The sequence below is a fragment of the Thermogymnomonas acidicola genome (assembly GCF_014646795.1).
GTDB classification, from domain to species: Archaea; Thermoplasmatota; Thermoplasmata; order Thermoplasmatales; family Thermoplasmataceae; genus Thermogymnomonas; species Thermogymnomonas acidicola.
On sequence record NZ_BMNY01000001.1, the window covers coordinates 978,020 to 1,033,143 of the forward strand.

At 55.3% G+C, this 55,124-nt stretch carries 62 protein-coding genes, 1 tRNA gene and 1 other RNA gene (2 of these 64 running past the window's edge); 40 read left to right on the top strand and 24 right to left on the bottom strand.

The annotated features are described in order from the left end of the window. The 3 genes in view from IEW66_RS04985 to IEW66_RS04995 are tightly spaced (at most 35 nt apart) and all read right to left on the bottom strand, a layout consistent with a single transcriptional unit that may run on beyond the window. On the bottom strand, positions 1-303 hold the 5' portion of the coding sequence (locus tag IEW66_RS04985; RefSeq protein WP_188680821.1) for a site-2 protease family protein. 1,410 nt of this gene lie to the left of the window's left edge; 303 of the gene's 1,713 nt are visible here — the first part of the coding sequence; it begins with the start codon at positions 301-303; the stop codon falls past the left edge of the window. 8 nt (positions 304-311) lie between these two features. Next, positions 312-2,939, bottom strand: a complete 2,628-nt coding sequence (gene alaS / locus IEW66_RS04990; protein WP_188680823.1) for an alanine--tRNA ligase — start codon at positions 2,937-2,939, stop codon at positions 312-314. Positions 2,940-2,974: 35 nt separating this feature from the next. Beyond that, positions 2,975-3,553 (bottom strand): fibrillarin-like rRNA/tRNA 2'-O-methyltransferase, encoded by a 579-nt coding sequence (locus IEW66_RS04995; RefSeq protein WP_229657494.1) that lies wholly within the window; start codon positions 3,551-3,553, stop codon positions 2,975-2,977. Between the two features lie 113 nt (positions 3,554-3,666). Between IEW66_RS04995 and IEW66_RS05000 the strand changes: the two genes are divergently transcribed. After that, a complete protein-coding gene (locus IEW66_RS05000; protein ID WP_075056438.1) occupies positions 3,667-4,101 on the top strand; it encodes a multiprotein bridging factor aMBF1 in 435 nt (144 codons plus the stop codon). 102 nt (positions 4,102-4,203) lie between these two features. After that, positions 4,204-4,494, top strand: coding sequence for a hypothetical protein (locus IEW66_RS05005; RefSeq protein WP_188680825.1), 291 nt, complete (start codon positions 4,204-4,206; stop codon positions 4,492-4,494). Between the two features lie 198 nt (positions 4,495-4,692). On the opposite strand, the gene aspS is transcribed toward IEW66_RS05005, so the two are convergent. Continuing rightward, positions 4,693-5,979 (bottom strand): aspartate--tRNA(Asn) ligase, encoded by a 1,287-nt coding sequence (aspS, locus tag IEW66_RS05010; RefSeq protein ID WP_188680827.1) that lies wholly within the window; start codon positions 5,977-5,979, stop codon positions 4,693-4,695. A gap of 91 nt (positions 5,980-6,070) precedes the next feature. Between aspS and IEW66_RS05015 the strand changes: the two genes are divergently transcribed. From IEW66_RS05015 to IEW66_RS05040, 6 genes are all read left to right on the top strand, one after another. Then, a complete protein-coding gene (locus tag IEW66_RS05015; protein ID WP_188680829.1) occupies positions 6,071-7,036 on the top strand; it encodes an ROK family protein in 966 nt (321 codons plus the stop codon). A 253-nt stretch (positions 7,037-7,289) separates the two neighbouring features. Continuing rightward, positions 7,290-8,057 (top strand): hypothetical protein, encoded by a 768-nt coding sequence (locus IEW66_RS05020; RefSeq protein ID WP_188680831.1) that lies wholly within the window; start codon positions 7,290-7,292, stop codon positions 8,055-8,057. 18 nt (positions 8,058-8,075) lie between these two features. Continuing rightward, positions 8,076-8,870, top strand: a complete 795-nt coding sequence (locus IEW66_RS05025; RefSeq protein ID WP_188680833.1) for a hypothetical protein — start codon at positions 8,076-8,078, stop codon at positions 8,868-8,870. Beyond that, complete coding sequence (locus IEW66_RS05030) at positions 8,857-9,705, top strand: ABC transporter ATP-binding protein (protein ID WP_188680835.1); 849 nt, start codon at positions 8,857-8,859, stop codon at positions 9,703-9,705. Before IEW66_RS05025 ends, IEW66_RS05030 begins: the two co-directional genes overlap by 14 nt. Beyond that, complete coding sequence (locus tag IEW66_RS05035) at positions 9,705-10,583, top strand: hypothetical protein (RefSeq protein WP_188680837.1); 879 nt, start codon at positions 9,705-9,707, stop codon at positions 10,581-10,583. The genes IEW66_RS05030 and IEW66_RS05035 overlap by 1 nt, the downstream gene beginning before the upstream one ends. Beyond that, positions 10,576-11,007 carry a hypothetical protein gene (locus IEW66_RS05040; RefSeq protein ID WP_188680840.1) on the top strand — a complete coding sequence of 144 codons (432 nt, stop codon included), beginning with the start codon at positions 10,576-10,578 and terminating at the stop codon, positions 11,005-11,007. The genes IEW66_RS05035 and IEW66_RS05040 overlap by 8 nt, the downstream gene beginning before the upstream one ends. A gap of 1,138 nt (positions 11,008-12,145) precedes the next feature. Here the strand turns inward: IEW66_RS05040 and IEW66_RS05045 are convergent. The 3 genes from IEW66_RS05045 to IEW66_RS05055 form a co-directional block, all read right to left on the bottom strand. Continuing rightward, positions 12,146-12,979, bottom strand: a complete 834-nt coding sequence (locus IEW66_RS05045; RefSeq protein ID WP_188680842.1) for a hypothetical protein — start codon at positions 12,977-12,979, stop codon at positions 12,146-12,148. Between the two features lie 112 nt (positions 12,980-13,091). Further along, positions 13,092-13,523 (bottom strand): hypothetical protein, encoded by a 432-nt coding sequence (locus IEW66_RS05050; protein ID WP_188680844.1) that lies wholly within the window; start codon positions 13,521-13,523, stop codon positions 13,092-13,094. A 1,220-nt stretch (positions 13,524-14,743) separates the two neighbouring features. Next, a tRNA-Thr gene (locus IEW66_RS05055) sits at positions 14,744-14,817 on the bottom strand. A 309-nt stretch (positions 14,818-15,126) separates the two neighbouring features. On the opposite strand from IEW66_RS05055, the gene IEW66_RS05060 reads away from it, so the two are divergent. The 4 genes from IEW66_RS05060 to IEW66_RS05075 are packed head-to-tail and all read left to right on the top strand — an operon-like array spanning position 15,127 to position 18,623. Continuing rightward, the gene (locus tag IEW66_RS05060; protein ID WP_229657495.1) at positions 15,127-17,244 is read left to right on the top strand and encodes a minichromosome maintenance protein MCM; all 2,118 of its coding nucleotides are present in this window, start codon (positions 15,127-15,129) and stop codon (positions 17,242-17,244) included. Continuing rightward, positions 17,244-17,552: a DUF424 domain-containing protein gene (locus IEW66_RS05065; RefSeq protein ID WP_075056449.1), complete on the top strand. Its 309-nt coding sequence runs from the start codon at positions 17,244-17,246 to the stop codon at positions 17,550-17,552. The genes IEW66_RS05060 and IEW66_RS05065 overlap by 1 nt, the downstream gene beginning before the upstream one ends. Before the next feature lie 4 nt (positions 17,553-17,556). Next, positions 17,557-18,234 (top strand): class I SAM-dependent methyltransferase, encoded by a 678-nt coding sequence (locus IEW66_RS05070; RefSeq protein WP_188680846.1) that lies wholly within the window; start codon positions 17,557-17,559, stop codon positions 18,232-18,234. Positions 18,235-18,269: 35 nt separating this feature from the next. After that, positions 18,270-18,623: a rhodanese-like domain-containing protein gene (locus IEW66_RS05075; RefSeq protein WP_188680848.1), complete on the top strand. Its 354-nt coding sequence runs from the start codon at positions 18,270-18,272 to the stop codon at positions 18,621-18,623. A gap of 149 nt (positions 18,624-18,772) precedes the next feature. Here IEW66_RS05075 and IEW66_RS05080 read toward each other — a convergent pair whose 3' ends face one another. Together IEW66_RS05080 and IEW66_RS05085 are read right to left on the bottom strand one after the other, a co-directional pair. Continuing rightward, on the bottom strand, positions 18,773-19,738 hold the full coding sequence (locus IEW66_RS05080) for a thiamine-phosphate kinase (RefSeq protein WP_188680850.1): 966 nt from the start codon (positions 19,736-19,738) through the stop codon (positions 18,773-18,775). A gap of 4 nt (positions 19,739-19,742) precedes the next feature. Then, positions 19,743-20,798, bottom strand: a complete 1,056-nt coding sequence (locus tag IEW66_RS05085; RefSeq protein WP_188680852.1) for an archaeosine biosynthesis radical SAM protein RaSEA — start codon at positions 20,796-20,798, stop codon at positions 19,743-19,745. A 98-nt stretch (positions 20,799-20,896) separates the two neighbouring features. Here IEW66_RS05085 and IEW66_RS05090 point away from each other — a divergent pair, with 98 nt between their 5' ends. From IEW66_RS05090 to IEW66_RS05105, 4 genes are read left to right on the top strand one after another with little or no spacing between them, the layout of a single operon-like run. Then, positions 20,897-22,036 carry a pyridoxal phosphate-dependent aminotransferase gene (locus tag IEW66_RS05090; RefSeq protein WP_188680854.1) on the top strand — a complete coding sequence of 380 codons (1,140 nt, stop codon included), beginning with the start codon at positions 20,897-20,899 and terminating at the stop codon, positions 22,034-22,036. Between the two features lie 2 nt (positions 22,037-22,038). Beyond that, entirely contained in the window at positions 22,039-22,977 is a 939-nt protein-coding gene (locus IEW66_RS05095) for an acetamidase/formamidase family protein (protein ID WP_188680856.1), read from the top strand. Further along, positions 22,967-23,302: a hypothetical protein gene (locus tag IEW66_RS05100; protein ID WP_162509198.1), complete on the top strand. Its 336-nt coding sequence runs from the start codon at positions 22,967-22,969 to the stop codon at positions 23,300-23,302. Before IEW66_RS05095 ends, IEW66_RS05100 begins: the two co-directional genes overlap by 11 nt. A 1-nt stretch (position 23,303) precedes the next feature. Then, positions 23,304-25,211: an ATP-binding protein gene (locus IEW66_RS05105; RefSeq protein WP_306789760.1), complete on the top strand. Its 1,908-nt coding sequence runs from the start codon at positions 23,304-23,306 to the stop codon at positions 25,209-25,211. Between the two features lie 20 nt (positions 25,212-25,231). Here the strand turns inward: IEW66_RS05105 and IEW66_RS05110 are convergent, their stop codons facing one another. Further along, positions 25,232-26,200, bottom strand: a complete 969-nt coding sequence (locus IEW66_RS05110; RefSeq protein ID WP_229657496.1) for a S1C family serine protease — start codon at positions 26,198-26,200, stop codon at positions 25,232-25,234. Positions 26,201-26,249: 49 nt separating this feature from the next. After that, complete coding sequence (locus IEW66_RS05115; RefSeq protein WP_188680862.1) at positions 26,250-26,993, bottom strand: hypothetical protein; 744 nt, start codon at positions 26,991-26,993, stop codon at positions 26,250-26,252. 184 nt (positions 26,994-27,177) lie between these two features. Between IEW66_RS05115 and IEW66_RS05120 the strand changes: the two genes are divergently transcribed. The 7 genes from IEW66_RS05120 (at position 27,178) to infB (ending at position 31,885) form a co-directional block, all read left to right on the top strand. Continuing rightward, entirely contained in the window at positions 27,178-27,711 is a 534-nt protein-coding gene (locus tag IEW66_RS05120; RefSeq protein ID WP_188680864.1) for a hypothetical protein, read from the top strand. A gap of 129 nt (positions 27,712-27,840) precedes the next feature. Beyond that, on the top strand, positions 27,841-28,704 hold the full coding sequence (locus tag IEW66_RS05125) for a dihydrodipicolinate synthase family protein (protein WP_188680865.1): 864 nt from the start codon (positions 27,841-27,843) through the stop codon (positions 28,702-28,704). Positions 28,705-28,881: 177 nt separating this feature from the next. After that, positions 28,882-29,250, top strand: coding sequence for a 50S ribosomal protein L7Ae (rpl7ae, locus tag IEW66_RS05130; protein ID WP_075056936.1), 369 nt, complete (start codon positions 28,882-28,884; stop codon positions 29,248-29,250). An 11-nt stretch (positions 29,251-29,261) separates the two neighbouring features. Continuing rightward, positions 29,262-29,471: a 30S ribosomal protein S28e gene (locus IEW66_RS05135; RefSeq protein WP_188680866.1), complete on the top strand. Its 210-nt coding sequence runs from the start codon at positions 29,262-29,264 to the stop codon at positions 29,469-29,471. Positions 29,472-29,476: 5 nt separating this feature from the next. Beyond that, complete coding sequence (locus tag IEW66_RS05140; RefSeq protein ID WP_075056934.1) at positions 29,477-29,686, top strand: 50S ribosomal protein L24e; 210 nt, start codon at positions 29,477-29,479, stop codon at positions 29,684-29,686. 5 nt (positions 29,687-29,691) lie between these two features. Continuing rightward, positions 29,692-30,138 (top strand): nucleoside-diphosphate kinase, encoded by a 447-nt coding sequence (gene ndk / locus IEW66_RS05145; RefSeq protein WP_188680867.1) that lies wholly within the window; start codon positions 29,692-29,694, stop codon positions 30,136-30,138. Beyond that, positions 30,119-31,885, top strand: a complete 1,767-nt coding sequence (gene infB / locus IEW66_RS05150; RefSeq protein WP_188680868.1) for a translation initiation factor IF-2 — start codon at positions 30,119-30,121, stop codon at positions 31,883-31,885. The genes ndk and infB overlap by 20 nt, the downstream gene beginning before the upstream one ends. Here the strand turns inward: infB and IEW66_RS05155 are convergent. The 3 genes from IEW66_RS05155 to IEW66_RS05165 all read right to left on the bottom strand — a co-directional run bounded on the left by IEW66_RS05155 (position 31,882) and on the right by IEW66_RS05165 (position 34,228). Beyond that, complete coding sequence (locus tag IEW66_RS05155; protein ID WP_188680869.1) at positions 31,882-32,850, bottom strand: hypothetical protein; 969 nt, start codon at positions 32,848-32,850, stop codon at positions 31,882-31,884. The genes infB and IEW66_RS05155 overlap by 4 nt on opposite strands. A 15-nt stretch (positions 32,851-32,865) precedes the next feature. Then, entirely contained in the window at positions 32,866-33,264 is a 399-nt protein-coding gene (gene speD / locus IEW66_RS05160; RefSeq protein WP_188680870.1) for an adenosylmethionine decarboxylase, read from the bottom strand. A gap of 181 nt (positions 33,265-33,445) precedes the next feature. Continuing rightward, entirely contained in the window at positions 33,446-34,228 is a 783-nt protein-coding gene (locus IEW66_RS05165; RefSeq protein WP_188680872.1) for an ArsR family transcriptional regulator, read from the bottom strand. A 67-nt stretch (positions 34,229-34,295) separates the two neighbouring features. On the opposite strand from IEW66_RS05165, the gene lipB reads away from it, so the two are divergent. After that, the gene (lipB, locus tag IEW66_RS05170) at positions 34,296-34,946 is read left to right on the top strand and encodes a lipoyl(octanoyl) transferase LipB (RefSeq protein WP_188680874.1); all 651 of its coding nucleotides are present in this window, start codon (positions 34,296-34,298) and stop codon (positions 34,944-34,946) included. Here the strand turns inward: lipB and IEW66_RS05175 are convergent. Beyond that, entirely contained in the window at positions 34,912-36,480 is a 1,569-nt protein-coding gene (locus tag IEW66_RS05175) for an aldehyde dehydrogenase family protein (RefSeq protein WP_188680876.1), read from the bottom strand. The two genes, lipB and IEW66_RS05175, sit on opposite strands and share 35 nt — an antisense overlap. A gap of 120 nt (positions 36,481-36,600) precedes the next feature. Here IEW66_RS05175 and purB point away from each other — a divergent pair, with 120 nt between their 5' ends. Together purB and IEW66_RS05185 are read left to right on the top strand one after the other, a co-directional pair. After that, a complete protein-coding gene (gene purB / locus IEW66_RS05180) occupies positions 36,601-37,974 on the top strand; it encodes an adenylosuccinate lyase (RefSeq protein ID WP_229657498.1) in 1,374 nt (457 codons plus the stop codon). Beyond that, positions 37,955-38,542: a helix-turn-helix domain-containing protein gene (locus tag IEW66_RS05185; RefSeq protein WP_188680877.1), complete on the top strand. Its 588-nt coding sequence runs from the start codon at positions 37,955-37,957 to the stop codon at positions 38,540-38,542. Before purB ends, IEW66_RS05185 begins: the two co-directional genes overlap by 20 nt. On the opposite strand, the gene IEW66_RS05190 is transcribed toward IEW66_RS05185, so the two are convergent. Then, entirely contained in the window at positions 38,524-39,183 is a 660-nt protein-coding gene (locus IEW66_RS05190; RefSeq protein ID WP_188680878.1) for a diphthine--ammonia ligase, read from the bottom strand. The genes IEW66_RS05185 and IEW66_RS05190 overlap by 19 nt on opposite strands. Positions 39,184-39,240: 57 nt before the next feature. Here IEW66_RS05190 and IEW66_RS05195 point away from each other — a divergent pair, with 57 nt between their 5' ends. Beyond that, on the top strand, positions 39,241-39,714 hold the full coding sequence (locus IEW66_RS05195) for a peroxiredoxin (RefSeq protein ID WP_188680879.1): 474 nt from the start codon (positions 39,241-39,243) through the stop codon (positions 39,712-39,714). A gap of 22 nt (positions 39,715-39,736) precedes the next feature. Next, positions 39,737-40,216: a DUF2240 family protein gene (locus IEW66_RS05200; RefSeq protein ID WP_188680880.1), complete on the top strand. Its 480-nt coding sequence runs from the start codon at positions 39,737-39,739 to the stop codon at positions 40,214-40,216. Here IEW66_RS05200 and IEW66_RS05205 read toward each other — a convergent pair. Both IEW66_RS05205 and IEW66_RS05210 read right to left on the bottom strand, forming a co-directional pair. Beyond that, positions 40,213-40,959 carry a tetratricopeptide repeat protein gene (locus tag IEW66_RS05205; RefSeq protein ID WP_188680881.1) on the bottom strand — a complete coding sequence of 249 codons (747 nt, stop codon included), beginning with the start codon at positions 40,957-40,959 and terminating at the stop codon, positions 40,213-40,215. The two genes, IEW66_RS05200 and IEW66_RS05205, sit on opposite strands and share 4 nt — an antisense overlap. 28 nt (positions 40,960-40,987) lie before the next feature. Continuing rightward, complete coding sequence (locus tag IEW66_RS05210) at positions 40,988-42,271, bottom strand: hydroxymethylglutaryl-CoA reductase, degradative (protein WP_229657499.1); 1,284 nt, start codon at positions 42,269-42,271, stop codon at positions 40,988-40,990. A 119-nt stretch (positions 42,272-42,390) separates the two neighbouring features. On the opposite strand from IEW66_RS05210, the gene pyrB reads away from it, so the two are divergent. Beyond that, the gene (gene pyrB, locus IEW66_RS05215) at positions 42,391-43,299 is read left to right on the top strand and encodes an aspartate carbamoyltransferase (protein ID WP_188680882.1); all 909 of its coding nucleotides are present in this window, start codon (positions 42,391-42,393) and stop codon (positions 43,297-43,299) included. Between the two features lie 5 nt (positions 43,300-43,304). Next, complete coding sequence (pyrI, locus tag IEW66_RS05220) at positions 43,305-43,769, top strand: aspartate carbamoyltransferase regulatory subunit (protein WP_188680883.1); 465 nt, start codon at positions 43,305-43,307, stop codon at positions 43,767-43,769. Between the two features lie 2 nt (positions 43,770-43,771). Here pyrI and IEW66_RS05225 read toward each other — a convergent pair whose 3' ends face one another. Together IEW66_RS05225 and IEW66_RS05230 are read right to left on the bottom strand one after the other, a co-directional pair. Beyond that, positions 43,772-44,515, bottom strand: coding sequence for a hypothetical protein (locus IEW66_RS05225; protein WP_188680884.1), 744 nt, complete (start codon positions 44,513-44,515; stop codon positions 43,772-43,774). Positions 44,516-44,534: 19 nt separating this feature from the next. Beyond that, positions 44,535-44,960, bottom strand: a complete 426-nt coding sequence (locus IEW66_RS05230; RefSeq protein ID WP_188680885.1) for a ribbon-helix-helix domain-containing protein — start codon at positions 44,958-44,960, stop codon at positions 44,535-44,537. Between the two features lie 250 nt (positions 44,961-45,210). Between IEW66_RS05230 and IEW66_RS05235 the strand changes: the two genes are divergently transcribed. From IEW66_RS05235 to IEW66_RS05245, 3 genes are read left to right on the top strand one after another with little or no spacing between them, the layout of a single operon-like run. Further along, complete coding sequence (locus IEW66_RS05235; RefSeq protein ID WP_188680886.1) at positions 45,211-45,837, top strand: translation initiation factor IF-2 subunit beta; 627 nt, start codon at positions 45,211-45,213, stop codon at positions 45,835-45,837. Further along, positions 45,838-46,263: a type II toxin-antitoxin system VapC family toxin gene (locus IEW66_RS05240; protein ID WP_188680887.1), complete on the top strand. Its 426-nt coding sequence runs from the start codon at positions 45,838-45,840 to the stop codon at positions 46,261-46,263. Then, positions 46,211-46,870 carry a DUF120 domain-containing protein gene (locus IEW66_RS05245; protein ID WP_188680888.1) on the top strand — a complete coding sequence of 220 codons (660 nt, stop codon included), beginning with the start codon at positions 46,211-46,213 and terminating at the stop codon, positions 46,868-46,870. The genes IEW66_RS05240 and IEW66_RS05245 overlap by 53 nt, the downstream gene beginning before the upstream one ends. Here the strand turns inward: IEW66_RS05245 and IEW66_RS05250 are convergent. From IEW66_RS05250 to purS, 3 genes are all read right to left on the bottom strand, one after another. Continuing rightward, on the bottom strand, positions 46,867-47,121 hold the full coding sequence (locus IEW66_RS05250; protein WP_188680890.1) for a hypothetical protein: 255 nt from the start codon (positions 47,119-47,121) through the stop codon (positions 46,867-46,869). The two genes, IEW66_RS05245 and IEW66_RS05250, sit on opposite strands and share 4 nt — an antisense overlap. Further along, the gene (purL, locus tag IEW66_RS05255) at positions 47,122-49,407 is read right to left on the bottom strand and encodes a phosphoribosylformylglycinamidine synthase subunit PurL (RefSeq protein ID WP_188680892.1); all 2,286 of its coding nucleotides are present in this window, start codon (positions 49,405-49,407) and stop codon (positions 47,122-47,124) included. 879 nt (positions 49,408-50,286) lie between these two features. Next, on the bottom strand, positions 50,287-50,529 hold the full coding sequence (gene purS / locus IEW66_RS05260; protein WP_188680895.1) for a phosphoribosylformylglycinamidine synthase subunit PurS: 243 nt from the start codon (positions 50,527-50,529) through the stop codon (positions 50,287-50,289). Positions 50,530-50,619: 90 nt separating this feature from the next. Here purS and ffs point away from each other — a divergent pair. Together ffs and IEW66_RS05270 are read left to right on the top strand one after the other, a co-directional pair. Further along, positions 50,620-50,924, top strand: an RNA gene (gene ffs / locus IEW66_RS05265) — signal recognition particle sRNA. 19 nt (positions 50,925-50,943) lie between these two features. After that, the gene (locus IEW66_RS05270) at positions 50,944-52,050 is read left to right on the top strand and encodes an HD domain-containing protein (protein ID WP_188680897.1); all 1,107 of its coding nucleotides are present in this window, start codon (positions 50,944-50,946) and stop codon (positions 52,048-52,050) included. Here the strand turns inward: IEW66_RS05270 and rimI are convergent. After that, on the bottom strand, positions 52,031-52,489 hold the full coding sequence (rimI, locus tag IEW66_RS05275) for a ribosomal protein S18-alanine N-acetyltransferase (protein WP_188680899.1): 459 nt from the start codon (positions 52,487-52,489) through the stop codon (positions 52,031-52,033). The two genes, IEW66_RS05270 and rimI, sit on opposite strands and share 20 nt — an antisense overlap. Before the next feature lie 93 nt (positions 52,490-52,582). Here rimI and ribB point away from each other — a divergent pair, with 93 nt between their 5' ends. The 5 genes in view from ribB to IEW66_RS05300 are tightly spaced (at most 10 nt apart) and all read left to right on the top strand, a layout consistent with a single transcriptional unit that may run on beyond the window. Next, positions 52,583-53,326 (top strand): 3,4-dihydroxy-2-butanone-4-phosphate synthase, encoded by a 744-nt coding sequence (ribB, locus tag IEW66_RS05280; protein WP_188680901.1) that lies wholly within the window; start codon positions 52,583-52,585, stop codon positions 53,324-53,326. Further along, positions 53,253-53,684, top strand: coding sequence for an adenylyltransferase/cytidyltransferase family protein (locus IEW66_RS05285; protein WP_188680903.1), 432 nt, complete (start codon positions 53,253-53,255; stop codon positions 53,682-53,684). The genes ribB and IEW66_RS05285 overlap by 74 nt, the downstream gene beginning before the upstream one ends. Beyond that, positions 53,681-54,169, top strand: a complete 489-nt coding sequence (gene ribC, locus IEW66_RS05290; RefSeq protein WP_188680904.1) for a riboflavin synthase — start codon at positions 53,681-53,683, stop codon at positions 54,167-54,169. Before IEW66_RS05285 ends, ribC begins: the two co-directional genes overlap by 4 nt. Positions 54,170-54,179: 10 nt before the next feature. After that, a complete protein-coding gene (gene ribH, locus IEW66_RS05295) occupies positions 54,180-54,587 on the top strand; it encodes a 6,7-dimethyl-8-ribityllumazine synthase (protein WP_075056944.1) in 408 nt (135 codons plus the stop codon). After that, positions 54,584-55,124 carry the 5' portion of an MBL fold metallo-hydrolase gene (locus IEW66_RS05300; RefSeq protein ID WP_188680905.1) on the top strand. It continues 68 nt past the right edge of the window, so 541 of the gene's 609 nt are visible here — the first part of the coding sequence; the start codon lies at positions 54,584-54,586; its stop codon lies off the right edge, out of view. Before ribH ends, IEW66_RS05300 begins: the two co-directional genes overlap by 4 nt.

The window sequence follows — 55,124 nt, forward strand, 5'->3', positions numbered from 1 at the left end:
ATAGCTGTAACCGGAATATATGACAGTTGCCAGCGTGGCAGCCAGAAGGATGTACCTGTAAGGGAAGGCCCTGCTGTCCCAGGTCTTCCTCACTATGGTGATTTCAGATCCGCCTGCGGTGGTGAATGCCACGTAACCCTGTTTCTCCAGCTCCCGGACGAGGGAAGTAAAGTGCTCCTCGCCATAGAGGTCGAAGTTCGATACCCTGAAGACGAGGAAGTCGCCGTCCCTCTCTGCACCCTCGACCTCGTAGTACTTCGAGACCCTTGACTGTATCTGCCTTACTTCCTCCTCGTCAAACATTTATTTTGCTATTTAGCGTTAAACTTGCTTATTAACTTTTCAGGGTATTCCTGCGAAACTGCTTCTGCGTACCTCTGCCCTTCTCTGAGTACTTTGAGGCCTTCGACCTGGAGAACGCCGGCGCAGCTGAGCGTGGACGAGGTGCAGACCACCCTGTATTCCCTCCCGTCCCTGTAAAGCATTATCACGCCTGGCACCTTCCTGGAGTTCACCACGGTGGGTATCTTCTTCAGGAGCACGGGTATGTTGGGCACCTCTATGACCCTGAAGCCCCCTCCATCCATGCCCTCCAGGTACCTCTCGGCAACAGCACTTGCCAGGCTCTCGACCTCCTTTTCCAGGCCTATCTTCTCCCCCAGCAACCTTGAAACTGCCTCGCTTACGCTGCCCTGTGGCTTCAGCTCCAGCCTTATCCTCTCCATCTCCGCGTGCTCCTTCTGGAAGTGGTCAAGCGCGGCGGGGCCGGCAACGAAAGTGAGCCTCTGGACGCCCTCCTGTATGGTCTCCGTACCTATGATCTTTACCATGCCGATCTGGCCTGTGGAACTCAGGTGCGTGCCCCCGCACCCCTCGGCATCGAGGTCCTCTATCTCAACAACCCTTATTTTGGGCCCCTCTGGTATGCCGCCCTCAAAGAGCCTGAACCCGTACTTGGACAGGGCCCTGTTCCATTCCATGTTCGTTACAATTATCTTCCTGTCCTCAGCGATGACACGCATGCACTCCTTCTCGATCCTCCTGATCTCTTCTTCCGTTATCTTGGAATAGTGTGTAATGTCCAGCCTGCTGCTCTCGACGTTCTTCTGCACGCCGCTCTGCCAGACGTGTTCACCGAGGACCTTTCTCAGTACGCCAAGGAGCAGGTGGGTTGCGGAATGGTGAACGGATAGGTACCAGCGCCTCTCACCGTCGACGTGGCCCATTATCCTTGCCCTTTCCGGTATTGGCTCCTCAAGCACGTGTACTATGGCATCGCCAACCTTCTTCACATGCATGACCCTTATGTTCCTGCCACCGTACGTGAAGTAACCGGTATCGCAGGGCTGCCCACCCCCCTCAGGGTAAAAGGCAGTCTGGTTCGTTATGATCTCGTTTCCCCTGGAGAAGAGGACAAGTGCGTTGAAATCACGGATTGACCCGTCGTCGTAGTAGAGTGGCCTCGTCTTTATGTCAGGGTAATCCTCCCTCCTCTTCTCCACCCTGGGCTTAACTTCGTGCCTCTTCAGCACCATGAGGGTGAAGTTCTCGGGCACGGTGACCTTGACACCGTTTTCCTCCGCTATGGCCTGCACAAGCTCGGGCGGTATACCGTGAGAATCGTATAGAGTGATCAGGTCTTCCTGCCCTATGCCCTTGCCCCTGGATATGAGCCTGCGCACCTCATTTGTGCCAGACCTCACGGTCTCCCTGTACCTCTCAGCCTCCCGCTCCAGCACCACCCTGACGAAGCCCTCCGGGAAATTGGCCACAATGGTGCTGAACTTCATGGCCTGCATCTTCACAATGTCGAAGAGCTGGAGCTTGCACCCGAGCTCCTCCAGGGCCCTCAGGGACCTCCTTATGAGGAGCCTGGCAAGGTAGCCGACCTTCGTGTTTGAAGGTATGACGTAATCGGAAAACATGAAGAACAGCGTCCTTGCGTGGTCTGCCACAATGAAGGCGTCCTTGGTATATTTGTAGAGGTGGAGGTTCTCCTCCGTTGCATCGCTTCCCAGGGCCTCCCTGACAGACGATGTGCCGTACTCATCCCTGCCGGCGAGGTGCTTCACTATCTTCTCCAGGTATTCATCACCCAGCCTCCTCTTGCCAGATGCCTCAAGGATGGCGTCTACAACGTCGCCGTAGAGTGCGTGGTATACGGTCGGAGTCCCCTGGGAGAGCCATGCCAGCCTCTCCAGGCCATAGCCCGTGTCCACTATGTTCATCTCCATGTGCGAATACCTGGTGCCCTCAATCTCTATGTCACCGTTCGGGTCCTCCCTGAGGTCCATGAACACCAGTGTGGCGACCTCGAGCCCCCTGACAAACACCTCGACTGCAGCGCCAGCATTGCCGCCTCCGGACCACGGTTTCTCCTTGTACGTGATTATCTTGCCGTCTATACCGAGCACCTCGGTGAGGAACCTGTGGCAGTATTCCACTGTCTCGCTCCTCCAGTACACGTACCGGCCAGGCCTGTTGAAGGCGTCGTGACACATCATCTCGAAGCTTGTCAGGTGCCTGCCCGTGGCACCCACGCTCTCAACGTCGTTCATCCTCACGCAGGGCTGCGACATGACTATGGGGTTCCCGGGCGGCTCAACCCTGCCTGATGTGACGTGGGGCTGGAAGTCGTATATGGAGGCGTTGACCAGCAGGACGTCATCCCTCCACCTTGGTACTATGGGGTAAGGCTTCAGTACCTTGTGGGTGCTGCTGAAGAAGTTTATGAAGGCGTCCCTCATCTCGTCCACGGTGTACCTGTATTTTGTGGGCGGGTTTCCTATGAACTCGTACTCTGAGCACGGAGGGTCACCGCACCTCTCCCTTCCTGCGTCAAGCGTCCAGAAGTAGGAACCGCAGCTGGTGCACTTCTTCCTCATGAAGCCATTCCTTGTGAAGAACTCAAGTTCAAGTGGCCCCGTTTCCTGGGTCATCCGTTGCATATAGGTAGACACTATTTAACGCTATTTTATCTCCTGAGGTGCATCAGGTAGTTGTTCCTGGCGTTCGGGGACAGGTCTATGACATTCAAGACCTTCCAGCCGGAACCTTCGAACTCAGTTATGGCCCTTTCCAGTACCCTCTGGGGCTTCTCCCTGGAGTTGATGGATGTGGCCTTGAGGATGAATATGGCCTCCCGTACGGAATCGAAGTGGTCAGCGTTCCACATGAATATCTGTACCTGGTTCCTCTGTGATATGTCCTGGTAGATTAAGTCCGGAGCCTCCAGGAAGAACGAGTACCTCTCTGGGAAAGACGCGTCGTCCAGCACGGGGTATATGTTGCTCCTCCTCTCTGCTAGCCTGAGTAGCCTGCTGAACGGCTCCAGCGCCACCTCCACTGCGAATATCCTTGACCTGGGGTAGATGTCTGACAGGTGGCTCACAGTTGTGCCAGTGGATGCCCCAAGGTACAGCATCTCGCCCAGGCCTGCAGGCAGGCCCCTGAAACCCTTCAGTATCGCGGTGGCCAGCTTGCTCCTCCTTGCCACCCACTCCCTCATGAGTCTGGATCCGGACCTCCTGAAGGTCTCGCCGTATACGGGCACGGAATCGCTTGTGACGGTGAAAAGCCTGCTGCCAGACCTGATTATGTTTCCGTTCGTCTGTGAACCCCTCTGGAAAGCTGATTAACCTGTAGGTATTATTCTTAGCGGTACCGATGGAATGCGAGATGTGTGGCAGGAAGGTCGAACGCACCAGGAAGGTCAGGGTGGACGCAGCCATCCTGAACGTGTGCGATGCCTGCGCCAGGTTCGGGACTCCACTGGAAGATAACAGGCCGAGGGCCCAGGTGAAGCAGGAGATCGTGGTCAGGGTGCCACAGAAGCCCCCTGAATCTCTTAAGCCAAGGGAGGTGAGGAAGGCCCAGAGGAAGGTGGATGACGTTGAGCGGTTCACGATCGTTGAGGACTATGCAAGGCTGATACAGCAGGCAAGGAACAGGCTCTCCATGACGCAGGAGGACCTGGCCAAGAAGATACTGGAGAGGAAGAATGTGCTTGCGAGCGTGGAGAGGGGCGACCTGATGCCTGACCTGAAGATGGCCAGGAAGCTGGAAAGGGTGCTGGGCATAAAACTGATCGAGGAGGAGTAACCGTCAAAAAGTCTAAAAAACCTGAGTTTGGCGGAATCTAGACTTGACGCGACGGAAAAACGTTAAATATCATTCTTCGGTTATTAACACCAGGTAAGGGAAGTGAAGATAGAGGTCGGGCAGAGGTTTGATCTCGAGATAGACAGGGAGGACGTGGAGGGAGAGAACCCGGGGCCCATAATAGCGACCTGGTACCACATGGGCACTCCGATATATGTTGAGCTCAGCGTCAACAAGTCTCTCCTGAGGGCCCTGAGGGACTTCTTCAGGAAGTACGGGAGGAAGAGCGCGATAGTTTCCATCGCCAGGGTATCAAGGTACAGGTATGAGGTCACGCCCACCGTTGTGCTTCTGAACAGGCAGGGAAACGACGTGAGGCAGATGAAGTTCTAGGGCCATTCACGTCTTCGCAGTTTCTCCCACTTCCATCTAAATGTATGTTTTCGTCACAATCCTTAAATAATGGCTTTGAGTTAATAATATCGGTCATTCATGGGACGCAAAAAGGACTTCAAGGATGACCTAGAAGAAGATGAGGAGCTGGACCTAGACGAGATGGCTTTTGGAGAAAGCAGGGAAAGGAGGAAGGCTTCAAGGAACGACCCTCGTTCTGTCCCTAGGAAATAGAGTTGCCTCCCTTATGTTGGGCAGGTCAAGGAGGATCATGACGAGCCTCTCGAGGCCGAGGCCCCAGCCTGCGTGTGGAGGCATTCCGTACCTGAAAGCCTTTATGTAAAACTCGAAGTCAGTCGGGTTCAGGCCCTTGGCCCTGAACCTCTGTTCAAGCATTTTTGGGTCGTGCACCCTCTGTGCCCCTGACGTTATCTCCTTTTCCCTGAACTGGAGGTCGAAGGAGTTCGTTATCTCAGGCCTCTCCGGGTCAGGCATAGTGTAGAAGGGGCGGAGGCTTGAGGGCCATTTTGTTATGAAATAGAAGCCGCCCATCCTGTCACCCAGGAGCCTGAGCTGCTCCGGTGACAGGTCTTCTCCGAAGTTCACGTTTATCCCGTCCCTGGAAAGTTCCTCGAGGCACCTCTCGTACGTTATCCTGGGAAACGGTACCCTGGCCTCAGGCATCCTCAGGGACAGCGCCTCCAGTTCACCGCCGAGGTCCTCCTTCACCTGCTTTATTCCCTGTCCTATGGCGTTCTCCAGTATTCCCATCACGTCCTCATGGTCTGCGAAGCTCACCTCGATATCGACGCTCGTGAACTCGTTCAGGTGCCTTGGAGTGTTGTGCTCCTCCGCCCTGAAGGCGGGCCCCACCTCAAACACCCTGTCAAGTCCCGCTGACATTAGGATCTCCTTGTACAGTTGCGGTGACTGGTTCAGGTACGCCTTCTTCTCAAAGTACTGCACCGGAAAGAGTTCTGCCCCGCCCTCTGTGGCGGCTGCAACTATCTTGGGGCTGTGCACCTCAACGAAGCCCTGCTCCTTCAGGAACTTCCTTATGCCCCAGAGCATGGAGCTCTCGACCCTGAATATCATGGCCTTCTCCGGCTTCCGGAGGTCTATGAACCTGTTGTTCAGCCTGGTCTCGAAGTCTGCCTCCACAGGGTCGTCAACTCCCATGGGCAGGGGTGCATCGGACCTGTTAAGAATATTTATGCTGTAAGCGTCTATTTCGGCCCCAAGCCTGCTCTTGGGCTCCTCCACGATAGCGCCGGAGACGCTTATTACGCTTTCCCTGGCAAGGTCGGACACAGCATCCCTTAGTTTCTGATCCTTCACATTGACCTGGAGCCTGCCGGTGCTGTCCCTCAAAACTATGAAGGTGACGTTCTTGAGGTTCCTTATGTCCTGCGCCCAGCCGGCAACAGTTACCTCCCTGCCATTCGCTCTGCCTCTGAGAATGTCCCCGATGTAGGTTCTCTGCATCGGGAGATTATGCCAAGCTCATAATAAAACTGTTCCTGGAAGTCGGTACGGTTTCCGCATATTTTTATGTGCTCAAATAATTTAGTCATGTATGTCTCGCTACATTCTGGGCTTCGATGTGGGCGGTACGAAGATCAGCGCGGTGATCGGAGATGAAGGCGGCAACATAATAGCAAAGGTTTCCAGACCCACGGTGCGACACCTGGGCAAGAAGAGGCTAATACAGCAGATGATAGAGATGGGCCACTCCGTGATGGAGAAGGCCGGTTCAGCTGACGTTTCAAAGATAGGCATTATATTCGCAGGCCTGGTGGACAGTGAGAAGGGGATAGTCAAGGTGTCCCCCAACATCCTGGGCCTCAACAACTTTGCAATAACCAGGCCACTGAGCGACGAGTTCGGCGTGGAGGCGGTGCTTGAGAACGACGCAACTGCCGCCACCATCGCGGAGCGGGTTTACGGCTCCGGAAGAAATGTCGACAACTTCGTCTACCTGACCCTCAGCACAGGGATAGGTGGTGGGGCTTTCGTTAACGGGCGCCTGATGAGGGGGGCACATGGAATGGCAGGTGAGATGGGCCACATGGTGATAATGTCCAACGGCCCGGTCTGCGGGTGCGGGAGGAGGGGCTGCCTGGAGGCAATAGCAGGGGGAAGGGGTATCGCCAGGAGGGTGGCTGAGAATATAAGTGCAGTGAGGGACTCGGAACTCTTCTCGAAGGTAAAGCCAAACGAGATAGATGCGCGGACCGTTTTCGAATACAAGAAGAAGGGGGACATGTTCGCCCAGCTCATCGTCGAGGAGACGATCTACTACCTGGCTGTGGGCATCGTCAACATAGTGAACATCCTGGATCCTGAACTGGTAATAATAGGAGGGGGAATAGCTAACGCGGGCAGAGAGCTCTTCCAGCCACTGAGGGCAGCAGTAAACCAGGAGTTCAAGAGCATGTACAGGCAGGTGAAGATCGTCAGGGGCATGAAGAACGGTCACGACATAGCGCCCATAGCAGTGCCCGTGTACCTTGAGGGTCTGGAGGCAAAGGCCAGCGGATAGACCTGAACTTGTCTAGCCTGGCCATCTCCACTGGGTATCCAAACCTCTTACCCTGTCACGGATCCATAATTTTCAGTGGGGAGGGAAGCCCAGCTGGGCTTCATAGTGTAGGCTTGGCACACCGCGTTGTTGCTTCAGGCTCCAAAAAGCGCCGATGGTATGTATCTATAGCTGTGTGCAGTGTTGGTGTCTAGAAACTGATATAATTGATTGCACAGATACCGAAAAAAAATAGGAGTAACAGTTCTATTTCTTGATGAAAGACAGATGTGGCATCTACATAGGTGTTGCACTGGTGGCATTTGTTCTGCCAGCCTCTTTTAGTTTAACGGCAGTATCCAGCACAGGCACTCACGCAGAGAGGACAGCAGACTCTGCCCCGACCCCAATAATGTATTATTCCATTAATCATCCGGAAAAGTACGGGAATATTTACGTCCAGTACTGGGCTTACCTGGGGCCACACGGTGAACATGTCTACTGGTACGGTATAGTTCACGTTACCGCTGAAAACGGCGCAGTCCTAGACGGAGGTTATCCTTTCTGGAATGAGTATGATGTAATCGGATCACATAGCACTGGAACCATTGACTTCACTTCACCGGATGCTTCTGTGGGCAGCCCCCAGAGCATATATGCCTTTACCCCTGAAAACACGATCAGCAGCGGTTCGGCAGAAACTGTTACCTTTGGTTTTTCAGCATCAGCAGGTTATGCGGGCGTCAGTGCTGGCGGTACAATTCAGTGGCAAGTCAACTATCCTGAATTCGAGGAGGTCGCCACCTCTCTGACGGCGACAGATGGCGCATGGGCATTCTATGACAACCAGGCCTTGAATGGTCCCAACCCAACTGCAGCATCCTTCTCTGCAGGAGTGGCGGTTCCGGTGGTAAAATACAATGCGCAGAGTATAGACAGTTCCTGCTCGATGACAGCCCTGCTTTCGGAGTGGGGCGGCCTGTGGATCACAGCTCATACCTATTCAGTGACCAAATACTTATTTACAGAATACATCAGTTGAAGCGGGGTTGGTGCAGGTTTGAGCGATGAGGCTTCCAGAAGGAAGAGAATCATAGTCATCCTCATAGTCGTTATAGTGGTATATGCGTCTATTTACCTTTACATCCGCATTCAGCAGGACAGGATTTACAATGTGGATATCACAGTGAAACCAGGTAGTCTCGTCGTAAAGCAGGGAGAGGAGCTACCGTTCTACATAAATTCCAATGGTGCCGGTGTACCATTCGATGTTAACGCATACACGTACCTGAGCGGCCTTAGGCTTGATTACCTTGGCCTGAATGACAGTGGAAGTGCCAGTGGCTCTCAGTGCTTTGCCCTTGTCAAATTCAACCTGAGCGGCTCCGACCCTGATGTTACGGCATACTGGAACGGTACAATTGTGTACCTGACGAACAGTGGCCCGAGGTATTACCTGGCGCCGGCAGGATACTATCTCATCGGCCAGATAGTGGAGAGCTCCCCAGACACTCGTGGTAATGTGTTCATGAACTTCACAGTACCGCATGAGACGATTTTCGTATCAGGCCTGTACCTGAACTATTACCTCAACCTGACAAACGACACGCTTGGGCTCACGCTCACCCCCATTGGCACTAATTCTTCGGGAAACTTCAGCGCCACGATAGTTTCAGATAACAATGGAACAGCTTCAGCCACCAATGTAGGAATAGGGGTTCTGAGCAAGACATACATAAAGTTCGAGTACATCATGCAATCACCGGAGGACTCAATCAAAGTGATGGTTCGCATTGGCCATGGAACTCTATACACGGCCATTGGAAATTACGGTGGTCCCATTGCCCAGGATTAGTGTGGAAAACCTGACAAAGACATACGGGCATTTCCGAAGGTTCAATGCCCTTTCTGGCTGCTCCCTGACAATAGACACTCCTGGCTTGTACTCCGTTGTGGGCCCCAACGGAGCTGGCAAGACGACTCTGCTGAAGATAATTGCAGGCCTGATAAGGCCGACGGGAGGCAGCGTGACGGTCCAGGGGAGCACATTCTACGTTCCGGAAAACGCGGCATTCTATGACAACCTAACGGCTCTCGAGCACTTTCAGCTCATCGAAGACTCCTTGGGATCCCATAGCACCTCAATGAAGCCAGAGGATGTCCTGGACCTCATGGGCCTTCCGCGCGAAAGGAAGGTCTCAGGATACTCAAAGGGGATGAAGCGCAGGCTCGACATAGGCATGTCACTGGTCGCAGATCGGGACATAATGCTACTCGACGAGCCCTTTGAGGGCCTTGACCCCTCCTTTTCCGAGGCCCTCTCAGCGGACCTTAAGAGGCTGAACGATGGGTCCCGGATCATAATACTGAGCAGCCACGACCTGGCAAGGGTGGAGGACCTCTCTGACGTGATCATCTTCCTCAAGAGGGGCTCCATAGTGACTACGGTGGAAAGGGGAAAGGCGGACAGGGTCACTATAAAGGTACCTGGTGGCCCTAATGTCGAAGATTTCCTGGGAAGCCTGGGGGTTCAATATGAAGTGCGCGGGGATGGGATCATCGTGACTGCCGGAAGGGAAAGGTCGCAGGACCTTCTGAGGCAGCTCATTGCAAAGGGAATAGAGGTGGAGGAGATGAAGTCCCCAAGCCTGCTTGAGACGTACCGCAGGATAATGGAGGGAGAGCGGTAATGTACATGATGGCAGTTCTTGCGCACCTACGGAAGGACCTCAGGATCAGCATCAGGTCTAACATGTATATAGCCATTATATCACTTTGGAGCTTTGTATCCCTGGTGATGGCCCTGTACATCATTGATAGCAGCAGGCACCTCACCTTCTCAGACCTCGTGGCATACCGTTTCATTGATAACCTGATGGATATGTCAGTTTTCCTCTTTCTGATTCCGGCCATCCTCATTCCCGTTGAACAGGAATCAGGGATGATCGATGTATACAGGGGGGTGCACCTCCCGTTCAGTGTCATCTTCACATCGAAGCTGGTATCCTGCCTGGTGTATTTCCTGACCCTTGTTCTATCCTCCATTGCTATGTTTTCGATTGCCTACGCCGTTTCCAGGGCCTCAACAGTGACTCTGGCAGTGTTCGGAAGGGGGGTCCTGGCCTTACTGACTGCCATCCCCCTCCTGATATTCATCTTCCTTCCAGCCTTTGGCTACATATCGGCTCTCTCATATGCCTCCTCCAGGAGGTGGGTACCGATACTCTTCTCAGCGCTTATGTTCTTTATGCTGTTGTTTGCCGTCAAGAATATCGACCTGTTCTATGAGGGATACGACTCCATCGGCAACTCCGCTATGTTTCACGTCCCCACCTTCTATTATCCCTTGCTCGTATCGTTCCCGGCATCATCCATCGGCATCCTGGCGGAGGCTTACGGCCTACCGACCGTTAACGAGAAAGACCTTGGGCAGACAACGGTAATAGCAACACCATTCTTTCATGCCTTCCTGGGCGAGAGCGGCTATGCCCTCTGGATACTCGCCTTCTTCATAATTTTCATATCTGTGAGTTACCTGGTGGGGAGGTTGAAGTATCAGTATGGATAGGCGCGCCATAGCTGTGGCCATAGCGGTTGTGGTGGTTATCGCTCTGTTCGTTTACTTCCACGGTGGTAGGCCTGCACACTCCAGCGAGACCATTGGAAAAAACCCCACAAGCACTCTCACAATTGTGGCAGACTTCAACATCACCGTGCCCGATTTCAACTACACTTTTTCCCTGCAAGAGAATGCCTCCGAGATCTTCCTGAGTGCCTACTCCAACGGTACCATGGGCACCATCAAGGTCTTCAGCCCCCAGGGATACCAGGATATCACTGTGGAGGTGGGACCTGGGAACGATTCTTCCTACGAAGATGCTGCATTTTCCGATCCCCCTTACGTGAACCTCACAGCGGGAACATGGCGTTTAGTGGCTTCCCTGAGCGAGGTGAAGTCGGTACATGTCGTGATCTATGCAGCCTTTCTATGAAAATTCCCTGCATTCAAGTATCACCGATGTCCTCACATCACCGGTCGTGAAAGGGAGGATCTAATGGCAGACGCCAGAAAAGTACATCCTCTTGTCATGCTGCTGCCACTGTGGTTATTGTTCAGACAATGGTACTTAGCTCACTGTGGCAGTAGGGTCGAGACAGGGTTTGCCACAGGGTTATCACGCGTAGGGTCCTAAACATTGCCCAAGCCTGTGATGCCAATTCTGGTACATCTCCACCATCCTTTCCAAGCATCAATGGAGCCCATCATGGATCTTAAATCAAGCCGTCAGTTCAATTCAGCTGCCATTATCTGGAAGATCTTTACGGCACAGTCTTTCGATGGTACTAAATTTCTGTTCTTGATCCACATCCCTGAACTCATTGTCCGTTGGTTCCATTATTTTAGTTAGGCTTACCGGTCTTCTTATGGTTCTTGGCATTCTTAGTGTTTCAGTATTGAAGGGGCGCCCTACCTCATGCTGTATATGACCTTATGGTATCTGGAGCACCGCTTATCACCGAACTATTGAATTCTTCTCAGTGTATCTCTATTTGGTGCTGAGAGAGACATCCCTGAGAGCTGCTTCCTACGTCCACTTCCTTTCCGTCACGGACATGTATCTGGGGTTCGGAAATCTTGTATGCACCTTTTGTGAATAGTGGCTTGAAAACCTGTCCCTGGGTATATCCACCCCGATGCTAGGTAGCCAATCTGCTATTAATAGAGGGGCTTCTTCAACCCACCTCGGATCGATCGGGACGACATCTGCGCATGCCAGGTGATACCCATTCGTAACACCCACTGAGCCTTTCTTCCGCTCTCCCAGGGGATGCCTTTATCTCCTCCCTTTAACATGCTTCCCATGAATACGCTGACTGTCGTTCGTACCACCTCAGATACATTTTCTTTAGACTGCCCATCAATCATTGACTCTCCCTGTCCGCTCGAGGTGTATTCTTGCACTTTTCTGGGATTTTCAAGGCCCCTCCCATGGTCACCTACCACAGGATCCTTTACACTATGGGGCTCGCACACCTCTAACGTCTTGGTGAAGGACGAAACTAAAGGAGAACATCGCCCTTCAGGGGTGGGAGGAGGTCAGTTAATTCAGAGTTGCTGTTCAATGCTGCCTAACGGGGTTTCCTGGACCTGGGAACATGTGCATCCTTACCTCCCACTTGGTCAATTACTTTAGTTCTATCTTTGGTGCGCACCCTGTGCCGCAATACAACCAAGTAGCTGAGACCAAACACCCATACAAATATCTCAATTCCTATATACCTTAACAGGTAATGACCATAATCCAGTGGTGAAAGCCAAACACTAGTTCCTACCGTGGTCATGTAGAAGCCAAGCGTCCGGACGAGAGTTGTGTTTGCGGAATGGTAAAGTGTGTCTAGGAAATCCGAATTTCCAGAGGCCTGCATGATTACGAGGACGTTTGAGTTTCCGGTTGAGGCGTACTGGTACTCATTGGGAGATCTTAAGGACCCTCCCGTTAGGTATGAACGTGGAACCCCAGAAATATTGAAATTGTAAATTGAGACTGAAACGGGTGAGATCGTTCCTATCTCCCTCGAATATCTTAACAAGGTGGAATTGTTTCCGGAGTAACCTATTGAAAATGAAAACCGGCTAGGGCCAATCACAGATCCAATGAGGCCACCCGGAAGCGGTACAATGGACCCTCTCTCAAGCGAATCGTTGTTCAGAATGGTCCTTACGAATCCGTTTGAAAGTGGATACGTTTCAACAGTATGTTGAACGTACCTAACTATGCCAGGAACAAACATCTGGTCAACGATTTGGACATTCACCTCTTTTCCCTGAATTTTCAGATAAAGTATGCCGGTGGAACTCATTGGAACTGTTGTATTGGAGATGTTAGAGTTGAGAACTTCAGCAGACGGACAGCTGAATTGATAAAGATAAAAAGCACCATCACTGTATGGATCGGAAGTCATTCCAGCTCTTTCTTAAAGTTCATTGGCAAGAGGAGCCGTGGACAGGACTACCGTCAATATAGCTAAAAGAGTCAAAAACAGAAATGAAAATCTCCTGAACCTCATGGGGCACCTAGTCCTTAACTACTTCTGTAACCTGCTTTATTAGTTCCTGCCAGTCCACAACCACATTTCCATTATGCCACATCTCTCCATATACTTGTCCATTTGAATATAATTCCATTGGAATTTGCGCATGTGATTCCCAGTACATGTCAATGAAATACTGCGTTTGGAAAGTCAGACAAATCTGGAGAACTTGTGAACTTACAGTTACACCATTCACGGTTATGTTAGCCCACGAAACCTCAGTCGGCGTTATCTTGTATACTGTATCTGGAATGACCACAAACGGGTTCTGAGCTACGGTAAAGTCCCAAGTCCCTCCTATAAGTTCCTGAAGGTTGGTGTTAGCTGTCGTAGCCTCTGCCGTTACTGTCCATGTAGAGCTGGGGGTGAAGTAATAATGATTCCCGATTTGATAGTATCCATAATTAGCGCTCATTTGAAGCCATCCGCCGCCGGCGAAATAGCCAACGAAAGGAATGTTATCTCCCCAACTCTAAATGTACTTCATGCTGTGACCCACAGAAGATACTGAGCCACCACCGCCTGGACCAGGCGCTATCATTATTGGTTGAAATCCTGTGGCCACTGAAACATCGTTTGTCAATGGCGCATTGTTGGCATGCGTAACTTTATCGCCAATCATTTTATTTAGACCAAGCATGACAACGGAGGCCAGACTTACCAAAAAAAGCACTGAACAGTAAATCGCCTACTTCCACATTGTCATTATTTTTCTTAATATTCCGCAATCTCATCATTAATCGAAAGTTATACTCATATATCATATATAAATATTAAGTCTGATTTGGGTTATTGCAGGAATCGCAGTTAGGATATCATTTCAAACCGGGCTTAATTCATCTGTCGATCAAATTGACATTTATCTCCCAGTGTGGACTTAGAATGTCACAGCTCTCTAAAATTTTCAGACAAATGCTGAGGATTGTCAGGCTGACTATGTTGTTGCATATATATCAGGCGCAGTTGCCTGCAGACCAATGTCAAGGCCCAAGTCTGGAGGTGGGAAAGGGGAGAGGACGAGCTGCTAAAACATGGGGCGCCATATCTATTGCAGGTTAACTCATTCTTTAGAGAACGATGATTTCCATCACCTTCTAGACCTGCTCCCTGTTGTTATCTTTGGTGCCATTATACTGCTGTAAGTAATTGGCTTTAACCTACCTGTGGTATCTAACTCCCTTTACTGACCTAATGGGGTGTCGGTGGGGCCGTAACGTTTCTGTTTGGGATCAGGGCCATCAATCAACCCGTCTTTCTCTCTATAGGATCATACTGATAGTACTGATAGCAGTTTGTCGCCACGAATTTTCCTCAGGAAATAGATTATTCTTACTCTCACTGTGGATTCCAGTAACTACATCACAAACCGTCTGGTACTCTCGGATACTTTAGCTAAGCCAGACAAAGTGTTTGCCATCTACTCCCTGGCCGACCGAAGAAGCATTCTTGTATTCTCCAAGGCATCTCTTCGATCTCTCCAGGTTCAGCAAAAATCGCCTACGCGAACTGCAAAGCGGATCGTTAACACGGCATTAAATACCACATCAGTTGTTATTGAAATGGCATCATGGGTGCCTGAGAAATACCTCCATATATAATGTTAGAAACTCTAAAGGGGGCCGAGGAAGCAGGAGAAGCCGCCGACGGGGTTCGGACCCGCGACCTCGTGCTTACCAAGCACGCGCTCTACCAGGCTGAGCTACGACGGCACCTGATTCACCACCGTAAGGTGTTTGAAGTATTTATTTGTTAGAGTCACCGGTGGCCAATACCACCTGCATTTCCTGCACCTCAAACCCCTCTGGCCACAGTGAAGGTATGGCCAGAAATCCTTGCACACCATGTCCCACGGGCACACCTTAACAGGCCCAGCCTGAAAAACTCCTGGCACTTTCCTCAGAAACTGCAACACAGGCCCAGTGGCAGGAACGTGCCTTCGGAGCACCCCGCTCACTTTGCCGATCTGTTGCTCCGCTGACATGGAAATCGCTTTATCCCCGATAGAAGATGTAAGGGCAATGATCCCCGCCAGCGAGCAGGATACGGAACTTGACCCGAAAGTCGTGATGGAGACCTGGGATAGGTTCTTCCTGAAGTACGGCTACAGGGATCAGATATCGAAGATAGGAAGCGAATATCCCGACACTAAGACGCTCTACGTTTCCTACAGGCACATCTCCGAGTTCGATTCAAACTTCTCGTCCCTCATCCTGGAGTACCCTGAGGTGGTGCTCTCTCTCGGTGAGCAGCTCATCAGGGAAGAGTACATTTCGCCCGGCAAGAAGGTGAAGAACAGGAGGTTCAACATAAGGCTGACCGAGATAAACCTGAGGGAGACGCTCCACGAGATCAGGGACCTCAGGGCCTCGCACGTCGGGAAGCTGGTCAGCGTCACGGGCATAGTGAGGAAGAACACTGAGGTTATGCCCAGGCTCTACTACGCCTCGTTCCAGTGCTCGAACTGTGGCCATGTCATGAGGATAAGGCAGGAGAGGGGCAGGCTGGAGGAACCACAGGTGTGTGAGGGCTGTGGCGAGGACAGGCACAAGGTCAGGTTCAGGCTTGACCTGAGCGATTCGGAGTTCGTGGACAGCCAGAAGATCGAGATCCAGGAGAACCCGGAGACACTAGAGGGTGGAGCACAGCCGCAGAGGATCACGATCATCCTCGAGGACGACATAACGGGAAAGATCTTTCCGGGCGACAGGGTCACCGTGGACGGTATCCTGAAGGCGGAGCAGAAGAGGGCGGGGAACACCCTGCTCACGGAATTCTACACCTACATCTACGCCATCAACTACAGGAAAGAGAGCAAGGAAGTGGAGGACATCCACATAACAGAAGAGGACGAGCAGAAGATAAAGGAGATGGCAAGGGACCCGAACATAATAGAGAAGCTTGCGAAGTCCATCGCCCCGACGATCTATGGCCTCGAGATGGTGAAGACATGCCTTGTCCTCCAGATGTTCGGTGGGGTGAGGAAGACCATGAAGGACGGTACCACCATGAGGGGTGACATACACATCCTGATGGTGGGTGACCCGGGGACAGCAAAGTCCCAGCTCCTCAAGTACATGACAGAGATCTCGCCGAGGAGCGTCTTTGCCTTCGGGAGGGGGTCCAGCGCAGCTGGCCTCACCGCAGCCGCTGTCAGGGACGAGTTCGGTGAAGGGAGGTGGACCCTGGAGGCAGGTGCGCTCGTCCTGGCCGACAACGGCTTTGCCGCAATAGACGAACTGGACAAGATGGATGAGAAGGACACGGCAGCCATGCACGAGGCCATGGAACAGCAGACCGTGACCATTTCCAAGGCGGGTATAATGGCGACCCTGAAGTCGAGGTGCAGTATCCTTGGCGCTGCGAACCCGAAGTTCGGCAGGTACGACCCGAACAGGACAATTGTAGATCAGATAAACTTCCCCCCGCCCCTCCTCTCGAGGTTCGACGTGATCTTCAAGATCATAGACAGGCCGGACAGGAACACGGACGAGAAGCTGGCTGACCATGTCCTGAGGGCCCACAGGGTGGGAGAGATATACAGGAGCCTGGAGCAGTCAGAGCAGATCGATATGGAGATACCGGAGGAGGAGGGTTTCAAGCCGCCATTCGACAAGGAGATGATCAGGAAGTACGTTGCCTATGCGAAATCGCACATAGTCCCGAGGCTTTCAGACGAGGCAATAGAGCTACTGAGGGAAGAATATGTCAAAACGAGGACGCAGGCCGCTGATTCGATACCCATAACTGCCAGGCAGCTCGAATCAACAATAAGGCTTGCGGAGGCGGCTGCCAAGGCCAGGCTCTCGCCCATAGTAACTGCGCAGGACGCCATGCTGGCGAAGAAGATCGTTGACTTTTACCTCCGGGACGTCTCGGCAAGCAACGGCCAGGTGGACATCGACATATTGCTTAGCGGAACGACGAGCAGGCAGAGGAACGAACTTGAGATGGTCTACGATGCAATAAAGGAGATCAAGTCCCAGAAGAGGGTTGTCGAGGTGGAGGACGTAGTGGCACTCTGCGTATCCAGGGGGATGCAGAGGGAGAAGGTGGAGCAGTCCATTATAAAACTTAAGAACATGGGCCAGATATATGAACCGTCCTACAACAGGCTCGATGTGATAGGTAGAGGCTGATGCCAAACAGGATAACGATGAAGATGAGGCATGTCCACGGTGAGGTGCTCCTTGCAGCTGCGGACTCCGAGCTGGTCGGGAAGGAGTTCAGGGAGGGCAGGCTGCACATCAGGGTAGACCCGAACTTCTACGGAGAGATCAAGGTCTCGGAGGAGATGTTCATAACGTCGCTTGGAATGTGCACAATAGCCAACCTAGTTGGAAAGAGGGTGGTCGGCATAGCCATAGAGAAGGAGTTCGTTGACCCTGAAAACGTGATCTATATCGATGGCATACCGCACGCGCAGTACGCGAAAATGGAAGAATGAAGCGATGGACACTGCTGGCAAGAGGGAACAGGTCAGGAAGGTATTCGAATCGATTTCATCGAAGTACGACCTGATTGATACATTGATAAGCTTTGCACAGGACCAGAGGTGGAGGAGGAAGGCTGTATCCCTCCTTGGCATAGGAGGGAACGAAAGGGTCGTGGACTGCGGCGCCGGCACAGGAAAGGTGACAAGGATGATCAGGGAGGCCTGCCCCGGTTGCCAGGTCTACGCTGTGGACATAACCGAGGGCATGCTATCCAGGGCCAACATACCCGGTGTGAGGTTCATCCTGGCGCCCGCGGAGAATATACCCATAGAGGACAGCTCCATTGATGCAGTGATATCAGCATTCCTCACCAGGAATTTGGAGAGCCTGGAAGGCTATTTCTCTGAGGCGTTCAGGATCCTGAGGCCCGGAGGGCGGTTCGTTAATCTGGACATATTCAACCCCACTGATGGGGCTATGAGGATCCTCTTCCCGCCTTACTTCTACCGCATCGTGCCCGCCATAGGCGACTTGCTCACATCATCCTCTTCCTATTCTTACCTGGCCAGGAGCGTGAGGGGATTCAGGCGGCCGGAAGAGATCGCTGGCATGATATCCTCAGCGGGTTTCAGGAAAGTCGAAACTGTGAGGCTGGCCATGGGCACGGTCTGGATCCACAGGGCCTTCAAGTGAGCACTCCTTTTATACGTTGTCGGAGTACCGAAACCATGTCCGTCAGGACAGTATCCAGGCAGGAACTCTGGGACTTGATGAAGTCCGGCAATGTTGTAGTGGTAAACGTCCTGTCCAGGGTGTCTTACGAGGACATGCACATACCGGGGAGCATATCGATTCCTTTCGACGAACTTGAGAACGGCGGCTGGAGGAAGCTGGACAAATCGAAGCTCATAATCACATACTGCCATAACAGCAACTGTGGCGCATCAAAGCGAGCAGCCGAGCTCATTGCGAGCCATGGCTACAAAGTGGCAGCATATGAGGGCGGGATAAAGGAGTGGTATGAGTCGGGCATGCCTGTGGAGGGGAGGCTTGCAGGAAATAGTAACGCAGAAAGGAACTGAGGGAAACTATGTCATATTAGGAGTTGTATTAATTAATATCTTTTTCCCTAGGGAATGGACACGCCACTTGGGCTGTGCGAAGGATGTGGAGCTTGCTATATCAAAAACCTCATTTCTTGGGAGTTTCACTGGTTCCATTGCCATCCCGGTTAAGCAGGCTTCGGCATGAAGTGCTCGTACCCCTGCTGCGTGATCCTCCTCCACGAACCGTTCTCGAATATAATGTTGTCACCGTCCCACGTCTCTCCTATGAACGTTACGCTAATGCCCTCGTCCTCCATGGCCTGGGCGAACTCCCTGTACCTGGCCTGTGGGACTGTGAAGAGGAGCTCATACTCCCCACCGAAGTTGCAGGCGATCTCTGTCCTTGTGAGTCCTGATATGAAGGACGCCTTATCCACGTGCTTGCCGGCAGGTATGTCGTCCCCAACTATCTTGAAGCCAATCCCATAGTCGTGCTTCACCTGCGCGATTGATGAGAACAGCCCGTCTGAGAGGTCCATCATGAACTGCGCCCCGTGCTCGGCGATCTTCAGCGCCTCCTTCACCCTGGGCTCTGCAGAGAAGAGCAGTTTCAGCCCGAGGCTCCTGGAATAGCCGTGCTTGTAGAAGATGTAACCGGAGGCTTGTTCCCCAAGGGTGTTGGTGACGGCCACAAGCTGCCCCTTCCTTATCCTTGACCTCAGCGTCGTCAGGGACTTCCTCTGCCTGCCTATGATGGTGCCAGAGAAGACGTTGCTCTGGCCCTGCTTTAGGTCACCGCCGAGCAGTTCCGTGTGGAAGCGCCTGAGCTGCCTGGACATGGATTCCTCGAACCTCTCCAGGTAGTCCATGTCAACGTCTTCCCTCAGGGTGTAGGCTGTGACGAAGTAGAGCGGAATGCCGGCCATTGCCGCTATGTCACTCAGGTTCACGGTTGCAAAGAACCTGCCCGCCATTTCTGGAGTCGTCCCGTCTGGAAAGTGGCCAGACTCGTTGAGGCTATCGGTGGAGATGAGGAGGTAATCCCTCCCGGCCGGCACAACGGCACAGTCATCCTTGCTCTGCCCCTTCACGTACCTGGAGAATATCCTGTCTATGATGCCCCTTTCCCCCAGAGATGAAAGTGCCACCATAGAATCACAACCAGACTGAGGACCTGGCCACCCTGCTTGATAGGAGCCTGAAGTCCACCTGCTCCAGCTGGCTTGCCTCCATCCTTATCTCCCTCCAGTACTTCTCCGGGCACCTCTCCATGTACCGTTCCAGGGCGCTGAAGTCCTGTTCGAGGGAACACCTGTATATCAGCGAAAGAAGTTCCCTACTGTCCTCGTCGTTGTGTGCCCCCCTCTCCTTGTTCCCAGCCGTGGGGTACGAGATCACCTGCGTACCGGACTTACGGGTGGAAAGGAGCACCCTGGCGACGCTCCATAGCCTTGGCGGCCTGTACAGCCCACGGGAATAAAGGAACTCCACGAACGTGTTCCTCTGGATGTTCATGGGGTTCACTGATACGTCGTTGCTGTAGGGTGCCGCATCCTGCACGGACTTTATGCAGTCCTGCACTGCCGATTCCTCGTCCATCATGGGAGGCTTCAGGAGCAGGTAGGTTCTGACCTCAAGGCCCAGGGACCTTGCCCTAAGGGCTGCGTCCACGAACTTCCTGAAGCTTGATCCCTTGTTCACAGATCTCCTTATAACCTCATCGCTGGAGCTTTCAAGGCCTATGGCCACCCTTGTGGGCACCCCTGAGGAGATTATCTCACGGAGGTTCTCCTCCCTTATGTATTCTGTCCTGGACTCCACTAGCAGTTTGTCCAGTTTGGCCGCAACGGTATCAACGAAGTACTGCCTCACTGGGGGAGGCACTTCCATGGGGTCAAGGAAGGAGCCGGATGTGAATACCTTGAGGACGCTCACACCACCCAGGGAATTGGCTAGGTAGTCTACCTGCCGCATCAGGTCTTCTTCGGTCACAGTGGGCGATGTGTCGTTGAAGTAACCACACATCGAGCATGACGAGAACCTGTACCAGGAGCAGCCCCTGGTCCTGAATATCACAACCGCTGTGTCCTCCGGAAAGCCCCTGAGCCTGTCCTTCTCCCTCCATATGGACACCGGCCTCTGGTTGTCCCTGTTCCTGTGGCCTTCAGGCATCAGGGATTTTATGAACGCAGCGTAGTCTCTCTCAACCACAGTACGGTGAGTTAACCTGCCCTATTAAGTGTTTTCAGCGCACAACAGTTGCAGGGCATGGCGAGGTTTAAAGATGTGTAGCCATATTACCCATGTATATGCTATCAAGACGCATATCATCGGTCAGGGGATCGGCGACCATATCGCTGTCAAACAGGGCATCCTTAATGGAGAGGCAGGGCAAGAGGGTGCTCAACTTCGGTGTAGGGGAGCCAGACTTCACAACGCCAGAAGGGATCATAGAGGGCGCTTTCCAGTGGGCAAGGAAGGGGAAGACACATTACACACCGTCGGCGGGCATATTCGAACTCAGGGAAGCCATAGCCCAGGACTACGTGGAGAGGGGCTTTGATGTTAAGCCAGAGAACATACTGGTGACTCCCACAAAGTTCGCGATTAACCTTGCGGTCTTCTCGACAATGGATCCCGGAGACGAGATCCTGATACCGGAACCCTATTACCTGTCATATTACGATATAGCGGCCATAAATGGCATCAAGCCCGTGCCCGTAAGGACCGGCGAAGACTTCAGTTTCGACTTCGACCTGATGCAGGAGTACGTCGGCCCGAGGACCAGAGGCGTGATAATAAGCAACCCGTCCAACCCCACCGGGCGTGTCTACGGCAGGGACGAGATCAAGGGGCTCGTGGACTTCTGCGAGGACAACGGGATGCTCCTTCTCTCCGACGAGATCTACAGGTCCCTCGTATACGAGGGCCAGCCAGCCTCCCCGCTCTCCTTTACAGGCCTCGACAGGGCCATAGTGATGGACGGCTTCTCAAAGAGCTACGCGATGACAGGCTGGAGGATCGGTTACCTGGTGGCAGACAGGCAGGTGATCGAGGGGGCCAACAGGCTGCAGCAGCAGACGATAACGTGTGCCCCTTCGGTCGCACAGTACGCCGCTCTCGAAGCGTTGAAGGACAAACAGAGCCCTGTGGAGATGAGGGAGAGGTTCAGGAAGAGGAGGGACCTCGTGCTCAGGGAACTGGGAAAGAGCTCCAGGCTCAAAATCGTAAAGCCGCAGGGCGCGTTCTACGTGTTCCCTGAGTTCTCGGACGCGAGGTCCTCGGAGAAGTTCTGCGAGGACTTACTGGAGGAGAAGGGCGTGATAGTGACACCAGGGAGTGCCTTCGGAGAGCAGGGGGAGAAACACTTCAGGCTCTCGTTCGCCACGTCCGAGAGCGTTATAGAGGAAGGATGCAGGATGATAGTCGACTTCCTGGAAGGGAGCTGAGCATGAAGCGGATAGGCTGGAAGGGCAACTTCCATACCCGTTGGGCCCCGGACCTGGATCCAGTTGCAACGATCGAGAACGGGGAGACCTTCGAGGTGGAAATACCAGATTCTTCCACAGGCCAGGCCTTCCCGGGCATGTCGCCAGAGGACATGGCCACAATGGACCAGTCCATCCTGGACGCGGCTGTTGGCCCATTCCTTGTGGAGGGTGCATCCCCGGGGGACGCCATATGTGTCGAGATCCTGGACATTAAAACCGCTGACTGGGGCTGGACAGCGATCATAAGGGACTTCGGCCTTCTTAAGAACAGGTTCGAGGAGGCGGTGCTGACATGGGACATAGGGGAGAGCGCTGTGGCCAGGGGTGCCCTGAGCGGTATAAGGGTACAGGTGGAGCCCTTCCTGGGCATAATTGGGGTTGCGCCGGCCAGTGGTGAGTTCCCGATGATACCCCCGCAGGCATTCGGAGGCAACATGGACAACAGGCTCAACTGTACCGGTTCTAAGGTATACCTGCCTGTCTTCAGGCCCGGCGCTCTCCTCTCCCTCGGCGACCCACACGCTGCGCAGGGTGACGGGGAGGTGTGCGGCACGGCGATAGAGACCTCTGCCAGGGTGAGGCTCAGGGTGAGCGTTGTCAAGGGGATGGCCATAAGTTCACCCCTCACGGTATCTCCGCAGAGGAGGCAGGAGGCATACGTGTGCACCACCGGGATCGGCGGGGACCTCCACAGGGCAGCCCAGGACGCCGTGCTGTCAATGATAGGCCTGATATCATCTTCTGGCATACCTGGGCCAGAGGCATACATGCTGTGCAGCGTGGCGGGCAACCTAAGGGTGTCGGAGATCGTGGACGAGCCAAACTACGTGGTCTCAATGTGCATGCCATCAGGCATAATGGGAAGCATATTGCCAGGCGGTGGGGAAGGTGCAGATTGAGGGTGACTACGAGGAAATCCTGTCATACTACGCCAACCTCTTCAGCATAAAGAAGCAGAGGGAGATCCAGGTGGACGAGTACACGTTCAATTACCTCGGCTGCAGGATCCTGGACACCGATGGAAAGGAGGTTGAGATGCTTTTCCCACCAAGGGAACTCTCTGACAGGGTCATCGAGATCAGGTTCAGTGTCAGGAGCCTAGGCGGCGTCGAGCCACTGGTCAGTGTGACCTGGGACAGGATAAGGGTGGAGCCGGAGCCGGACCAGAGGGAACTCCGGAGGTTCCTGGACAGGCTGGACACGTCCACATTCCGCTTCTTCTGAAATGTACAGGAAGGGCTACCTCGTAGCGCGGAACCGCATACCGACCAGTGGACCCCTGTTCCTGGGAAGGACAGCGAACGGCATCCAAGTCTGTGCTACAGGTGAGATGCTTGACACACACTGGGCGGTGCTGGGGAGGACGGGGAGCGGAAAGACCACGATCCTCAAGCACGTGTGCGAGGGCCTTGTCAGGGGTGGCCATAACCTTGTTGTCATAGACCCTCACATGGACCTGGGCTCATTCTGCCTCTCCCTCCTTCCGGAGAGGACACTCTACATATCGCCCCGCCCTGTTGAGGTTGGCGGTGTGCAGAAGGCCCTGGCAATGCCGGTGATCGGGAGCTCCAGGGACCCGGAACTCCAGTCGTCTCTCCTGAAGGACGTGATCGTGTCGTCCCAGGACGGTGTCTGGGGGCCAAGGCTGCAGGTCATAATGCGTGTGCTCCTCTCTAGGTTCATCCAGGCCGGCAGCACAGACCTCGCCGCCTTTGCGAAGACCCTGCTGGACAGGAACGCCCTCATCAGGGCGGTCGGGGACACGGAGGAACCGCTCCTTGCACAGTTCATCAGGGAAATAACGCAGGACTGGAAATCATGGAGGGAGTACTCTTCTTCAACCCTCAACAGGCTCATACCAATAGTGAGCGACAGGGGCATGCTGCACATAGTCTCTGGCAGGCCAGGCTACGACATGGGCCAAATGCTGTGGAGAGGTTCTGTGTTCGTTGTAGACACCTCCATGATACCGAGAGACACTGCCAGGGTACTGGCTGGCCTCGTCCTCCTTAGCATATTCTCACACTGTGCCTCTGAGAGGCCAGGGAGGAAGACGTTCGTCGTTGTCGACGAGGCCCACTCGGTGAGCCAGAGCGTCCTCGAGACCCTGCTCAGGGAGGGCAGGAAGTTCAACCTCCACCTGATACTCTCGACCCAGTTCATAAGGCGGGACGAGCCCCTTTACGCCTCTGTTGTGAACAACTGCCGGACCTTTGTCCTCTTCTCCCTTTCAGGGCCGGAGGCAGCAGCGGTATCAGGTGCCACAGGCATCTCTGGCCTGGAACCTGTACTCTCCTCCATGCCTTCCCTCACTGCACTCCTCTACTCAACCGCAGGCCCTGAACCGGTGGGCCCGGTCACATTTTCCACAGCTCCAGTTCATGGAGCGAACCTTGCTGTGGACGCCATCAGGCGGAGCGTGGAGCTCTACGGAACCCCGCTCGCCTCACCTGGCAGTGACGGGCCCAGCCTTCATGAATACATGGTAAGGGCCCTTTCATCGATCCTCTCCGCAAAGGGCATCCCATGGAATATAGGAAGGAGTGTGCGCGGGCGCATTCCTGACCTGACATTCGACCTTGATGGGAGGGAGTTTGTTGTGGAAGTGGAGGTCAGCGACCTTGACAGGAAGTCAAGGGTCGTGGGAAAGATGGCCTCCTATGCAGGCAGGGATGTAGTTTTCCTGTGTGACACTGGTAGGGTGCAGGACCTGTGCAGCATACTGGAGAGGCCGGTGGAGGTGAGGGAGAAATCTGGCCTCTGGCTCGAGATACCTGCTGTCCTCGAAGGGCGCGAGATCAGGTTTAGGGACCTGGGGGACTTCGCGTCCCATGTCTGGGTTCTCTCATTCTCCTCCGGAAGGTTTTACCTGCACCGCAGTGGCAGGCAGGTGCCGTTCCAGCCTGAGGACCTTCTGGGAGACGCACCAATGATATCGAAAATGAGGTCATCATTCAGCGGATTTCCGGAGGCTGTGTGGCGCCTCATGGTGGGCGAGGGGCAGCCTGCAATGGCATACTCGTATGTGGAAGAGAAGGTGAAGTTCAGCAGCCATGTGAAGGCTGCCTTCAGGTCAAAGGTGAGTGCCCGGGACGTACTGGTATACAGCGACCTGACGCGTGGCTCCTTCTGACCATTTGAGAAAAAGTGAGATCATCTCTCGACCCTCAGTTCCGGCATCTCCGCTATTCTGAGCGATAGCCTCAGCTGCCTGTAGCCCCTGATCAGGTCGAGCGTTACGATTGCGTTTATTCCCCTGCTGTTCAGTACGCGCACAACATCCCTCATGGTGGAGACCTGCTCCCCGTCCATGGAAACTATGACATCGCCCGGCCTGACACCGCTCCTGTAAGCGGGCCCGTCCTGGGAGGTCTCCACAACAAAAACGCCGCGGTCTACCTGGAGCCTGTACCTCCTCGCAATCCCATCGTTGATGTCGACACCAGATATGCCGATCCATGGCCTGATGACCCTTCCGTGGAGGAGTATCTGCTCCACCACGTTCCTTGCAGTGTTAACTGGTATGGAGAAGCCCATACCCTGTGCGAACGGTATTATGGCAGTGTTTATGCCTATGACCTCCCCGGAAGTGTTCACAAGGGGCCCTCCGCTGTTGCCCGGGTTGATGGCCGCATCGGTCTGAATGAGGCCCTCTGCTATGTGCGTGGCCCACGGCATGGGCCTGTTGACCGCACTTATCACCCCCAGGGACACTGTGTGGCCCCCGGGAAGTCCTAGGGCGTTGCCTATTGCTATGGCAAACTGGCCTATCTTCAGCTTTTCAGAGTCCCCCAGCCGGGCAGCGGGCAGGCCCATAGCAGGCACAGATAGGACTGCCAGGTCCGTGGGCGGGTCTGTGCCAAGTATCTCTGCCTGGAACTCGTCTCCGCTGTCGGTCACAACTGACAGTTCGCTTGAGTTGGCCACCACGTGGTTGTTTGTGAGGATGAGCCCGTCAGGCCTTACTATTATCCCTGAACCGGCACTTTCCTGTCTGGCCGGCGGCACGAAGGGGTTCCTCGAGACCCTGCTGCTGTATATGCTGACAACGCTCCCCTTCACGCTCTCAATTGCCCTTGTAACATCTTCCTCGAAGGCAGTTATTGAGACCATGTCCATCATCAGGTTAGTATGTTCTACTATAAAAACATTGACACACGCCTGTGTTGATTCAGAGCGTTACCTTGGAATCAAGCCAGCCCCTTGCGAGCTTCCTCACCTCTGCCAGTTGCCTCTCCATTTCCTCCCTGATCTCATCCTGGCCCTTCACCACCAACAGCCTTTGCCCTGCATCTGCCACGATGCCCATCTCAATCAGCGGCCTTGCCTTCTCCTTGGTGAACATTGGCTTCGTGAGCTCCTGTCTCCCTCTCCTCTCAAGCTCGAACAGCACCGACCTGAGGAGCCTTGACACGGTGAAGTGCCAGTAGGGCTCTGACCTCTCCAGGTCTGCCATCGATTTCCTGATCCTTTCTGCCACGCCCTCCTTGCCCAGGCCCCCAGCATGTATGCGTGAAAAAGGCACAACGGTGCCGTCCGGGAGAACCACGATGGTCGGCTGTCCCCTGATCGACAGCTCCTGGAGTATCTTCTTCCACTCCCTGGGCTCATCTGTGTCCACGGACTTCATGACGCTGGGTGGCATGAAATCGTCCGCAAGGAACAGGTCGTTCTTGGTGTCGAACACCACATCCTCGTACCTGGCCGGTGCCCTCGACTCTGTGCACCTCTGGGCAGCGCACAGGTGGGAGTAGAGCGCAATGGCCTCGGAGATGGTGACCTGATCCCCTGCACCTATCCTGACCTCGCTGTCTCCGTAATGGGCAATGGAGCAGCAGGACCTGGCAGCCTCCTCCACCTGGGCTGCAGGCAGGAATGGCAGGAGACTCTCCATAACAGCGTCTATGCAGGACATGCCTGTGCCATGCATCGCCGGAATAAAAAAAGAGCGAAGGTCAGGGACATGCACTGTGCGCTATGATTATATATTGATGTTTGTTATGATATGACAGGCGAGCCCACCGGAGAGGTGTATGAGCGGCGAACGTTTTAATTATTACCTGAAAATGATATTGAACGCGAGGCTGGAAGAATATAGCATGATATACGAACAGATAGGCAACGACACGGAGCTGACTGAGAGCGAGGAGACCGAGCTGGAGAGGCTGATAGGCAGGTACATGTCTGTGTACAACAGGTTCGGCGTGCGCGTTGTTAACATCCACACGGGCAGGGAGGAGGAGCCTCCGGCCACAGTGATCGATGATTTTGGCGGTACCTCCAAGTTCGTGGAAAAGGAGGTCAAGTACGGAATAGAGTGGAAGGTATACGCCCCCACTAACGGCTACAGCTCACCAGTGAACCGCTGGTACTACAACGAGAGGATATCGAAGATCCTGAACGATTTGCTGCACGATGTTGTTCCAGGCAGGAACCCCAGCTACTTCGACATCCCGCCATGGATAATGGGTACCCCACACGCGCCGGACGTGACCTATGTGCCGCTGCACGAGATAATATCGACTGCAATCGCAAAGGGTGTTGTGCCCGACTGGGAGTTCCTGGTCAAGAGGGGCCTACCCAGGGAGTTCGTGGAGGTTCTTAGGGCGGAGAACCTGGGCCCGATGCCCTGAACACTCTTTTCCTTTATTCCATGTTCGGTTCTCACCTCTCCTCTTAACCTCATAGGCTCTATTTGCCGGTCCCATTTCTATGAGGGGAAGAGAGAAGAACTGCTATAAGCGAGTAAGGGATGCAAGGGTATGGCATACGCGGGCATAGTCACGCCCATGGTAACCCCCATGGACAGGGAAGGTAAGCCTGACAGGAAGGGTACAGAGAAGCTCGTTGAGTTCCTGATAAGTTCTGGTGTGGATGGCCTGTTCCCCATGGGCTCGACGGGCCTCTTCCCGTGGTTCGGTAGGGAGGAGAGGAAGAAGTTCATCGGGTGGTGCGCTGAGCTCTCAGGGGGGCGCCCAGTTTACGCCGGGATAGGTTCATCGTCGAGCAGTGAGGCGGTTGAGCTAGCGAGGGACGCCATAGACGCCGGCGCGACCGCGCTGGTGCTCATGCCATCCTACTACATAACGCTGGACCAGAAGGAGATATACAACCACTTCTCCTATGTAATTTCAAAGGTGGACGCGGACTTCATCCTATACAATATACCACAGCTGGCAGGCTCGTGGATCCTCCCGGAAACGGTACAGAAGATCAGGGAAGAGTTCTCGCAGGTGAAGGGGCTCAAGGAGAGCTCCGGAGACATGAGGTTCTTTGAGAGGATCGTCTCCATGGCCTCCAGGGACTTCGCGGTCTTCCAGGGCCAGGACGACCTCCTGCTTGCCTCGCTGTCGCTGGGTGCAAGCGGTGGCGTGGTTGGACTATCCAACTTCACGACCTACTGCACCGAGCTCTATTCACTCTTCAGGGAAGGCAAGTACCAGGAAGCAAGGAAGGTGCAGGTGGAGAAGGTAAACAGGGTCATGCAGGCCGTTAATTCCGTCACGTTTCCCATAGGTTACTACTACGCGACCTACAGGAAGCTAGGCATAGACGGGGGCTTCAGGCAGCCCATGTACATGCCAGACGAAGCGGCAAGGCGTGCCATAGACAGCGTGGTCCTCTGATGGGGCCATTCCGGAAGGGGGCATGCTCTCTGCAGCCTGTGCTGTCTCCGGAGTGTCGCCATATGGCCAGTGGCCCCAAGGCAGGGATCCAATCCGCTCACGCACGTCCTATGCGGACACCACGAAAATATAAATAGAGTCTTGAATTTCAGTCAGGCTAGTGAAGGAGGTCTAAGTATGGAGAAGAGCACATACGTGAAGTTCGAGACTCCCGAGTCGCTTGAGAAGAAGGTTCTTGATCTTGTGGAGAACGCTTACAGGACGGGCAAGATCAAAAAGGGCACCAACGAGGTGATAAAGTCCATAGAGAGAGGGGAGAGCAAGCTCGTTGTGATCGCAGAGGACGTTAACCCTCCTGAGGTAGTTTACTACCTGCCCTCGCTGTGCGAGGAGAGGAAGGTGCCGTACGCCTACGCGAAGAAGAAGGCCGACCTGGGCGCGAGGGTGGGCATCGCCTCTGCAGCCTCGGTCTCAATAGTGGACTACGGAAAGAATGAGGACCTGTACAAACAGGTCGTTTCCGAGATATCGGAGATAAAGAAGTGAGGGTGGTCTGATTGGCAGACGATGCGACACCTGCTGAGGTCGTCGAGCTGATGGGCAGGACCGGCATGACCGGCGAGGCGACCACGGTCAAGGTCCGCGTTCTCTCTGGAAGGGATCAGGGGAGGATAATCGCCAGGAACGTCATGGGGCCTGTGAAGGTCGGCGACATCCTCATGCTACGGGAAACGGCCAGGGAGGCCAGGAAGCTCTCCATCAGGTGATGTGAATGGCAACGAGGAACTGCACCTTCTGCGGTAGGGAAATCGAGCCTGGCACGGGCTTCATGTACGTCCGCAGGGATGGTGCCATATACTATTTCTGCAGCAGGAAGTGCAAGACCAACATGGTTGACCTGGGCCGCATGGCCAGAAACACAAAGTGGACAAGGGAGTACCATACGATCAAGAAGATGAAGAAGGCAGCACAGAAGAGCTGATCGCGATGGAGAGGACACTGGTTCTCATAAAGCCTGACGGGGTCAAGAGAAGACTGGTTGGCAGGATATTCCAGAGGTTCGAGGAGAAGGGCCTCAGGATAGCGGCCCTGAAGCTGATGAACGTCAGCAGGCCCATGGCAGAGGAACACTACAGCGTCCACAGGGATAAGCCATTTTTCAGGTCCCTCGTGGACTACATCACCTCGGGGCCCGTGGTTGCAGCGGTGCTGGAGGGCTCGAACGCCATCGCAGTGGTGAGGAAGATGTGCGGTGCCACCGACGGCTCAAAGGCAGAGCCCGGGACCATAAGGGGCGACTTCTCCATGGGCATTGAGAAGAACATAATCCATGCCTCGGATTCTCATGAGGCTTACGAGCACGAGTACCGCATATTCTTCAGGGATGAGGAGATCCTGAACTACGAGTGTGGAGATGAGCATATCATCTACTGAGCAAGGCGTCAGGTACAGGCAGCCCATAGTGTGCGTGCTTGGGCATGTAGACCACGGAAAGACCACGGTACTGGACGCCATACGCGGCACTTCGGTGGCCCAGAAAGAGGCAGGTGGCATAACTCAGAGGATAGGTGCCACCGACATAGATGCGGAGACTATAGAGCGCAGTGCCAGGGCACTCCTTAAGGGCGCGAAGCTGAAGGTGCCCGGCCTCCTTTTCATAGACACCCCTGGCCATGTGGCCTTCTCGAACATGCGGGCGAGGGGTGGCGCCCTAGCTGACATAGCGGTCCTTGTCATAGATATCAACGAGGGCCTCATGCCGCAGACCGTTGAATCGATAAACATACTGAAGAAGTTCAGGACACCTTTTATCGTTGCAGCAAACAAGATAGACCTCATACCCCTCTTCACTCCCGTCAGGGACGTATCGTTCATAGAGTGCCTGAAGAAGCAGAGAAAGGAATACGTGGAGGAACTGGACAGGCGCATCTACGAACTGGTGAGCGCCCTCTATGGCCAAGGCTTCCAGAGCGAACGCTATGACAGGATAACGGACTTTACCCGCACAGTGGCGATCGTGCCCGTCAGCGGCAAGCTCCACATAGGGATGCCAGACCTCCTGATGATGCTCGCCGGCCTGGCGCAGAGGTACCTGGAGAACGACATAAGGCTGCGCACAGACGAGACCAGGGGGACTGTGATAGAGGTCAAGCGCGAGGAAGGCACGGGAGTGACCCTTGACACGGTCATATACCAGGGCGTGCTGAGGGCCGGGGACGAGATAGCCCTCAACACCAGGGACGGCCCAGCAGTGACAAGGGTACGTGGCATGCTTATCAACACCCATGGGAGGAAGAAGGGCCTCAGAGAAGTGGAGAGTGTCCAGGCCGCCGCGGGTGTCAGGGTACTTATATCTGACAAGCTGGACGTGATCCCCGGCACGCCCATGATTGTGGTCAGGGGCGACAGGGACAAGATCTTCGAGGAGATAATAAAGGAGAGCTCTGTCAGCATACCCCTCTCGGAACACGGAGTGACCGTCAAGGCCGAGGCGCTGGGCTCCCTGGAAGCTGTGTCCTACGAGCTTGGCCAGAAGGGCATAGGCATAAGGTCGGCACAGACCGGGGACGTGACGAAGAGGGATATAATCGACGTGGCCACACTGCAGGACCCCATGGAGAAGGTGATAATCGCCTTCAACGTCTCCGTCCTGCCGGAGGCGCAGCAGGCTGCGGCTGAGAACGATGTCACGATCATACAGGGTAACATAATTTACAGGCTCATAGAGGAGGTTGAAGGCTGGCTCGCTGAGAAGAAGAAGCAGCTTGAGGAGGGGAGGAAGCAGTCAATGCCGGTCCCCTCGAAGCTCGTCATACTGCCGGAATACATTTTCAGGACAAGCAAGCCAGTCATAGTGGGTGTCAGGCTGCTCTCAGGGCAGCTGAAGGTAGGCGACACGCTGATCAAGTCTGATGGCCGCTACGGCGGTACGGTGAAGAGCATAAGGGAGAACGAAGTTTCAAAGAACTATGTTGATGCCCCGGCGGAGGTGGCCGTTGCCATTGATGGCGTCACACTGAACAGGCAGATCAACCCGAACGAGACGCTGTATGTCGACATACCGGAGAGCGTCGTGAGGGAACTGAGGGCAAGGGCACTTGACCCGGAGACCATGAAGACCCTGGAAGAGATCATAAAGATCAAGCGCAAGGAGAACCCGTTCTGGGGCACCAGGGCCTAGAGAAGGAACGCAGACACCACCAGGACTGTGAGCGTTACGGCCACGCTGATCTTCCTCTGCCTGAAAAAGGTGTAGGCCAGGAAGAGCAAGGCCGTGATGAGGAATAGGGCAGGGATCCTGTGGTATCCACCTATTAATACCTGTCCGGCGAGCAGCGGTACGGCGAGTATTGCCGTGGCCTTGTAGATGGAAGACCCGGACACTATGCCTGTGCTTGTCTCTGAGGGATCGCGCACCAGGGATATGGCCAGCATCACTATCTCAGGTAGCGATTCAACTATGCCCGCGACTATGAAAGATGCGACCAGAGGGTTCAGGGAGTAGTGCATGGAGATGGATTCAGTGGACCTAACCAGCAACCATGCGCCTACGACCACGGACGCGCAGGAGAGCGCGGACACCAGGCCTCCTGGCGGGGCCACCTCACCCTCAACCGTCTCGTCACCTGTACCGGATCTTGAGAGAACCACGTAGGCTGCTGCCACAGCGAGCATCCCAGTGCCGTAAATTTCCTGCCCCTGTGGTAAGAAGGTTGCCAGTAAAAGGAGTGCCGCCGGGACCACAAGGAAGATCCCATCCCTGCGGAACTGCCTGATGCCCTCCGGCACTGCCCAGGGCATTATGAGCAGGAACGCCGCAAGGGTGACAACGCTGGAACCGAGGATGGCACCCAGTGCTATGGAGTCCTGCCTGTAGACGACTGCAACCGCCACAAGCGCTATCTCGTCCACCACAGAGGCAACGGAGAGGAGGTACTGGCCAGAGTTCCTTGCACTTAGGCCGAGCCTGTGGGAGAGCTCCATTGAGGCGGAGTGAAGGGCCTCTGTTCCCAGGTACAGGAGGGGCACGGAAAGGGCAACGGACACGAATGAAAGGTAGAAGGGGAGGCTACTGTAATACAGGAGAAGTATCAGGGATATGGCAAAAATGGGTAGCTGGGTCAGGTGCCGAGATCCTCCATGCATCCGGCTGCCATCCCATCACTGGATTAAAACCTGTTCCACCTTAACGGGCTTCACGTCGTCCTTCAGGGCAGCCCCCCTCAGCATCCTCCTGCACTCAACCATCTTCGGTCTAAGCCTTTCCAGGATGTACCTGTATGCCTTCTCGGCCCCGGAAGGATCGCCGCAGGTGTATATGTCTAGTGTCACGAGGCCGTGCTCGGGCCATGTGTGGAAGGACAGGTGTGATTCCGCGAGAAGCACTATGCCACTCGCACCCTTCGGCTGAAACTGGTAATAGTCCGAGGAGATCTTCGTCAGGTTTCCGAACTTCACTGCGCCTTCTATGACAGGGTACAGTGTGCTAGCCTCTGAGATCATTTCCGGGTCCACGCCATACAGATCCGCCACGATATGCATCCCCACGGCCACTTTCATCGTCCTCCATTAATTTTCACCTCATCCAACAGCTGTTGTGATTATTATCATGTATTTAAATATTTATTGGGTAGGGCCGCTGAATTTTTTTATCTGCCATCATGGATAATATCGTGGGCGCAATAGCCGGTTACAAAAATACATTTAAAATAATCAAAATAAAATTATATTTTTCATCCTGTCATTCCAAATTTTTAAACCTCACCGGCACCTCTGGGGAAGAAATCTGAAGCGATCTCAGTTCCCCAAGTAAAAAGTTCATCCTTTTCCTGGAAACAAGTATTATAGTTCCGACACCCCTCTTGGAGGCCTCGAAGGCTGCACAGAGCACGCCGTACTCCATGTCCGGCCTCTTGCCGAAGGCTGCCAGGAACACGGAATAGGCACTCTCGCCCACCGTCCCTGTGAGGTAACCGTGTCCCAGCTTCACCTCATCCCTGACCCTGCGGACAGTCTCATCGAACCTGAACTCCGGCCCAACGTCCGGTATCACGATTATCTCCACGGCCCTGATGTCCACATGTATGAGGCCTGTGAGCTGTGAGACGCCTGCCGGCTCTCCCGGGGCGGAACTGGCGACACACGTTGCCACCGGCCCGGTCCCTTCATATTTCCTGGCGTGGAGGTAGCCATCCTTCATGTAAAGAGTGACCTTCTGTCCTGCCTCCAGGTGCTCGTCGGATATGCACTCCCAGACCATCTGCCTGCCGACCCTGTCCAGGCTGTCCCTGACGAACTGCCTCAGCTCCTCCAGCTTGCTGCTCAGAAACTCATAGCCGGTGGGGCTTATCCTCATGTCGTCGTAAACATAGCCCTTCTCCTTCAGGATCCTGAGGTGGTAGAGCACGCCCTGGCTCGTTATGCCAACGCTCCGCGCCAGTTCAGAGGGCCTGTTCTCCCCCTCGTATATCTTCATCATTATGAGGAGCTGTGAGAGAACTGCCTGGTCCAGGACCTGCGACATGGCCGAAACATATGGAAAGCGTATATAAACCTCGCATGCAGTTAATAGCATGTCGTGATACTCACCCATGGGCGTTCGCGTGCTCCACTTCGGGACGCTGGACTACGGCTATGCTCACTCCATCCAGTTGCGCCTCCTTGAGGGGGTATCATCGGGAAGGGTAGAGGGTGCGATCATGTTCCTGGAGCACCCTGACGTTTACACTGCAGGCATACACACAAGCCCCGAGGACCTGGGGAACCTGGGGGAGGCAGTCAGGGTCGAGAGGGGCGGCTCCGTGACGTACCATGGCCCGGGCCAGCTTGTGACATACTACATACTGAACCTGATTGACCTGGGAATAAATGTGAGGGACCTGGTGCAGAAGGTGGAGGAGGCCGTGGTATCCACGCTGGCCAGGTTTTCCATAAGGGCGGAGGGTAGGCTGGGCAGGGAGACCGGCGTGTGGGTGGGCAGCAGGAAGATATGTTCCATAGGCTTCGCACTGAGGTCATCTGTCACATTCCACGGCTCGGCCCTGAACATCTCCACCGATCTCTCAAAGTTCGGCGTGGTGAACCCCTGTGGCTTCTCTCCATCTGTGATGACGAGCATGGAGGCCGAGACTGGAAGGAAAATAGAAAGGGGGGAGGTGGAGGCCGCCCTCGAAAGGGAACTGCTCGCAAGCCTTGGCATCGGCAGCTTCAGGGATGAATATCCTCAGGGTGTGCCACTGTGACTGCCTGCTCCCTGAGGAACTGCTGGAGGTAATAGTAGGAACCTGTACCCTTTCCAGTGGAACCGCTCAGCTTCCAGCCAACGAATGGCTGCGAACCTACCATGGCGCCTGTGGATGCGCCCCTTGCCCTGTTCGCGTATACCACCCCAACGTCTATGTTCTCGAAGTAGTAACGGACCTCCTCTGGGTCCTCGGAGAATATGCCCCCTGTGAGCCCGTAATCTAGGGAGTTGATGCGCCTCACAGCCTCCTCAAGTGTGCTGAATTTGAGCACGCCCAGTATGGGCAGGAAGAGCTCGTTCCTCACCGTGTAGGCATCGTCGCTCAGGTCGGCGACTATGGTTGGGTGCACATAGAAGCCTGGCCTCTCCTCAACCCTAGCCCCTGTCAGTACCCTGCCCTCCTTCTGCAGGGTGGGTATCAGGTTCCTGTACTTCTCAAACGCATCCCTGTTTACAACGGGGTTCAGGAACGTCTCCTTCTTCCTGGGGTCATCTGGCTTTATCTTGGAGGCCTCCTTCACCAGCATGTCCAGGAACCTGTCATAGACGCCGGACTGCACGAATACCAGGGACGCAGCGCTGCACTTCTGCCCCGCATACCCGAAGGCAGCCCTTATGACGCCCTGCACCGCCTTGTCGAGGTTCGCCCTGTTTGTGACGACCACGCAGTCCTTGCCGCCCATCTCCGTTATGGCTGGCTTCGGCACCTTCTCGCTTATCTTGTGGAACAGCTTCATCCCGACGTCCTTGGAGCCCGTGAAGACCAGGCCACCTATCCTTGGGTCTTCCACAAGTGCAGTGCCAACAACACCGCCAGAGCCGGAGAGGAATGCGAGGACTTCCTTCGGGACTCCCGCCTCGTGCAGGAGCCTCACGAACAGGTAGGAGGCTAAAGGTATGTCACTCGAAGGCTTCAGCACCACCGCATTGCCCGTGATCAGCGGGCCCGTTGTCATGCCCACAGTGATGGCGAAGAAGTTGAACGGAGCGATCACGGCGAAGACGCCGTAGGGCTTCATGTAGCTCATGCTCTCCTCGTTGTCGTATCCCCTGCCAGTGAAGCGGTTGAAGCCCTGGTTCTCTATCAGGTTCAGGGCGTAATACCTCATGAAGTCTATGCCCTCGTCGACGTCGGCCATGGCCTCTGTCCTGTTCTTCCCGTTCTCGTAGGTCAGGAGGGCGGCAAACTCGAACTTCCTCTCACTCAGCATCTCCGCCGCTCTCAGGAACGTCATCGCCCTGTGCACGTACCCCTTCCAGTACCAGGACCGGTAATTCCTGTTCAGGACGTCAAGGGCCTCGCCCACCGATTCCTTTGAGGCTAGCTGGAAAGTGGCTATCTCACTGCCATCTATCGGGCTCACGTCCTTGATCTTCCTTTCCTCAGTTATGTCCCTCACCACTATGTTCGGATACTCCTTCCCGAAGTACCTCCTGACGTCCTCCAGTGCCCTCTCGTACCTCTCATGGAACTCAGCTTCCCTGCCCTGCTTCTGCATCCTCACGAATGTCGTCTCGTTCTCGAATGGCATACACTAAAATGCATGCACCTCTAATAACAGTTTTCTGTACTGTCAGGGGCACGCTACCCTGCCAGGGCAGGTTGTTTCGCTGCCCGGGTGTGCCGGGTTCAGTTTAATAGTCCAGAACACATGCGCTCACAGATGACGGTTTCGCCCATAGAATACAGGTACGGCAGGGAGGAGACAAAGGCCATATTCAGTGAGGAGAGCAGGCTCCTGTACATGCTGAAGGTGGAGGCGGCCATCACCAGGGCGGAGGAGGAGTTCGGCCTGGTGCCCAGGGGCACAGCCGAAATGGTGGAGCGGGCCGCCCTTTCGGGAAGGGTTACACTGGAAAAGGTCAAGGCGGTGGAGGCGGAAACAGGGCACGACATAATGGCACTCACGAGGGTGCTCAGCCAGGAGGCGGGAGAGGCGGGCAGGTACGTTCACCTGGGCGCAACATCCAACGATATCATCGACACGGCCACAGCCCTCCAGATCAAGGACTTCCTGGGCATTTACGAGGGTGAAATGGTCTCCTTCATCCTGGTCCTTTCTGACCTTGTCCAAAAGTACAGGTCAGTGCCCATGCTGGGCAGGACACACGGCCAGCACGCAAGCCCCATAACTTTCGGGCTTAAGGTGGCAGTGTTCTGCAGTGAGATGATGCGCCACCTTGAAAGGCTGAGGGAGATGAGGAAGAGGGTACTTGTGGGAAAGCTCCTCGGGCCCGTGGGCACCGGTGCCTCCCTGGGCCCAGATGCCCTGCGCATCCAGGAGAGGGCGATGCAGATCCTGGGCCTTGGGGTCGAAGAAGGTGCCACCCAGATAGTGGGCAGGGACAGGTACATAGAGTTCCTTGGCGTCCTGTCGAACGTCGCTTCCTCGCTGGAGAAGTTCGCAACGGAAGTTCGAAACCTCCAGAGGCCGGAAATAGGGGAAGTGTCAGAATACTTTGATGAGAGCAGGCAGGTGGGCTCGAGCTCAATGCCCAGTAAGAGGAACCCTGTCTCCTCAGAGAACGTGGCCAGCCTGGCAAGGCTAGTGAGGAGCTTCATCGTCCCGGAGTTCGAGGCGGCTGTCACCTGGCATGAGAGGGACCTGACCAACAGTGCGCTCGAGAGGTTCACGATACCATATTCTGCCATCCTGTCCGATTACATCCTCCACAGGATGAAGTCCGTTTTCCAGAGGCTGCAGGTGAACGTTGAGAGGATGGAGGCCAACCTCCTCTCCGACCCGTTCGTGGTCTCGGAGAGGCTCGTCACTGAACTGACCGAAAGGGGCATGCCAAGGCAGGAGGCGCACGAGGTCGTGAGGAGGGCCAGCATGGAATCGTACCGCACGGGCAGGCCCTTGCGCTCCACACTCAGGGACTTAGGCGTCCTGCGCTACATGAGCGATGAGGAACTGGAGAGGATATCGGATCCCAGGACATTCACCGGTTCCGCTGAGGAGATCTGCGACAGGACGGTCTCAAGAGTGAGAGAGATGGTGGGCCATGAAGGAGATCGGGACTGACAGCACGCCCAGGGAACTCATCCTGAGGGCACTGAGGGACGGGGAGAAGTCCCAGAGGCAGATAGAGGAAATGCTGAGGAAGGAGGGCCATGGCATGCACAGGGTCATGCTCTCCGGCTACCTGAGGGGCCTTGCGGATGCCGGTGACCTGAAGGCAAGGGAGATTAAGCCGTTCAGGCTCTATTCCCTTGCCTCAAAAGAGGCCCCGGACGTCTATGACGTTGTTGGCAGGGTGGCCAGGGAAGTGGACGAGCAGACCTCTGGCGACAGCGCCCTCCTCCTGCTGCATGTGCTCTTCAACAGGCCTGTGTTCCTGAGGGAGGTGGAGAGGTGCAACGTTGAGCCCCCCGTGAGGTTTAGGAGGGTGAACAGCCCCTCCCGCATCCGCTACATACAGGACCTGCAGAGGCTGGGCGTCGAGATACCGAGGAGCAACATACTCATAGAACCGGAGAGCATAGACCCGTACCACACGATTAAGCTCCTGAGGTCCATGGTAGACGCGCTCCTGGGAATAAGGAAGTACTCGCTAACCGACGGCTCAGGGGTTCAGGCCACGCTGGACTGATCCAGGCCCGCATCATCTATTATCAGGTACCCGCCGGAGCCCCTCCACACCCTGTGCGACCTCCTGATCCTTATCCTCCCGGCACCTGGGAACGACAGGACGAAGCTCTCGTACTCGCCCCCCTCGCCGGATGGGTTCATTCCGTATTTCCTCGAGAGTTCCATTATCCTCTCCACACCATCACGGTCGAGGTGCATGCCCAGGTGGTCTTCAGTGAGGCCCTCAGCGGACACGGAGACGAGGATCGCGTCTATGGACCTCATGACGATTTCGTTGAGAAGCATGCCCTGGTCCTTCCTCCAGAGCGGAGCGAACATAAGTATACCCAGCTCTGTGCACTTCATCTCCACCCTGGTCTTCTGGTAGTCTGAAGCTATGGCTCCGACCACCACGGCGCCGATGCCGTCCCGGGCCAGGTTGCCTATGAGTTCCCAGAGTTTCCCCTCCTCAACCATAACGTTCTCGATGCCGAGGAGGCCGCTCACATACCTGGCCATCGAGGCGTTTGGATAATGATACATGAGGGAGTGCTCTTCCGCAATCACTGTGACCGACATGACCACGTCGAAGCCGCTCTCCAGGGCAATGAGTGTGGCAAGGAACGAGTCCTTTCCCCCCGACATAAGGGATACTGCCTTCACAATTAACGCTAAACACTATCATTTTATAGTTTTTATCGATTGCTTGCCGGTGTCAACATGGCTGTGAACGTGGGTGAAAAAGCTCCAGACTTCCAGGCGATAGACACGAACCTGAAGGTGAAGAAGCTCTCCGACTACAGGGGAAGCAAGGTTGTCCTGGCATTCTTCCCGGGTGCCTTCACATCCGTGTGCACGAAGGAGATGTGCACGTTCAGGGACTCCATGGCAAAGCTCAACGGCCTCAATGCCAAGGTGGTCGGGATCAGTGTGGACCAGCCGTTCTCGCTGGCGGAGTTTGCAAAGGCGAACAACCTGAAGTTCGACCTGCTGAGCGACGCGAGCAGGGAGATCTCGAAGAAGTATGACGTGCTCCATGAGAACTTCGTGAACGTGCCAGGCCTCACAGCGTCCAAGAGGTCGATCTTCATACTGGATAGGGACGGCGTAGTCAGGTACAAGTGGGTCAGCGACGACCCCTCCAAGGAGCCTGACTACAAGAAGATAGAGGAGGAACTGGCCAAGCTGAACTGAAAAAAAACAGACCATTTTTGGCATGAACAAGGACCTGGCCAGGAAACTGATAGCGATAACCGCTAACTCGAAGAGGGATCAGAAGTCCTTTGTCCAGCAGGACTTCGTGAACGTACTATCCTTTAAGAGGGCCCTCCTTTCGCCGGATGATGTCAGGCGCTTCGTCTCAGAGTCTGTGAGGGAGGGCCTGCTTGTCGAGCGCGATGGGCGCCTCCTGCCCAACTTCAGCACCGGGGGCGTCATAGTGCCCCTGGACTTCAGCGTTAAGCCAGAGGAACTCTTTGCAACGAGCACCGACAGGCCACTGGTTGACCGCCTGCTTGACGAGGCCGTTGCCTCGGGAAAGTTCACAAAGAGGCAGGCCATAGAGAGGGCAAAGCAGGTTCAGGGCAACTTAAAATACGTGAGCTTCGAGATGGCCCTCATGGCAGCGCTCTCAGATGAGGGCATCGATGTCAGGCAGTACGCAAGGGAAGTCCTGGAATCCATGAGGAAGGGCTAGTCCTCGTCCTTCATCCTCTGCGCTATCCTTATGGCGTTGTCCACGTCTTCCATTTCCATTGCTATGTCGGACGCCACGTCGTATATGTAGGAGAGCCCCTTCCTCAACTCCCTCCTCTCCTTCTTGTTCTTTATCTTCCCCAGTACGTCATCGATCCTGTCTATTGCCTCCATGGCCATCTTCAGGGCCTCTTCCTCCTTTCCCTTCTTGCGCAGGACCTCTATCCTGCCCCTGTACGCCTCGAAGTAGTTCTCCCAGTCAGAGGTCTGCTCCGCTATCTGCATTACGCGTGAGTATATCCTGTCGGCCCCGTCAGGGTCGTTCCTGGCCTCCACCATGAAGTCGGCCATGGCGTTGAGGCTCATGCACAGCAGGAGCGGATCTTCCCTCCTGTCAGAGATCTCTATTGCCCTCCTGTAGTAAGATTCGCTCTCCTCCTTCCTGCCACCCTCGAAGCTAATGTAACCGATATTCAATAGATCCATCACAACCATTTCCTCGTCGCCCAGGCGCTCGTGTATGCTGAGCGCCTCTTTCGCAAATTTTAGGGAGTTCTCAGGGTTCCGCCTCTCCAGGGAGAGGTAGGCCTGGGAAAGCCTGTAGCATATGTCTGCTTTCATCTGTTCGTCAGAGTCCCCGACGATCTCGTACGCCTTTGTGTAGTCCCTCACTGCATCCATGTACTTTTCCTTCTGAAGGTTCAGATCCCCGCTGTTCAGCAGGGCTTCAAGCTCATTCTCCATCTGAGGCTCCCTGAAGCATCGTGAAACTTTATTTATTATTTCCTGAACCACCGCCCCTCATTTCCTGCAGTATCTCCCTTGCCCTGCTCACGCTTATCCTACCCTCTTCTACAAGCCTCTTTGCCACGGCATCCACTTCGGGTGGTGAGGCCCCGGCCGTGACCGCCACGTTCCTGGCGTGCAGGGACATGTGACCCCTCTGTATCCCCTCGTCTGCCAGTGCCCTCAGGGCTGCAAAGTTCTGTGCCAGGCCCACACTGGCCAGAATGCACGCCAGTTCCCTCGCATCCGAGGCGCCCAGGATCTTCCTCGCTATCCTGGCCTTTTCCACCGCTCCGGTGGTCCCACCGACCACACCGACGGCCAGTGGCACCTCTATGGAGCCTATCAGGTTCCCATTGCTGTCCACAGAATACCTCGTCAGCGACCTGTAGCCGCCTATGGCGGCGTAGGCGTGCGCGTTGGCCTCTGCGGCCCTCCAGTCGTTCAGCGTTGCAACCAGCACGGCGTCGATGCCGTTCATTATGCCCTTGTTGTGAGTGGCTGCCCTGAATATGTCCATCTGTGCGAACCTCCAGGCCTCCACAACGCCATTCACCACCTCCTCGCCACCTATAAGTTCCTTCCTGAACCTTGCCCAGGCGTACGCTGTCCTCAGCGGGGTGAGGTTGCTGAGTATCCTGAGGTTCACCCTCCCTCCAGTGACCTCCTCTATCAGTGGTGCCACCCTCTCACACATCGTGTTTATTACGTTCGCACCCATGGCGTCCATCACGTCAACTACCAGGTGGACGACAACCTGCCCTTCAAGCCCCGGGACTTCCCTGACCTGGAGATCCCTCGCCCCTGCCCCCCTGGATTTAAGGGTCTGGCTGGCCGTGTTGGCCAGTTCAAGGATCTCGGATTTCCTGGAGAGTATCTCCACCCTGGCCACGTTGGGATCGGGCACGCCGATCACCTGCACCTGCCCGTACATAAGGGGCTCCGTTGCATATGCCCTGAATCCACCTCCCTCCCTTGCGATCCTGGCGGCGTTGGAGCAGGCCGCAACCACCGATGGCTCCTCTATCGCCATCGGCACCAGGTAGTCCTTACCGTTGACCCTGAAGTTCGGGGCCACGGACAGTGGCATCTCCAACGTTGAGATCACGTTCTCGACCAGCTTGTCCGCCACATCGATCCCCATCGACCCGGTCATCTGGAGTGTGGCCACCTCCTGTTCAGTGAGGCCCACCAGTTCCGCCACCTTCCTGAGCCTCTCGACTGGAGTGAGCCTGAAGAAACCGCTTATCCTGGAATCTCTCACGGCCATGCCTGTACATCGGGATGTATTAGAAAAATGTGCACCGGCATTTGACATTATCATGACGCCCGGTGACACCCGATTCCCTGTGTGCAAACATTATCATTGAACCTGGACATTCCCCTCGGATGTTGAAGGGTAAGAGCGTTGTATCCATAGATGACGTTTCAACTGAGGACCTCGAGGAGATCTTCAGGAGAACGGACGAGATGCTGCCGTACGCGCTGGGCGAGAAGAGGAACAGGACCATGGAGGGCAAGATCATGGCCACACTGTTCTTCGAGCCCAGCACGAGGACCAGGATGTCGTTCGAGAGCGCCATGCACAGGCTCGGTGGCTCCGTGATCTCTATGGCTGAGCCCCAGTCCTCGTCCACATCGAAGGGCGAGACGCTGGCAGACACAGTGAGGATGGTCAACGCATACTCAGACATAGTGGTCATCAGGCACCCGCTGGAGGGTGCCGCCAGGCTCGCTTCCAAGTTCTCCACGAAGCCGGTCATAAACGCAGGGGACGGCTCTGGCCAGCACCCAACGCAGACCATTCTGGACCTCTACACAATAAGGAGGGAAAGGGGCAGGATAGACGGCAACAGGGTTGCACTGGTGGGCGATCTGAGGTACGGGAGGACGGTGCACTCACTCATACTTGCACTTGCAAGGTACGACGTGGAGATCTTCCTCGTCTCACCCCCGGTACTTGCACTGCCAGACCACATAATGTCCAGGGTACCGGCGGGCGTGAAGGTGGTGGACAACCTTGACGACATACTCCCTGACCTGGATGTGCTGTACGTCACAAGGATACAGAAGGAGAGGTTCAGCGACGAGAACGAGTACAGGAGCGTCATAGGGTCGTATTCAATAGATGAGGCATCTGTTTCAAAGATGAAGAAGGACGCCATAATAATGCACCCACTGCCGAGAGTGGACGAGATAAAGCCGGAGGTTGATTACACGAAGAACGCAAAGTATTTCGTGCAGGCATCTTATGGTGTGCCCGTGAGGATGGCACTCATATCCATGATACTGGAGTGATCGTGATGGAGGACAGGACGCTCAAGATATCCAAGATCAGGGAGGGGACCGTGCTGGACCATGTGCCCGCGGGAAAGGCACTCAAGGTCCTTTCCATATTAAAGATAGACGAGAACGCACCGTATTCGGTGAGCATAGGCATGAGGGTGCCTAGCAAGAAGCTGGGGCAGAAGGACGTCATAAAGATAGAGAACAGGTTCCTGGAGAAGCACGAGGTAGACAGGATTGCCCTCGTTGCGCCGGAGGCAACTATAAGCATAGTGAAGAACTACGAGATCACGGAGAAGTTCCAGGTCGACCTCCCAGAGAGGGTGGTGGGGATAGTCCAGTGCTCAAACAGGAGCTGCATATCTAACAAGAAGGAACCTGTTACCAGCGAGTTCATTGTGGTCAGCAAGAAGCCACTTGTCCTGAGGTGCGTGTACTGCGAGAGGAACATGGGCGAGAGGGAGGTCCACTCTACCCTCTGACCCTACCTGGTTGCCAGAACCATAATCTCGTACTTTGATATCTCAACGGCAGACGTTATCTTCATGGACAGGGTCTCCACCTCCCTGGCCATGAGTTCCAGGAGCCTCTCCTCGGCCTTCCTCCTCTCACTCAGTGCCCTAGGTAGGTGGCGTTCGTAAGTCCTGAGGAAGCGGCCAGAGCCCTCGAGAGTGCCTATGGCCCATTCTGCAGCTGCCCTCAGGTTGCGTGATTCCCTGGGGGGCTTGAGCGCCACGCAGAGGTGTGGGATCTTCCTGGCGCTCATCAGGTCGGAGAGCGTGACCATGCTCTTCCTCGCGAACTCGTCCGAAAGGTCGGCGAAGATGAGGAAGGAGAGTGACCTGCCCATCCTCTCCAGGTAGGGGACCATCCTCACCCTCTCCTCGGCCGCCTCTGAGGGCACTATGAGTACCTCAACGTCCACGGCGTTCTTCTGGCCAAGGACCTGCTCACCGAGCACTGAGAGGGAACCCTCGGACAGGACCTTCACCTCTGCCTGCGAGGCGCTGCTCACCTCAAGCACTCCCTCAGGATCCGGGGCCTCGTGCCTGTCCTCAAGCAGGGCGTAGTATGAAACACGCCTCATCTCTATGGGCACGATCCTCCTTATCACGTCGAGTGCGGTGCGGCCCACACCGACAACCACATTGTCCATGCGTTCCTCAAAGAAGCCCTTTATGTGGTCACGGAACAGCTTTTCCAGACTGCTTATATCCACAACTTCCATTTACAGACCTCACTCTCCCCTATTTATCTATCCCCCCATGCTCCAGCTCGGAATCGGTGTCCAGGTCCTTTCCCAGCTGGCCGAGGAGGCTCCTGTACTGCTCCTGCTTGTCCTGGATCATCCTCCTTACGAGCCCTGTCTTCAGGGATTCCTGGAGGACTGCTGTTATGAAGTCATCAACTGATGAGAACAGGCCCTCGGATACTAGCTTCTGTATTGCCCTCTGGAAGGCCCTGTCTATCTTCACGTTGATGCCGTTGTTCTGCGGCTCGATGATGCCTGCCCTGCTCCTTGCTATATAGTCCATGGTTGCATGCCTGATGAATTCAGATCTGTTGGAAAACCTTGGATTCCTCTCTATGAACTCGTCAATTTCTTCTATGTCCGCCTGGCTTATCCTGATTACGAGTTTCGTGTCCTTGCTCTCCAAGTCTCCAGACCTCAAACAAAAAACAGCATGGATGTATTTAAAGGTTTGTAGTGTTAGTACGCTCATGGCACATTGCGTATGACACCGGTACATACAACCTGCGTCAGTACATACGCTGCAAAACCTTTATTTTCCTGACTCGCCGGTATACACAGGCCTCACGGTTATGGACATGTACGTACAGCTTAATATCCGAGGTTATAAATTAAAGATTTTATTATTTAAAATGTGTCAAGGTTAATTAACAGGCTGGTGATTGCCCCCTATGGATATATTCAATTATGAAGAACTCCTGAACAGGAGCTCCTCCGTACTGGCAAAGGCAACCAGGAACCAGTCAAGGTTGCAGATCCCGGAGCCCGAGGTGTTCAGGGAGGGTAAGAGCACGATCATAAGGAACTTCATGGACATTGTTGATATAATCAACAGGGACCCTAAGGACGTTGCAAAGTTCCTGATGCACGAGTTCGGCATCGGTGCGAACATAGACGGGAAGAGGCTCATAATAGAGAGGAAGCTGACGCAGGAGCAGATATCGCAGAAGATACAGGAGTACCTAGAGACGTACGTGTTCTGTTATGAATGCAACGCCCCTGACACGGAGATCCAGAAGATAGGCAGGACAAGCGTGCTTGTCTGCAAGGCCTGTGGTGCCCAGCACCCCATTAGGGCTGTTAGGGAATCCAGGGCCAGCGAACAGGGGCTGGAGGAGGGCAAGCAGTACGTTGTGGAGGTCTCAACCGTCGGGCCTTCCGGAGAGGGTAGGGCCAACTACAGGGGTTACACCATACTCATACCGGGCGCGAAGAAGGGTGAGACGGTCAGGGTGCTGATAAAGAAGGTGAAGAACAACACGGCAGTGGCGGAGATAGTTGACAGGGAAAGCTCTTAGATGGACACGTCGGCAATTGTGGACACAAACGTGCTGATTTACGCAGCGCTCAGTGGCATTGACGTCCGGAGGGGTGTTTCGGAGCAGCTGGGTATCCACAGGGTCTTTGTGCCCCTCTGTGTCCTCCGTGAGCTGGAGGCCCTCAGGAAGAGTGTGAGGCACGCTTCCCTGGCACTGGAAATGGCCTCGAGGATGGACACCCTGGAATCTGAGGGTTCTGGGGATGACTGCATCGTATCCGTAGCATCAAGGACAGGGATGCCGGTCATCACTGATGACGCGGGACTGAGGGCGAGGCTGAGGACCATGGGCATAAGGACCATAAGCATGAGCAGGAACGGCGTGTTCAGGTATTCCAGGGGGAGAAGTCTGGATGGAGCAGAGGAGTTATCAGGCCCTCAAGGCCATAAAGAAAGAGGCAGGTAAGAGCAACTCAGTCTACATGACCACCGTACGCTTTGGCCAGGTCCTGGGGTTCAGCCAGCAGTCAGCGTCCAGGCTCCTTATCGAGCTGGAGGAAAAGGGATACATAAGGAGGAAGCTGGAGAACAGGAAGCAGGTCATAGAGATAACGGACAGCGGCCTGGAGGTGCTCTACGGCGAGCTGAACGAGCTGAGCAGGATCCTCTCACAGGACATGAGGGTGGTCATAGAGGGGGAGGTGAAGAGCGGCCTGGGAGAGGGTAGGTATTATGTGTCGAGGAAGGGCTACATAGTGCAGTTCCAGGAGAAACTGGGCTTCATACCTTACCTGGGCACACTCAACGTAAAGGTAGACCCCCTTTATGAGGGGAACCTGAGGAGGATGAGGAGCAGCGAGGGCATAAGGATTGAGGGTTTCAAGACCGAGGACCGGACGTTCGGCGCCGTGAAGGCATTCAGGGCAAGGATTGGGGGCGAAGACTGCGCAGTTATCCTGCCGGAGCGCTCGGTCTACACAGATACGATAGAGGTCATATCAAAAGAATACCTAAGGGGAAAACTCGGGCTCAAGGACGGTTCCAGGGTGAGGGTCACTGTGGACCTGTCCTAGAGGGAGACATCGATCCTTCCCTCCCTTATTTCTCTAACAACCCTCTCTTCTGCCTCGTCCACCTTCTCAGGCGTCAGGCCGCACTCCAGCACTTCCATGTAGAGTTCGTAGTCTTCCTCGTCACCGCCTGGCTCTCCACCTATGACCCTGATGAAGCCGCATGTCCTTCCGCCATCGAAGTTGAACCTGTACCTGGTGTGAAGGGTTACGTTGAAGCCCTCTACCCTCCGGTACCTGTTGAGGAGGTCCATTCACACCACCCCCCATATGCCAGTGGACCACCTTTCGTAGAGGTCCGGAATGCACAGGTCAACCGCCACCCTGCCCATGTCTGAGATGCGGACCCTGGTGCCCCCCGTCACTCCTATCCTGGTCTTCTGTACTCCTGGCAGTGCCGACCTAAACTCCTCTTCCCTCGACCTGTCCACCTCCACTATGAACCTGTTCCCGCCTTCGGAGAAGAGCTTGCACACTGTCCTGCCTCCAGAGATCGGGGTAAGGTCGCAGTCCACGCCTATCCCGTTACCGAACGACATCTCGCACAGTGCTGAGAATATGCCACCTGTGGAGACGTCATGGCAGGCCCTTATCACTGCAGGGTCCAGGGATCGCATGCCTTCGGATATCCTCTCCAGCTCATCCAGGTCCAGTTCTGGGCAGCCACCAGGGCCCTGGCCAGTGAACCTCAGGAACTCACTTCCGCCCAGGTCGTCCGACTGCTCCCCTATGAGATAGACTGGGTTCCCACCCTCCTTAAACTCAGGTGTCCACGCCTTCCTGACATCCCCTATTATCCCGACCATCATTATGGTTGGCGTCGGTATTATGCCCTCATGGCCTGAGCCGTTGTACAGGCTCACGTTACCTGATACAACTGGCAGCCCTGTGCGCCTGCAGAAGTCTCCGATGGCCCTCACGCTCTCTACGAACTGGCCCATGATTGCAGGGTCTTCCGGGTCACCGAAGTTCAGGGAATCTACAAGGGAGTGTGGCCTGCCACCTGCTGCGAGTATGTTCCTGTAGGCCTCAGCCACTGTGTTGAGCGTTCCCATGTAGGGGTCTGCACTGACCATGAGGGGCCTTGAGCCGGATGTGAGCACGAGGCCCCTGTAAGAATTCTCCAGTGGCTTTATCACAGCTGCATCGGAGTGCGTCTCATGGTTTGGCTGGCCCGTAAGGGGCCTCACAACGGTGTTACCCTTCACCGTGTGGTCGTACTGCCTTATGACGTGCTCCCTGGAGCACAGGTTGGGCGAGCCGATGAAATCCAGGCAGAACGCATTCAGGTCCTTCGGCTCCGCTGCAAGCACTGTTGCCTTCTCCCTCTTCTCAGGGTTGAGGTAGTGCCTTGCGTACACCGGCCCGGACGTCAGGAAATTCAGGTCAAGGTCCAGGACTTTCCTTCCCCTGCTCCATATAACCAGGTTATGCCCCTCCTTGACCCTGCCTATGACCGAGAACTCTATGTCCCATGAACTGAATATCTCCGAGAGCTTCCCGAGGTTGCCCTCTTCCACGGCGAGGAGCATCCTCTCCTGGCTCTCGCTCACCCATATCTCCCAGGGCTCCATGCCGCTCTCCTTGAGCAGGACATTGTCAAGGTACACTTCCGCAGAGTAGCCGCCAGCGTGGCACATCTCCCCAACAGAGCTGGAGAGCCCGCCGCCGCCCAGGTCCTTCATGGCAGCCACTATGCCGGCCTCTACGGCCTCAAGGCAGGCGTGGATGAGCGGTTCCTTGATTATTGGATTGCCGAGCTGCACGGAGGTCCTGTTCTCCCTGTCCTGTTCGATCTTCCTGGACGCAAAGTTCACTCCGTGAATGCCGTCCCTCCCGGTCCTTCCGCCTGCCAGCACAAGGAGCAGGCCTGGCCTGTCAACCCTGCTCCTCACGAGGTTCTCCTTCCTCATAATGCCAACGCAGCCCGCATTCACAAGCGGGTTGGACGAGTATGAGGGATGGAAGTCAATGGAGCCCGCCACCGTGGGTATCCCGACTCTGTTGCCGTAGTCCCTTATGCCTGCTATTATGCCGGATATCAGGTACCTGTCGGGGAGCACTCCTTTCTCTGTTCCGGGCATGGGGAGGAAGAGCGAATCGAGGAGCGCCACCGGCTTGGCACCCATGCAGAGCACATCCCTGATTATCCCACCGACTCCGGTTGCGGCTCCACCGTAGGGCTCAACGGCACTGGGGTGGTTGTGGCTCTCCATTTTCAGGACGTAGGCGTGCTCCTCATCGAACTCAACAACTCCCGCATCGTCCTCCATGGCAAGGATCGTGTATGCCGATTTGAGGCCTGATAGGTACCTCTTAAGGTAGAACTTTGATGACTTGTAGCAACAGTGCTCGCTCCATGCCTGTGCCATGGCCTGGACCTCCACCATCGTGGGCTCCCTGCCCAGGTTCCTGAAATATGACTGGAGCATCTTCATCTCCGTGAGCGACAGGGACAGGCCAAGGTCTGAAGAGAGCCTGCCAAGTTCCTCGTCCGAGAGTCCAGTTATCCTGACCTCATCCCCATATGCTGTTTCCATGCGAACCCCCTGCCCCATCCATCCATGGGGCCATGAATCCAGGAGCCGGCAAACCCCTGCAACCGGAACCTGCAGTCTAAACTGTGCACCATGGCCTGTTGCACAAAGGCGGCAGGCATTGTTCGGGCAGGCAGCCAGACACCACGCACTGCTGCTTTGAGCCACGGCCCAGGGCACATGATGCACTCCTGCAAGGGTTGACCACAATCCCGATCTATGTTAAATCCTTTCCGTGGTGCCAGAGGCGTTCCTGCCGATCTCCATACCGAGCCGGATTCCATCCCCCCAACACGTTCCACAGCTATTGTGTGGGTTCAGCACTGCCGCTGCACCTCCGCACTCAGAGGGCGCCTCTCTCCTATGGGCATTCCACCCGCACGGTCATGGCCGGGGCCCGGAGGAACACCGGTGTGCCCTGGAGGGTACTGGCACCGCAGCGCATGTCTGCGGTGGAAACCCCGCCACAGTGGGGATATTCCACATCCATATTTCATGGCCTCACGTGGATATATTGCTGTGTGTACAGACACCGTATGTACATTATCCATCCACACCCGATCGCGTGAGGAAAATGTCCCCGGAACAGCCACGCAGAAGCAAGGGTGCACAGTGGCGGCCCAGGGCCATACATTCAGGTGGGGTGAAGGCCCATTTCCCGGTATCCAGGAGAACACATACATCGCGCTCTGTAATGGGTGGCCCATGCACAGGGTCACAGCCCTTTAGCTCACAGGGCAGAACATGTCCGGCTGTCCCCCGCAGGCAGGGCAACCCCCTCCCCAGAGGCGACAGCGCTGGCTTATCCAGCGGGAACAGAATGCCTCAACAGTTGCCTGTATGCAGTGGCCTGCATCCAACTGGCTGAGCAGTTCCCAGAGCTCAGGGATCGAGCTCCCTTATTTCGTACCTGTGGATGACAGGGTTGGTCAGGATCTTTCTCGCTATGTCCTCGACCTTCTTCCTGGCCTCCTCCTCACCCTCCTCGAACTCAAACTCGTACACCTTCCTGGTGGCCACAGAAGATACCCTGAATCCAAGGGTCCTTAGGTTCTTGGCTACCGTTATGGCCTCCGGGTCCTCAACCCCTTCCCTGAGGCTTATCTCCACACTGTACCTGCGCATTGGATGGCGATTGATTCACGATTATTAAAGGTCTCATGGGCCCTTGGGGACACCGGGATAATATTTATACAGAGGTTATCATTGGGCACATGCCGGACTTGGCCGGGGGGTTAGGCGTCCCCTGTTACCCGAAGTCTAGACGCGGGGGCGACAGCCCGGAGAGGGCACCCAGACTTCTGGCAGGCCCTGTGGAATCCATGAAGCTCTGTCCCTCTGGATCGGAGGTTCTGGCCTTCAGCCTCAAAGGAGGCTGGGGGCCAGATCTGCCAGGAAAACCCGCCAGGCCCGGAAGGGAGCAACGGTATCCTGGACTACCGATGCTGGAGGGGTGCGGGGTAGAGAGGAAGCAGGGGGCACCTACCAGGACATCTGGTCCGATCCGGGTGTGTCCGGCTCTTCACGCGGAAGATCCGGATGCACGAGTACAAGGTGATTCAGGACCCCGTGAACGGACCGGTCAGGTTCGACGGTCCCTTTCTTGAAATCATAGATACACCTGAGTTCCAGAGGCTCCGGTATATAAGGCAGCTCGGCCTGTGTTACCTGGTCTTCCCCGGTGCAAACCACACCAGGTTCGAGCACTCGGTAGGCACCTATTACCTTGCCAGGGCCTTTGCTGACCACTTTGCCCTTGAGAATAGGCTCGAGCTGGAAGCGGCAGCCCTCCTCCATGACATAGGCCACCCCCCGTTCAGCCACAGTGTGGAGCCGCTCTTCAGGGAGTGGACCGGCATGGACCATGAGGAGGCAGGCAGGAGGATAGTTCTCGGTGAGGAGCCGTTCGCCGACAGCCAGATCCCCGGCATCCTCGAGGCATATGGCATAGACAGGAGGGAGGTGGCAGCAATAATGTCTGCCGATCCGGGTGTTCCCTACTCCTCCCTCGTCAGCGGGCCTATAGATGTTGATGAGATGGACTACCTGAGGCGCGATTCACTGATGTGCGGCGTATCCACTGGCTCAGTGGACTACAGGAGGATAATGGAGGTGCTGGAGCCCGAGGACGGCAGGTTCGTGGTGGAGGAGAAGGGGCTACCCGCAATCGAATCTCTCCTGATAAACAGGATTCTCATGTACAGGTCTGTCTACTTCCACAAGACCTGCAGGATAGCTCAGGGGATGCTGAACAACGCCCTGCGCAGCTGCAGGGACAGGGTCGGTAACGTGTTCAGGCTCACGGATGCCGAAATTATGGAGTCCATACCTGAGGCCTGCTACAGGGAGATAACGGGCCGCAGGCTCTTTAAGGCAGTGGTGAGGATAAGGTACTCCGGCGAGGACCTCAGCAGGGTCAAGAGTGCCATTTCGTCCATGAGTGAGGGCGACTATGTCCTCGACATAATACCGCCACTGGAGTTCTCCGGCCCCTCAAGGGTGAAGAGCACGATAAACATAAGGATGGGTGGCGACGAGGTGCCCATAACGGAGGTTTCCCCCCTGGTCAGGTCCCTCATGAAGTCGCTGGAGGACAGGTACATCTTGGTGGCCACAAGGGACGGAATCAGCGTTCCTGGCCTATGAACTTCAGCATCCTGTATGCCCCCCTGGAGCCCTCGAACTCCTCCCTGTAGTACTTCGGCATGAACGATATGATTCGGTACCCCATGTTCTGGTAGAACCTGATGGCACCGCTGTTCTTTTCCCTCACCTCCAGTATCGATACTGTGAAGCCCTCCTGTGCCATCAGTTCCTCCACCGCGGAGAGGAGCTGCCTACCTATGCCCCTGCCCTGGGCCTCAGGAAGCACTGCAATGCTCTCCACGTCAAAGGAAACGGTGTCCAGGGGAATGGCGGTAATGTAGCCAAGGACACGGCCGTCCTCGTAGACCAGTGTCCTGGAACCCTCCTCGTTCAGCATGTGCCTCAGCATGCGCCTGCTGTAAGCTCCCACTGGAAAGGAAAGCCTCTCTATCTCCACTATTGCCTCGAAGTCGCTATCCCTGTAGGGCCTCACTGCCACGTATGTGTATTGAAGTGGATTATATATCGTGAACATTTACCAAAAAATGAGTATCTACCCACATATTTATAACCATCCCCGGCATCCATGCCTATGCTCACAGAGATAGCGGAGGAACTCAGGGCCGGGAGGCCAGTCCTCGTCTACGACTTCGACGGGAGGGAGAGAGAGACGGACATAGTGTTCGCCTCCCAGTTCATCACTCCTGAAAAGGTCAGGTTCATGAGGAAGTACGGGGGCGGCCTCATATGCACCACGGTGACCGAGGAGATGGCCTCCGCCATTGGTCTACCGTACCTGGAGGACGTCCTGAGGACCTCTTCCCTGGTGCCCGACATCCTGCTCGATGCATCCGATCTAAAATATGACAGGAACAGCTCCTTCTCACTCACGGTAAACCACAGGAACACGTTCACCGGAATACCGGACGTGGACAGGGCCCTGACCATATCGGAGTTCGCCAGGTTCCTCGGCGAGCTGGAGGAGTTCGGCGAGAGGGCAACAGTGGAGTTCGCCAGGCGCTTCAGGAGCCCGGGCCATGTGATACTCCTTATAGCACGGGAGGGCTATTTCGGTAGGAGGAGGGGGCACACCGAGCTGAGCACCTACCTCGTCGAGTCCGCCGGCCTGATCCCGTCTGCAACGATAGTGGAGATGCTGAGCGATACCGGGAGGTCGATGACCAAGGAGGAGGCCATGGCATTCGCATCGCAGAACTCGCTAAAATTTATAGAAGGGAAGGCGATAGTAGAGGAGTGGGCAGATGGTCAGGGTAATGGCCACGGGGGTCTTCGACATACTGCACCCAGGCCACCTTCACTTTCTGAGGGAGAGTAAGAAGCTCGGGGACGAACTGTACGTGGTGGTGGCAAGGGACAGCACGGCAAGGAAAAACGGCAAGAGGCTCGTGTTCAATGAGAGGATCAGGCTGGAGATAATTTCGGAGCTCAGGATGGTCGACGTGGCAATCCTTGGCCATGAGGGGGATATTTACAGGACCGTGGTCGAGGTGAGGCCAGACATCATAACGCTGGGCTACGACCAGAAGTTCAGCGAGGCAGAGATAGAGAGGAACTGCAGGGCTTTGGGTCTGAACACCAGGGTGGTGAGGATATCCAAGTACTCTAACCCGGACGTGGAGAGCTCCTCGGATGTGAGGAAGAGGATACTGCAGCTGGTCGGTGATGGCTCTTGATAAGGATAGGTGTGGCCGACACGACGTTTGCAAGGTACGACATGGGCAGGTCAGTGATAGACGAACTGCAGAAGACGGATACGGGCATAGTTGTGGAGAGATATACTGTGCCCGGCATCAAGGACCTGCCAGTGGCATGCCTGAAGCTGTTCAGGGAGAGGGGGTGTGACATTGTGGTGGCGTGTGGCATGCCTGGCCCCAAGCCCGTGGACAAGATATCCGCGCAGATCGCGTCCACAGGTCTCATGCAAGTCCAACTCATGACGGGCAAGCACATAATAGAGGTCTTCGTCCATGAGGACGAGGCACGGGACTCCAAGGAACTGGCATGGCTCTCCGACAGGAGGGCCAGGGAGCACGCCCTGAACGCGTACCACCTTGTCCGTGACCCGGCTTACCTGACGCGCTTCGCCGGGCAGGGCCTGAGGCAGGGCTTTGAGGACGTGGGCCCAGTTGAGGGGTCTGTGGGAGGATACAGACACTGAGGTGTTTGGAATGAACATAGCCATTGTGGTGTCAGAATACAACTACGACATAACCATGATGATGCTCGAGAGGGCGAAGGAGCACGCACAGTTCCTGGGCGCAAACGTGACGCACGTCGTTAAGGTGCCCGGGACATTCGAGATCCCGCTGGCTGTGCGGAGGCTCATCGAGAGGAAGGATGTGGACGGCATCGTCACGCTGGGTGCCGTGATCAAGGGCGAGACCAACCATGACGAGGTCATAATGCAGAACGCTGCCAGGAAGATTGAGGACCTCATGGTGGAGTTCGGTAAGCCAGTGGCCCTGGGCATAACTGGGCCGGGGGAGACAAGGCTCCAGGCCCAGGCCAGGATCGAGAAGGCACGTGACGCTGTGGAGAGCGTTGTGAAGATGGTCAAGAGGCTGTCTGAACTATGAAGGTTACCGAGAGGATCGAGGCCATAGACGGCACCATGGCAAGGTGCTACGTGTACCGCAACGGCAAGGACACGGTGCTCTTCGACGCCGGAACCCGTGGCTCCGGTAGGAGAGTGGTGGAGTACTTCCGGAGGCTGGGCCAGCAGCCCACGCACGTCTTGATAACTCACTACCACCCGGACCACATAGGCGGCCTCAGGGACATCGAGGAGGCCTTCAGCCCGGAGATATACTGCAGCCCCCTCGAGATCGCCGTGGTGGCCGGCAGGGAGAAGATGACGCCTTCCAGATCGATACTCTCCAGGCTCGTGGCCTCCCTCTCGTCCGTGAAGCCTGTCACTTCCGCCAAGGACTTCTCAAAGCTAGAGATTGAGGGCATAACGCTACTCGAGACCCCTGGCCACACGCCAGGGAGCACTTCGTTCATAGTTGAGGGCGAGAAGGCCATCGTCGTTGGCGATGCAGTGTACACAAGGAACGGGAGGCTCGAGGTTAACAGGACATTCACCCTGGACATGCAGAAGGCTGAGGAGTCCA

Coding starts and splice junctions, on each gene's coding strand:
- IEW66_RS05165 (WP_188680872.1), bottom strand. CDS start 34,228: ATGTCGCAGGTCCTGGACCAGGCAGTTCTCTCACAGCTCCTCATAATG.
- IEW66_RS05000 (WP_075056438.1), top strand. CDS start 3,667: ATGGAATGCGAGATGTGTGGCAGGAAGGTCGAACGCACCAGGAAGGTC.
- IEW66_RS05120 (WP_188680864.1), top strand. CDS start 27,178: ATGATATACGAACAGATAGGCAACGACACGGAGCTGACTGAGAGCGAG.
- IEW66_RS05015 (WP_188680829.1), top strand. CDS start 6,071: ATGTCTCGCTACATTCTGGGCTTCGATGTGGGCGGTACGAAGATCAGC.
- IEW66_RS05250 (WP_188680890.1), bottom strand. CDS start 47,121: ATGGACCTCCTCAACAGGTACCGGAGGGTAGAGGGCTTCAACGTAACC.
- IEW66_RS05090 (WP_188680854.1), top strand. CDS start 20,897: ATGCTATCAAGACGCATATCATCGGTCAGGGGATCGGCGACCATATCG.
- IEW66_RS05040 (WP_188680840.1), top strand. CDS start 10,576: ATGGATAGGCGCGCCATAGCTGTGGCCATAGCGGTTGTGGTGGTTATC.
- IEW66_RS05070 (WP_188680846.1), top strand. CDS start 17,557: ATGGACACTGCTGGCAAGAGGGAACAGGTCAGGAAGGTATTCGAATCG.
- IEW66_RS05225 (WP_188680884.1), bottom strand. CDS start 44,515: ATGGAAGTTGTGGATATAAGCAGTCTGGAAAAGCTGTTCCGTGACCAC.
- ndk (WP_188680867.1), top strand. CDS start 29,692: ATGGAGAGGACACTGGTTCTCATAAAGCCTGACGGGGTCAAGAGAAGA.
- IEW66_RS05080 (WP_188680850.1), bottom strand. CDS start 19,738: ATGGTGGCACTTTCATCTCTGGGGGAAAGGGGCATCATAGACAGGATA.
- pyrI (WP_188680883.1), top strand. CDS start 43,305: ATGGAGGACAGGACGCTCAAGATATCCAAGATCAGGGAGGGGACCGTG.
- IEW66_RS05235 (WP_188680886.1), top strand. CDS start 45,211: ATGGATATATTCAATTATGAAGAACTCCTGAACAGGAGCTCCTCCGTA.
- IEW66_RS05065 (WP_075056449.1), top strand. CDS start 17,244: ATGCCAAACAGGATAACGATGAAGATGAGGCATGTCCACGGTGAGGTG.
- IEW66_RS05035 (WP_188680837.1), top strand. CDS start 9,705: ATGTACATGATGGCAGTTCTTGCGCACCTACGGAAGGACCTCAGGATC.
- IEW66_RS05200 (WP_188680880.1), top strand. CDS start 39,737: ATGAACAAGGACCTGGCCAGGAAACTGATAGCGATAACCGCTAACTCG.
- purL (WP_188680892.1), bottom strand. CDS start 49,407: ATGGAAACAGCATATGGGGATGAGGTCAGGATAACTGGACTCTCGGAC.
- IEW66_RS05195 (WP_188680879.1), top strand. CDS start 39,241: ATGGCTGTGAACGTGGGTGAAAAAGCTCCAGACTTCCAGGCGATAGAC.
- IEW66_RS05205 (WP_188680881.1), bottom strand. CDS start 40,959: ATGGAGAATGAGCTTGAAGCCCTGCTGAACAGCGGGGATCTGAACCTT.
- IEW66_RS05105 (WP_306789760.1), top strand. CDS start 23,304: ATGTACAGGAAGGGCTACCTCGTAGCGCGGAACCGCATACCGACCAGT.
- IEW66_RS05175 (WP_188680876.1), bottom strand. CDS start 36,480: ATGCCATTCGAGAACGAGACGACATTCGTGAGGATGCAGAAGCAGGGC.
- IEW66_RS05050 (WP_188680844.1), bottom strand. CDS start 13,523: ATGAGCGCTAATTATGGATACTATCAAATCGGGAATCATTATTACTTC.
- IEW66_RS05185 (WP_188680877.1), top strand. CDS start 37,955: ATGAAGGAGATCGGGACTGACAGCACGCCCAGGGAACTCATCCTGAGG.
- speD (WP_188680870.1), bottom strand. CDS start 33,264: ATGAAAGTGGCCGTGGGGATGCATATCGTGGCGGATCTGTATGGCGTG.
- infB (WP_188680868.1), top strand. CDS start 30,119: ATGAGCATATCATCTACTGAGCAAGGCGTCAGGTACAGGCAGCCCATA.
- aspS (WP_188680827.1), bottom strand. CDS start 5,979: ATGCAGAGAACCTACATCGGGGACATTCTCAGAGGCAGAGCGAATGGC.
- IEW66_RS05155 (WP_188680869.1), bottom strand. CDS start 32,850: ATGCATGGAGGATCTCGGCACCTGACCCAGCTACCCATTTTTGCCATA.
- purS (WP_188680895.1), bottom strand. CDS start 50,529: ATGCGCAGGTACAGTGTGGAGATAAGCCTCAGGGAAGGGGTTGAGGAC.
- pyrB (WP_188680882.1), top strand. CDS start 42,391: ATGTTGAAGGGTAAGAGCGTTGTATCCATAGATGACGTTTCAACTGAG.
- alaS (WP_188680823.1), bottom strand. CDS start 2,939: ATGACCCAGGAAACGGGGCCACTTGAACTTGAGTTCTTCACAAGGAAT.
- rpl7ae (WP_075056936.1), top strand. CDS start 28,882: ATGGAGAAGAGCACATACGTGAAGTTCGAGACTCCCGAGTCGCTTGAG.
- lipB (WP_188680874.1), top strand. CDS start 34,296: ATGGGCGTTCGCGTGCTCCACTTCGGGACGCTGGACTACGGCTATGCT.
- IEW66_RS05110 (WP_229657496.1), bottom strand. CDS start 26,200: ATGATGGACATGGTCTCAATAACTGCCTTCGAGGAAGATGTTACAAGG.
- IEW66_RS05210 (WP_229657499.1), bottom strand. CDS start 42,271: ATGGCCGTGAGAGATTCCAGGATAAGCGGTTTCTTCAGGCTCACTCCA.
- IEW66_RS05140 (WP_075056934.1), top strand. CDS start 29,477: ATGGCAACGAGGAACTGCACCTTCTGCGGTAGGGAAATCGAGCCTGGC.
- IEW66_RS05245 (WP_188680888.1), top strand. CDS start 46,211: ATGGAGCAGAGGAGTTATCAGGCCCTCAAGGCCATAAAGAAAGAGGCA.
- ribH (WP_075056944.1), top strand. CDS start 54,180: ATGAACATAGCCATTGTGGTGTCAGAATACAACTACGACATAACCATG.
- IEW66_RS05270 (WP_188680897.1), top strand. CDS start 50,944: ATGCACGAGTACAAGGTGATTCAGGACCCCGTGAACGGACCGGTCAGG.
- IEW66_RS05115 (WP_188680862.1), bottom strand. CDS start 26,993: ATGTCCTGCATAGACGCTGTTATGGAGAGTCTCCTGCCATTCCTGCCT.
- IEW66_RS05125 (WP_188680865.1), top strand. CDS start 27,841: ATGGCATACGCGGGCATAGTCACGCCCATGGTAACCCCCATGGACAGG.
- purB (WP_229657498.1), top strand. CDS start 36,601: ATGCGCTCACAGATGACGGTTTCGCCCATAGAATACAGGTACGGCAGG.
- IEW66_RS05095 (WP_188680856.1), top strand. CDS start 22,039: ATGAAGCGGATAGGCTGGAAGGGCAACTTCCATACCCGTTGGGCCCCG.
- IEW66_RS05045 (WP_188680842.1), bottom strand. CDS start 12,979: ATGACTTCCGATCCATACAGTGATGGTGCTTTTTATCTTTATCAATTC.
- IEW66_RS05060 (WP_229657495.1), top strand. CDS start 15,127: ATGATCCCCGCCAGCGAGCAGGATACGGAACTTGACCCGAAAGTCGTG.
- IEW66_RS05285 (WP_188680903.1), top strand. CDS start 53,253: ATGGTCAGGGTAATGGCCACGGGGGTCTTCGACATACTGCACCCAGGC.
- IEW66_RS05075 (WP_188680848.1), top strand. CDS start 18,270: ATGTCCGTCAGGACAGTATCCAGGCAGGAACTCTGGGACTTGATGAAG.
- ribB (WP_188680901.1), top strand. CDS start 52,583: ATGCTCACAGAGATAGCGGAGGAACTCAGGGCCGGGAGGCCAGTCCTC.
- IEW66_RS05240 (WP_188680887.1), top strand. CDS start 45,838: ATGGACACGTCGGCAATTGTGGACACAAACGTGCTGATTTACGCAGCG.